55 protein-coding genes and 1 tRNA gene (1 of these 56 cut by a window edge) are annotated in these 57,671 nt (G+C 29.7%); 40 read left to right on the top strand and 16 right to left on the bottom strand.

The window, feature by feature from the left end:
* From ACFQZW_RS05495 to ACFQZW_RS05465, 7 genes are all read left to right on the top strand, one after another.
* Positions 1-447 carry the 3' portion of a sensor histidine kinase gene (locus ACFQZW_RS05495; protein ID WP_298285245.1) on the top strand. 330 nt of this gene lie to the left of the window's left edge, so the window shows 447 of its 777 coding nt (coding positions 331-777); the start codon falls outside the window, past its left edge; the stop codon is at positions 445-447.
* Entirely contained in the window at positions 413-1,105 is a 693-nt protein-coding gene (locus ACFQZW_RS05490; RefSeq protein WP_386781668.1) for a response regulator, read from the top strand. Before ACFQZW_RS05495 ends, ACFQZW_RS05490 begins: the two co-directional genes overlap by 35 nt.
* A gap of 48 nt (positions 1,106-1,153) precedes the next feature.
* Positions 1,154-4,417, top strand: coding sequence for a hypothetical protein (locus ACFQZW_RS05485; protein WP_386781666.1), 3,264 nt, complete (start codon positions 1,154-1,156; stop codon positions 4,415-4,417).
* Between the two features lies 1 nt (position 4,418).
* Positions 4,419-4,832 carry an rRNA maturation RNase YbeY gene (gene ybeY, locus ACFQZW_RS05480; protein WP_372800334.1) on the top strand — a complete coding sequence of 138 codons (414 nt, stop codon included), beginning with the start codon at positions 4,419-4,421 and terminating at the stop codon, positions 4,830-4,832.
* Between the two features lie 31 nt (positions 4,833-4,863).
* Positions 4,864-6,735 carry a tRNA uridine-5-carboxymethylaminomethyl(34) synthesis enzyme MnmG gene (mnmG, locus tag ACFQZW_RS05475; protein ID WP_298262810.1) on the top strand — a complete coding sequence of 624 codons (1,872 nt, stop codon included), beginning with the start codon at positions 4,864-4,866 and terminating at the stop codon, positions 6,733-6,735.
* A 60-nt stretch (positions 6,736-6,795) separates the two neighbouring features.
* Positions 6,796-7,656, top strand: a complete 861-nt coding sequence (locus tag ACFQZW_RS05470) for a class I SAM-dependent methyltransferase (RefSeq protein ID WP_386781663.1) — start codon at positions 6,796-6,798, stop codon at positions 7,654-7,656.
* Between the two features lie 238 nt (positions 7,657-7,894).
* Entirely contained in the window at positions 7,895-8,404 is a 510-nt protein-coding gene (locus ACFQZW_RS05465) for an OmpH family outer membrane protein (RefSeq protein ID WP_298262812.1), read from the top strand.
* A gap of 55 nt (positions 8,405-8,459) precedes the next feature.
* On the opposite strand, the gene ACFQZW_RS05460 is transcribed toward ACFQZW_RS05465, so the two are convergent.
* From ACFQZW_RS05460 to ACFQZW_RS05450, 3 genes are read right to left on the bottom strand one after another with little or no spacing between them, the layout of a single operon-like run.
* Entirely contained in the window at positions 8,460-8,984 is a 525-nt protein-coding gene (locus ACFQZW_RS05460) for a hypothetical protein (RefSeq protein WP_298262813.1), read from the bottom strand.
* Between the two features lie 10 nt (positions 8,985-8,994).
* Positions 8,995-9,384, bottom strand: coding sequence for a DoxX family protein (locus ACFQZW_RS05455; protein ID WP_386781660.1), 390 nt, complete (start codon positions 9,382-9,384; stop codon positions 8,995-8,997).
* Between the two features lie 6 nt (positions 9,385-9,390).
* Positions 9,391-10,533, bottom strand: coding sequence for a DNA polymerase III subunit (locus ACFQZW_RS05450; RefSeq protein WP_298285259.1), 1,143 nt, complete (start codon positions 10,531-10,533; stop codon positions 9,391-9,393).
* 134 nt (positions 10,534-10,667) lie between these two features.
* Between ACFQZW_RS05450 and ACFQZW_RS05445 the strand changes: the two genes are divergently transcribed.
* The 6 genes from ACFQZW_RS05445 to ACFQZW_RS05420 all read left to right on the top strand — a co-directional run bounded on the left by ACFQZW_RS05445 (position 10,668) and on the right by ACFQZW_RS05420 (position 17,366).
* Positions 10,668-11,855 (top strand): phosphoglycerate kinase, encoded by a 1,188-nt coding sequence (locus ACFQZW_RS05445; RefSeq protein WP_386781658.1) that lies wholly within the window; start codon positions 10,668-10,670, stop codon positions 11,853-11,855.
* A gap of 138 nt (positions 11,856-11,993) precedes the next feature.
* Positions 11,994-13,031 carry an aldo/keto reductase gene (locus ACFQZW_RS05440; protein WP_298262817.1) on the top strand — a complete coding sequence of 346 codons (1,038 nt, stop codon included), beginning with the start codon at positions 11,994-11,996 and terminating at the stop codon, positions 13,029-13,031.
* A 157-nt stretch (positions 13,032-13,188) separates the two neighbouring features.
* Positions 13,189-13,797 carry a cytochrome c nitrite reductase small subunit gene (gene nrfH, locus ACFQZW_RS05435; RefSeq protein ID WP_298262818.1) on the top strand — a complete coding sequence of 203 codons (609 nt, stop codon included), beginning with the start codon at positions 13,189-13,191 and terminating at the stop codon, positions 13,795-13,797.
* A gap of 1 nt (position 13,798) precedes the next feature.
* A complete protein-coding gene (gene nrfA, locus ACFQZW_RS05430; protein WP_298262819.1) occupies positions 13,799-15,289 on the top strand; it encodes an ammonia-forming cytochrome c nitrite reductase in 1,491 nt (496 codons plus the stop codon).
* A gap of 25 nt (positions 15,290-15,314) precedes the next feature.
* Positions 15,315-16,559: a cytochrome c biogenesis protein ResB gene (locus tag ACFQZW_RS05425; RefSeq protein ID WP_298262820.1), complete on the top strand. Its 1,245-nt coding sequence runs from the start codon at positions 15,315-15,317 to the stop codon at positions 16,557-16,559.
* Positions 16,560-16,562: 3 nt separating this feature from the next.
* The gene (locus ACFQZW_RS05420; RefSeq protein ID WP_298262821.1) at positions 16,563-17,366 is read left to right on the top strand and encodes a cytochrome c biogenesis protein; all 804 of its coding nucleotides are present in this window, start codon (positions 16,563-16,565) and stop codon (positions 17,364-17,366) included.
* A gap of 98 nt (positions 17,367-17,464) precedes the next feature.
* Here ACFQZW_RS05420 and ACFQZW_RS05415 read toward each other — a convergent pair whose 3' ends face one another.
* Positions 17,465-19,150, bottom strand: a complete 1,686-nt coding sequence (locus ACFQZW_RS05415) for a glutamine--tRNA ligase/YqeY domain fusion protein (RefSeq protein ID WP_386781653.1) — start codon at positions 19,148-19,150, stop codon at positions 17,465-17,467.
* Between the two features lie 129 nt (positions 19,151-19,279).
* Between ACFQZW_RS05415 and folB the strand changes: the two genes are divergently transcribed.
* The 5 genes from folB to ACFQZW_RS05390 all read left to right on the top strand — a co-directional run bounded on the left by folB (position 19,280) and on the right by ACFQZW_RS05390 (position 24,346).
* Positions 19,280-19,639, top strand: a complete 360-nt coding sequence (gene folB / locus ACFQZW_RS05410) for a dihydroneopterin aldolase (protein WP_298262823.1) — start codon at positions 19,280-19,282, stop codon at positions 19,637-19,639.
* A gap of 98 nt (positions 19,640-19,737) precedes the next feature.
* Positions 19,738-19,808: transfer RNA gene (locus ACFQZW_RS05405), tRNA-Cys, on the top strand.
* Positions 19,809-19,902: 94 nt separating this feature from the next.
* Positions 19,903-20,763: an MBL fold metallo-hydrolase gene (locus ACFQZW_RS05400; RefSeq protein ID WP_298262824.1), complete on the top strand. Its 861-nt coding sequence runs from the start codon at positions 19,903-19,905 to the stop codon at positions 20,761-20,763.
* 10 nt (positions 20,764-20,773) lie between these two features.
* On the top strand, positions 20,774-22,417 hold the full coding sequence (locus ACFQZW_RS05395; RefSeq protein WP_386781650.1) for a S8 family peptidase: 1,644 nt from the start codon (positions 20,774-20,776) through the stop codon (positions 22,415-22,417).
* A gap of 93 nt (positions 22,418-22,510) precedes the next feature.
* Positions 22,511-24,346, top strand: a complete 1,836-nt coding sequence (locus ACFQZW_RS05390; RefSeq protein WP_386781648.1) for a M1 family metallopeptidase — start codon at positions 22,511-22,513, stop codon at positions 24,344-24,346.
* Positions 24,347-24,413: 67 nt separating this feature from the next.
* On the opposite strand, the gene alr is transcribed toward ACFQZW_RS05390, so the two are convergent.
* From alr to ACFQZW_RS05345, 9 genes are all read right to left on the bottom strand, one after another.
* Positions 24,414-25,565 carry an alanine racemase gene (gene alr, locus ACFQZW_RS05385; RefSeq protein ID WP_298262827.1) on the bottom strand — a complete coding sequence of 384 codons (1,152 nt, stop codon included), beginning with the start codon at positions 25,563-25,565 and terminating at the stop codon, positions 24,414-24,416.
* A 3-nt stretch (positions 25,566-25,568) separates the two neighbouring features.
* Positions 25,569-26,711: an amidohydrolase gene (locus ACFQZW_RS05380; RefSeq protein ID WP_386781645.1), complete on the bottom strand. Its 1,143-nt coding sequence runs from the start codon at positions 26,709-26,711 to the stop codon at positions 25,569-25,571.
* A 79-nt stretch (positions 26,712-26,790) separates the two neighbouring features.
* Positions 26,791-27,000 carry a YwbE family protein gene (locus ACFQZW_RS05375; RefSeq protein WP_363317268.1) on the bottom strand — a complete coding sequence of 70 codons (210 nt, stop codon included), beginning with the start codon at positions 26,998-27,000 and terminating at the stop codon, positions 26,791-26,793.
* Between the two features lie 16 nt (positions 27,001-27,016).
* Complete coding sequence (locus ACFQZW_RS05370; RefSeq protein WP_386781642.1) at positions 27,017-27,919, bottom strand: aldo/keto reductase; 903 nt, start codon at positions 27,917-27,919, stop codon at positions 27,017-27,019.
* The gene (locus tag ACFQZW_RS05365; RefSeq protein ID WP_298262830.1) at positions 27,906-29,102 is read right to left on the bottom strand and encodes an ATP-grasp domain-containing protein; all 1,197 of its coding nucleotides are present in this window, start codon (positions 29,100-29,102) and stop codon (positions 27,906-27,908) included. The genes ACFQZW_RS05370 and ACFQZW_RS05365 overlap by 14 nt, the downstream gene beginning before the upstream one ends.
* 8 nt (positions 29,103-29,110) lie before the next feature.
* Complete coding sequence (locus ACFQZW_RS05360) at positions 29,111-29,320, bottom strand: PLD nuclease N-terminal domain-containing protein (RefSeq protein WP_298262831.1); 210 nt, start codon at positions 29,318-29,320, stop codon at positions 29,111-29,113.
* Between the two features lie 38 nt (positions 29,321-29,358).
* The gene (locus ACFQZW_RS05355) at positions 29,359-29,931 is read right to left on the bottom strand and encodes a PepSY domain-containing protein (RefSeq protein ID WP_298262832.1); all 573 of its coding nucleotides are present in this window, start codon (positions 29,929-29,931) and stop codon (positions 29,359-29,361) included.
* The gene (locus tag ACFQZW_RS05350; RefSeq protein WP_298262833.1) at positions 29,932-30,606 is read right to left on the bottom strand and encodes a LysE family translocator; all 675 of its coding nucleotides are present in this window, start codon (positions 30,604-30,606) and stop codon (positions 29,932-29,934) included.
* 35 nt (positions 30,607-30,641) lie between these two features.
* Positions 30,642-31,694, bottom strand: coding sequence for a ferredoxin--NADP reductase (locus ACFQZW_RS05345; protein ID WP_298262834.1), 1,053 nt, complete (start codon positions 31,692-31,694; stop codon positions 30,642-30,644).
* Positions 31,695-31,815: 121 nt separating this feature from the next.
* On the opposite strand from ACFQZW_RS05345, the gene ACFQZW_RS05340 reads away from it, so the two are divergent.
* The 15 genes from ACFQZW_RS05340 to ACFQZW_RS05270 all read left to right on the top strand — a co-directional run bounded on the left by ACFQZW_RS05340 (position 31,816) and on the right by ACFQZW_RS05270 (position 44,304).
* Positions 31,816-32,154, top strand: coding sequence for a PadR family transcriptional regulator (locus ACFQZW_RS05340; RefSeq protein WP_298262835.1), 339 nt, complete (start codon positions 31,816-31,818; stop codon positions 32,152-32,154).
* Positions 32,155-32,165: 11 nt separating this feature from the next.
* Positions 32,166-32,855: a hypothetical protein gene (locus tag ACFQZW_RS05335; RefSeq protein ID WP_298262836.1), complete on the top strand. Its 690-nt coding sequence runs from the start codon at positions 32,166-32,168 to the stop codon at positions 32,853-32,855.
* A 51-nt stretch (positions 32,856-32,906) separates the two neighbouring features.
* The gene (locus ACFQZW_RS05330; RefSeq protein ID WP_298262837.1) at positions 32,907-34,385 is read left to right on the top strand and encodes a DUF5687 family protein; all 1,479 of its coding nucleotides are present in this window, start codon (positions 32,907-32,909) and stop codon (positions 34,383-34,385) included.
* A gap of 30 nt (positions 34,386-34,415) precedes the next feature.
* Positions 34,416-35,111 carry an ABC transporter ATP-binding protein gene (locus ACFQZW_RS05325; RefSeq protein WP_298262838.1) on the top strand — a complete coding sequence of 232 codons (696 nt, stop codon included), beginning with the start codon at positions 34,416-34,418 and terminating at the stop codon, positions 35,109-35,111.
* A 93-nt stretch (positions 35,112-35,204) separates the two neighbouring features.
* On the top strand, positions 35,205-37,451 hold the full coding sequence (porW, locus tag ACFQZW_RS05320) for a type IX secretion system periplasmic lipoprotein PorW/SprE (protein WP_298262839.1): 2,247 nt from the start codon (positions 35,205-35,207) through the stop codon (positions 37,449-37,451).
* Between the two features lie 20 nt (positions 37,452-37,471).
* Positions 37,472-37,870 carry a bactofilin family protein gene (locus ACFQZW_RS05315; RefSeq protein WP_298262840.1) on the top strand — a complete coding sequence of 133 codons (399 nt, stop codon included), beginning with the start codon at positions 37,472-37,474 and terminating at the stop codon, positions 37,868-37,870.
* Positions 37,839-38,069, top strand: coding sequence for an AtpZ/AtpI family protein (locus ACFQZW_RS05310; RefSeq protein WP_298285300.1), 231 nt, complete (start codon positions 37,839-37,841; stop codon positions 38,067-38,069). The genes ACFQZW_RS05315 and ACFQZW_RS05310 overlap by 32 nt, the downstream gene beginning before the upstream one ends.
* Positions 38,053-38,448 (top strand): hypothetical protein, encoded by a 396-nt coding sequence (locus tag ACFQZW_RS05305; RefSeq protein ID WP_298262842.1) that lies wholly within the window; start codon positions 38,053-38,055, stop codon positions 38,446-38,448. Before ACFQZW_RS05310 ends, ACFQZW_RS05305 begins: the two co-directional genes overlap by 17 nt.
* A gap of 116 nt (positions 38,449-38,564) precedes the next feature.
* Positions 38,565-39,662: a F0F1 ATP synthase subunit A gene (gene atpB / locus ACFQZW_RS05300; RefSeq protein ID WP_298262843.1), complete on the top strand. Its 1,098-nt coding sequence runs from the start codon at positions 38,565-38,567 to the stop codon at positions 39,660-39,662.
* Between the two features lie 32 nt (positions 39,663-39,694).
* Complete coding sequence (gene atpE / locus ACFQZW_RS05295) at positions 39,695-39,886, top strand: ATP synthase F0 subunit C (RefSeq protein WP_089380496.1); 192 nt, start codon at positions 39,695-39,697, stop codon at positions 39,884-39,886.
* A gap of 78 nt (positions 39,887-39,964) precedes the next feature.
* Positions 39,965-40,465: a F0F1 ATP synthase subunit B gene (locus tag ACFQZW_RS05290; RefSeq protein ID WP_298262844.1), complete on the top strand. Its 501-nt coding sequence runs from the start codon at positions 39,965-39,967 to the stop codon at positions 40,463-40,465.
* 10 nt (positions 40,466-40,475) lie between these two features.
* Positions 40,476-41,018 carry an ATP synthase F1 subunit delta gene (gene atpH / locus ACFQZW_RS05285; RefSeq protein ID WP_298262845.1) on the top strand — a complete coding sequence of 181 codons (543 nt, stop codon included), beginning with the start codon at positions 40,476-40,478 and terminating at the stop codon, positions 41,016-41,018.
* Positions 41,019-41,070: 52 nt separating this feature from the next.
* Positions 41,071-42,648, top strand: coding sequence for a F0F1 ATP synthase subunit alpha (atpA, locus tag ACFQZW_RS05280; protein ID WP_298262846.1), 1,578 nt, complete (start codon positions 41,071-41,073; stop codon positions 42,646-42,648).
* 141 nt (positions 42,649-42,789) lie between these two features.
* Positions 42,790-43,650 carry an ATP synthase F1 subunit gamma gene (gene atpG, locus ACFQZW_RS05275; RefSeq protein ID WP_298262847.1) on the top strand — a complete coding sequence of 287 codons (861 nt, stop codon included), beginning with the start codon at positions 42,790-42,792 and terminating at the stop codon, positions 43,648-43,650.
* A 165-nt stretch (positions 43,651-43,815) separates the two neighbouring features.
* Positions 43,816-44,304 carry a hypothetical protein gene (locus tag ACFQZW_RS05270; protein ID WP_386781629.1) on the top strand — a complete coding sequence of 163 codons (489 nt, stop codon included), beginning with the start codon at positions 43,816-43,818 and terminating at the stop codon, positions 44,302-44,304.
* Here ACFQZW_RS05270 and ACFQZW_RS05265 read toward each other — a convergent pair.
* A complete protein-coding gene (locus tag ACFQZW_RS05265) occupies positions 44,301-45,272 on the bottom strand; it encodes a Gfo/Idh/MocA family protein (RefSeq protein ID WP_386781627.1) in 972 nt (323 codons plus the stop codon). The two genes, ACFQZW_RS05270 and ACFQZW_RS05265, sit on opposite strands and share 4 nt — an antisense overlap.
* Positions 45,273-45,363: 91 nt before the next feature.
* Here ACFQZW_RS05265 and ACFQZW_RS05260 point away from each other — a divergent pair, with 91 nt between their 5' ends.
* From ACFQZW_RS05260 to ACFQZW_RS05250, 3 genes are all read left to right on the top strand, one after another.
* Entirely contained in the window at positions 45,364-46,284 is a 921-nt protein-coding gene (locus ACFQZW_RS05260) for a hypothetical protein (protein WP_386781625.1), read from the top strand.
* A 109-nt stretch (positions 46,285-46,393) separates the two neighbouring features.
* Positions 46,394-47,149: an SDR family NAD(P)-dependent oxidoreductase gene (locus tag ACFQZW_RS05255; protein WP_386781623.1), complete on the top strand. Its 756-nt coding sequence runs from the start codon at positions 46,394-46,396 to the stop codon at positions 47,147-47,149.
* A gap of 6 nt (positions 47,150-47,155) precedes the next feature.
* The gene (locus tag ACFQZW_RS05250) at positions 47,156-48,298 is read left to right on the top strand and encodes an ATP-binding protein (RefSeq protein WP_298262852.1); all 1,143 of its coding nucleotides are present in this window, start codon (positions 47,156-47,158) and stop codon (positions 48,296-48,298) included.
* A gap of 3 nt (positions 48,299-48,301) precedes the next feature.
* Here the strand turns inward: ACFQZW_RS05250 and ACFQZW_RS05245 are convergent, their stop codons facing one another.
* The gene (locus ACFQZW_RS05245) at positions 48,302-49,636 is read right to left on the bottom strand and encodes a deoxyguanosinetriphosphate triphosphohydrolase (RefSeq protein ID WP_298262853.1); all 1,335 of its coding nucleotides are present in this window, start codon (positions 49,634-49,636) and stop codon (positions 48,302-48,304) included.
* Between the two features lie 163 nt (positions 49,637-49,799).
* Here ACFQZW_RS05245 and ACFQZW_RS05240 point away from each other — a divergent pair, with 163 nt between their 5' ends.
* The 3 genes from ACFQZW_RS05240 to ACFQZW_RS05230 all read left to right on the top strand — a co-directional run bounded on the left by ACFQZW_RS05240 (position 49,800) and on the right by ACFQZW_RS05230 (position 55,439).
* Positions 49,800-50,189 (top strand): carboxypeptidase-like regulatory domain-containing protein, encoded by a 390-nt coding sequence (locus tag ACFQZW_RS05240; RefSeq protein WP_386781619.1) that lies wholly within the window; start codon positions 49,800-49,802, stop codon positions 50,187-50,189.
* Positions 50,190-50,304: 115 nt separating this feature from the next.
* Positions 50,305-53,124 (top strand): TonB-dependent receptor, encoded by a 2,820-nt coding sequence (locus tag ACFQZW_RS05235; protein ID WP_386781617.1) that lies wholly within the window; start codon positions 50,305-50,307, stop codon positions 53,122-53,124.
* Between the two features lie 89 nt (positions 53,125-53,213).
* Positions 53,214-55,439, top strand: a complete 2,226-nt coding sequence (locus tag ACFQZW_RS05230; RefSeq protein WP_386781615.1) for a hypothetical protein — start codon at positions 53,214-53,216, stop codon at positions 55,437-55,439.
* Positions 55,440-55,520: 81 nt separating this feature from the next.
* On the opposite strand, the gene ACFQZW_RS05225 is transcribed toward ACFQZW_RS05230, so the two are convergent.
* Entirely contained in the window at positions 55,521-55,868 is a 348-nt protein-coding gene (locus tag ACFQZW_RS05225) for a membrane-binding protein (RefSeq protein ID WP_298262857.1), read from the bottom strand.
* Positions 55,869-56,362: 494 nt separating this feature from the next.
* On the opposite strand from ACFQZW_RS05225, the gene ACFQZW_RS05220 reads away from it, so the two are divergent.
* Positions 56,363-57,565: an OprO/OprP family phosphate-selective porin gene (locus ACFQZW_RS05220; protein WP_298262858.1), complete on the top strand. Its 1,203-nt coding sequence runs from the start codon at positions 56,363-56,365 to the stop codon at positions 57,563-57,565.
* Positions 57,566-57,671: the final 106 nt, after the last annotated feature.

Raw genomic sequence — 57,671 nt, 5'->3', positions numbered from 1 at the left:
AAAAGCTTACAAGAGTTAAGAGGTTTAGCAAAATCATTAAACCCAGATACTATAAAAAATATTGGATTGGAAGAATCAATTGCTTTAGAGATAGGTAGATATAATAGATTAAATGTAATTAAAGCCGAATTAAAAATTCAGAAAGAACCTTTTATTTTAAGCAATGAAAAAGAAATCATTTTATTTAGAATTATACAAGAGTTTTGTAATAATACTTTAAAATATTCTAAAGCCAAAAATCTAGACATTCACTTAAATTTCAATGAAAAAGATTTAGAAATTATTGCAAAAGACAATGGTATTGGGTTTGATGTAAATGATTCAAGTTTGCAAACTGGAATTGGCTTGCTAAATATGAAAAGTAGAGCCAAATTAATTGGAGCAAAATTAGTACTTGAATCTTCTAAAAAGAATGGAACAAAGTTATATATTAGTTGCCCAAAATAAGCTTACTATGAACCCAATAAATATCATTATTGTAGACGACCATTTATTGTTTTCGAACGCATTAAAGGGGTTAATATCGAATTATAAAGAATTTAATGTAGTTGCTGTTTTAAAAGATGGAAGTGAACTGGTTGATTATTTTTCTAATAGCGATACAAAAGCACTTCCTGAAATTGTTTTAATGGATATACAAATGCCAATTATGAATGGTATTGAAGCCACCCATTGGTTAAAAGAACAGTATTCTAACATTAAAGTTTTAGCACTGTCTATGGAATGTGATGAAACAACTATTTTAAAAATGTTAAGAGCTGGTGCAAAAGGATATTTATTAAAAGATATTCACCCTACAATTTTACATCATGCCTTAATTGAAGTTCATAAAAATGGTTTTTATTATACTGAAAATGTTGCTAATACACTTTTAAATTCTATTGAAAATAAACCCATTATTAATAATGTAAAATTAAAGGAAAGAGAATTAGAGTTTTTAAAATTAAGTTGTTCTGAAATGACCTACAAGCAGATCGCAGAAGAGATGTGTTTAAGCCCCAAAACTATCGAAAATTATAGAGAAGCATTGTTTGAAAAATTAGAAGTAAAAACTAGAATTGGAATGGTGTTGTATGCTATAAAAGAAAAAATTGTGATACTTTAAGTTTAATTTTCTTTAATTTTATCCGTTATAACAATAAAAATTAAAGAATTGAGTCAATTTATAAACATACAAACAAAACTTCAACAATTTTATAAAAGGTTCTATTTAAATGAACTTATTAAAGGCTTGTTATTGTTTTTTTCTATTGGATGTTTATATCTTATTTTCACTTTATTTATTGAACACTTCTTTTGGTTAAAACCTTTAGCCCGTACTATTTTATTTTGGTTATTTATAATCGTTGAGCTGGTTTTAATTTTTACCTATATAAGCATTCCATTGGTAAAATTAAGTGGATTAAAAAAAGGAATTACCGATACCCAAGCTGCAAAAATTATTGGCAATCATTTTCCTGAAATTAGTGATAAGTTACTTAATATTATACAGTTAAAACAAATCCATGATGGTTCAGAGTTGATTGAAGCTAGTATAGAACAAAAAGCGAAGCAACTTCAACCTATACCTTTTAAAAAAGCGATCAATTTTAATAAAAACAAAAAATATATTAAATATGCGTTACTCCCAATTTTAATATGGCTACTCACGTTAATTACGGGTAATATTGCTATTTTAAATTCTAGCTTTTCACGTGTAGTACATCACAACACACCTTATGAACCTCCTGCACCTTTTTTATTCAATATAGCAAATACATCTTTAAGAGTTATAGAAAATCAACCTTTTACCTTACAAGTAGAAATTATTGGGAATACGCTGCCAGAAGATGTTATTATTAACTTTAATAATGAAAATTATTATCTTGAAAATAAAGGTTTTGGTAAATTTGAATATACATTTTCGAATATTAAAGAATCACTTAATTTTTATTTAGAGGCAAATGGAGTTGTTTCCAAAAAATATAAGATTACCAGTATTGAAACACCTATTATTAATAATTTAAAATTGGTTTTAAACTATCCAGCTTATACACTAAAAAAAAATGAAATATTACAAAATACTGGAAATGCCATTGTTCCGCTGGGAACAAATATTAGCTGGCAGATAGAAACTCAAAAAACCAGTCTAGTAAAGTTTATACGTAGTGAAATGGATACGGTAAATTTTGAACAACCTACGGAAAATTATTTTAGTTTTTCAAAACAAATCTTAAATCCTTTAAATTACCAAATAACAACTTCAAATTTAAAGTTAAGTGATTATGAATCCTTGAATTTTAATATTCAGGTAATAACTGACCAATATCCAAAAATAGAGGTGACTTCTAATATTGATTCAATTACGATTGGTCCTGTACAGTTTTATGGTCAATTAACCGATGATTACGGCATTCAAAAGCTTCAGTTAATATATTATGACAAAAACAATATAAATTCACGTAAAACGCATCCTATTTCAATTTCAAAATCTTTGTTTACAGACTTTTATTATATTTTTCCTGATGGTATCGAAATTGAAGAGGGTGTAACCTACGAGTTCTATTTTGAGGTTTTTGATAACGATGCCATTCATGGTTCCAAAAAAACCAAAAGTCGTGTTTTTAGTTATTATAATAAAACTCAAAATGAGCTCAAAGAATCTTTATTAAATAATCAAAAAGTAACCATTAATAAAATTGCAAATACTTTAAAAAGTGCAAAAGAAAATAACAAAGAGGCCAAAGAATTTAAAGATGAACTTCAGAAGAAAAGTGAAGCTAATTGGAATGATACAAAAAAGCTTAAAGAGTTTTTAAAAAGACAAAATCAGTATCAAGAAATGTTTGAAAAGCAAACAACTGATTTAGAAAAAGATTTGAACGAACAACCAGAAAACGAAAGGTTAAAAGAACAGAGAGAAGATTTAAAGAACAGAATTCAAGAGGCTAAAGAATTGGTAAAAAAGGAGAAATTATTAGAGGAACTTGATAATTTAACTAAAAAGTTAACTAAAGAAAATTTAGTTGATAAATTAAAAGATATAGCCAAAAAGAATCAACAAAAAGAAAAAAGTTTAGAGCGTATTCTAGAGCTTATGAAGCGTTTTTATGTGGAACAAAAAGCTTCTCAAATTAGTCAAAATCTAGAGGAACTTTCAACTAAAGAAAAAGAATTATCCAGTCAACAAAATGAAGATAATACCCCAACGAAGCAACAAGAGATTAATGATGATTTCAAAAAAATTAAATCTGAATTTAAAGAACTACTCCAACAGAATTCTAATTTAATTCGCCCAATGAAAATTCCAAATAGTACAGATGAAATTCAGGAAATAAATACAGATTTAGAAAAAGCTTTGGATAATTTAGAGAAGAACAATCCAACAAACGCACAAAAAAATCAAAAAAGAGCAGCAAAAAACATGAAAGCTCTAAGTAAAAAATTAGGAGCTTCTATGAGTGCAATGCAAGGAGAACAGATTGATGAAAATATTGATGATTTGAGAATTATAGTTGAAAACTTAATTGAATTTTCTTTTCAACAAGAAGCATTAATGGATAAATTTTCAGCTACTGATTTTCGTCAAGCAGACTATCCAAATAACTTAAAAAAACAATTTGTTCTTAAAGAATATTTTGAACATATAGATGATAGTTTGTATTTGCTTTCATTGCGAATGGTTAAAATGAGTTCTGTTATTCAAAAAGAAGTTTCCGATGTTCATTATTATATAAATGAATCTTTAACTAATTTTACCGATAATAAGTTTAATATAGGAGTTTCCAATCAACAATTTGTTATTACTTCTGCTAATAATTTAGCAGATGTATTGAGTGATTTATTGGAAAGTTTAATGAACGCTTCATCTAGTATGGGCAAAGGAAATGGAAATTCAAAGGATTTTGCTTTACCTGATATTATACAAAAGCAAGGTGAGCTTTCAGAAAAGGTGAAAAATGGCTCTTCTAAAAAGGAAGGTTCAGATAAAATGGATTCTGAATCTGAATCACAAACAGAACAATTAAATGAAGAATTATACCAAATTTATAAACAACAATCTCAATTACGTAACGCACTACAACAAATTCTAGAAAAAGGAACTTCTAAAGGATCCAATAAAGCAAAAGAAGTTCTTAAATCTATGGAAGAGTTAGAAGCTGAAATGCTTGAAAATGGATTTTCTGATGAAGTTTTAAAAAAGATGCAACAAATCAATTACGAATTATTAAAACTTGATGAGGCTAAGGAGGAGCAAGGAGAGGATAAAGAGCGTGAATCGGTATCAAATTACATGAATTATAAGCAACGAGTAATTGATCAATTAAAGCTTCAACATGAGTATAAGAATTATAATGAAATATTAAATAGACAATCATTACCTTTGCGCTCAATTTATAAAAATAAAGTACAAGAGTATTTTAAAATCAATGATTAGTATGATTGAGTTTAATTATGAAACTGCATTTAAATTAAAAGATGAAGAAAAAATTAAGAATTGGATTTCTTCATGCATTCTTCATTATGGATTTACTGAAGGTGAACTTAATTATATTTTTTGTGACGATGCTTATTTATTAAAATTAAATGTTGAGTTTTTAGAACACGATACTTTTACTGACATTATAAGTTTTGATTACACGCTTGGTAAGCTTATAAGTGGCGATATTTTTATATCCATAGAACGAGTTAAAGAAAATGCAAAAATATTTAGTCAAACACTTGATAATGAATTAAATAGGGTTATTATACATGGTGTTTTGCACTATATAGGATATAAGGATAAAACCGAAGGCGAAAAATTATTGATGAGAGCCGAAGAAGATGCTTGTTTAAAATTATTAGAATCTTAAATGTTCCACGTGGAACAAAATTTAGTTGATTATGTTTAATACAGAATATGATGTTATAGTTGTTGGAGGAGGTCATGCTGGTGGTGAAGCAGCTGCTGCAGCTGCAAATATGGGCGCTCATACATTGTTAATTACTATGAGTTTGCAAAATATTGCTCAAATGAGTTGTAACCCTGCTATGGGTGGAATTGCGAAAGGTCAGATTGTACGAGAGATTGATGCTTTAGGTGGTTATAGTGGTATTGTAACAGATAAAACAGCTATTCAGTTTAAAATGTTGAATAAATCTAAAGGGCCTGCAATGTGGAGTCCGAGAGCTCAAAGTGATCGAATGCGTTTTGCAGAATGTTGGCGAACTATGTTAGAGCAAACTGATAAATTGGACTTTTATCAAGATATGGTCAATGGTTTATTATTTGATCAAGATACAATTATTGGTGTTAGAACTTCTTTAGGAATTGAAATAAAAGCTAAAACTGTAATTATTACTGCTGGAACTTTTTTAAATGGCTTGATTCATATAGGAGATAAAACTTTTGGTGGTGGTAGAGCAGGAGAACGTGCTTCTACTGGAATAACAGAAGATTTGGTAAAAAAAGGATTTGAAGCAGGTAGAATGAAAACAGGAACTCCTCCTAGAGTGGATGGTAGATCTTTAGATTTCTCTAAAATGATTGAACAACCTGGTGATGAAAATCCTGAAAAATTCAGTTATTTGCCTTCAACTAAACCTTTGATCAAACAACGTTCTTGTTATATGAGTTATACTTCCAAGGAAGTTCATGAGTTGTTAAGAACAGGTTTTGATAGATCGCCTATGTTTAATGGTAGAATTAAAAGTATAGGACCTAGATATTGCCCTTCTATAGAAGATAAAATTGATCGTTTTGCGGCCAAAGAGCGACACCAAATTTTTGTAGAACCAGAAGGTTGGGACACGGTGGAAATTTATGTAAATGGATTTTCTACTTCTTTACCCGAAGATGTTCAGGATAAAGCATTAAGAAAAGTACCAGGATTTGAGCAGGTAAAATTCTTTAGATATGGTTATGCTATTGAATACGATTTTTTTCCTCCAACACAATTAAAGCACACTTTAGAAACTAAACGTATAAAAAATTTATATTTTGCTGGGCAAATTAATGGAACTACTGGTTACGAAGAGGCTGCTGCACAAGGGTTGATGGCAGGTGTAAATGCTGTTTTAAATATTAAAGGTAAAAAGCCTTTTATTTTGAAGAGAAATGAAGCTTATATTGGAGTTTTAATAGATGACTTAATTACTAAGGGAACAGAAGAACCATACAGGATGTTTACTTCTCGTGCAGAGTATAGGACTTTGTTACGTCAAGATAATGCTGATTTGCGTTTAACTCCTTTGGCTTTTGAGTTAGGATTGGCATCAAAAGAGCGTTTAAATAGAGTTATAGAAAAACAGGAAAAAACAGATTTATTTGTGAAGTTTTTAACAGAAACGAGTGTTAAGCCTGAAGAAATAAATCCAATTTTAGAGGCTAAAAATACGGCGCCAATTTTGCAATCTATGAAGTTGTTTAAGATAGCTGCAAGACCCCAATTAGATTTTTCTGATATTAGAAAACTTGAAAGTGTTGAATCTTTTATAGAAATTAATGAGATAGATTTTGAGATTATTGAACAAACAGAAATCCATGTAAAATATGCAGGTTATATAGAGAAAGAAAAGAATCAAGCTGACAAGTTAACTAGATTAGAGAATGTTTCTATTCCTGCTAATTTTGATTATTCTAAGGTTAAATCTTTATCTATTGAAGCTCGTCAAAAGCTAACAAAAATTCAACCCATAACCATTTCTCAAGCGAGTAGAATTAGTGGAGTTTCTCCGAGCGATATTTCTGTGTTATTAGTTTATATGGGACGTTAATTGTTGTGTTCCACGTGGAACATAACCTAGTTTAAATACAAATAAACAGTTGTTATTATAATGAATAGTAAGAAAAAGATTTATTTAACTTGTAAAGATTATACGGTTTCAAATGAAAAATTTGAGTTAATATATAACTCTAAATTTGAAATGTTAGAGACTTATCCTCAACCTAAATTAGATAAATTAGCATCTTATTATGAAAGTTCAACATATATTTCTCATACCGATTCTAAAAAAACGTTTATTGATAAAATATATCAACTAGTTAAAAAGTACACATTAAAAAATAAATTAAAACTTGTTAATTCATTTAAAAGCCCAGAAAAAAAAATACTCGATGTTGGATGTGGTACAGGTGATTTTTTGTTTACATGTAAAAATAATGGTTGGTCTGTTGTGGGGGTAGAACCAAATATAAATGCTAAAAGTTTAGCTGAAATTAAATTAGCTAGTTCTAATTCAAATCCTATTTTTTCAAAACTTGAGGAGTTAGAAGATATAAAATTGGATGTAATTACTTTGTGGCATGTATTAGAACATGTTCCAAATTTAGAAAAATACATTTCACATTTAAAAAGTTTATTAAAACCAAATGGAATTTTAGTTGTGGCTGTTCCTAATTTTAAGAGTTATGATGCTCAATATTATAAAAAGTTTTGGGCAGCTTATGATGTGCCTAGACATTTATGGCATTTTTCAAAAAAATCAATTCAACTTTTATTTGAAAATGAAAACATGAAAGTTGATCAAATACTTCCAATGAAATTTGATTCATTTTATGTGGCTTTATTAAGTGAAAAATATAAACATCAAAAATCTAATTTTTTAAAAGCATTTTGGATTGGATTGCTTTCAAATATTAAAGCAAGTGAGTCTAAAGAGTATTCATCTTTAATTTACATCATTAAAAACAGTTAAAACTTATTTTAAAGCGATTTTACAAACTTTATTAGCTATAGGCTTAGTATGTGTAGAAAAATCAATAAAACTCTTTTATATGAGAGTTATTAAAGTTGTTTTTAATAATAAAAAGCTATTAAATGTGTTTAATAAATAAATAAATTCAATTCTTTGAAATTATTGGTAAACCTATCCTAAATTGTTTTTATATTCGCAGCAATTTTAATAGAAGAAACCAAAACTAAAATATTTAAAAATGAAAAAACTATTATTAGTTGCTTTTGCAATAGTGTTAGCGTCATGCAACCAAACCAAAATTGCCTACATCAATGTTGAAGATTTAATGAAGGATTATGAAGGTACCAAAGCTTTAGAAGAAACTTTAAAAGCAAAACAAGATGCTATGGCTAAAGAGTTAGATAGTTTATCGGCACCTTTCCAAACCAAGGTTCAGGAATATTATCAAAACGCTCAAAAAATGTCTGCACAAAAAAGAGCTCAAACAGAACAAGGTTTACAGCAAGAACAGCAAATGTTACAGCTTAAGCAACAACAAGCATCTCAAACTTTACAACAAGAAAATCAGGAATTAAGTGAGGCAATTACTAAAAAAGTAGACAGTTTTGTAACTGAATATGCTAAATTAAAAGGGTTTAATTTAGTGTTGGGTACTTCTGGAAATGGAACCGTAATGTATGGTGATGAAACTTTAAATATAACTAACGAAATTTTAGTTATTTTAAATGAAGATTTTACTAAAAAGTAGCCTAAAACATCAAATCAAAAAAAAGCCTTTAACTTTTGCTAAAGGCTTTTTTTGATTATTTTTTTACTCCAGAAAACTGTTGCTCTTTTATTTTAAAAAGAATATTAAATGTAGTTAAACTACCATAAATTCTAGTAATGTATTGTTGTAAATCAACTTTTTCTTGGTCATCTAAATTACTACTCGAATTTATTTTTTGCTCCATAACTCTAATACGGTCTCTAACCATTACTATTTTATGAAAAAAAGTGTCGATAGGAATTTCTTTACTTGCCAAGCTAGTATCCTTGGGTTCTAAAATTAATTTGCCGCCTTTCCATCGATCTCCAATGGGAATAATTTCAGAAATGTCTGACCATTGTTTTAACATGTTTTTAAGGGTGGTTTCAACTTCATAAAAACTAATAGTATCCACTTCATCTTCAACACTTTCAATAACTTCAAACTCGCTATTTATGTCAATTGTTTCTAATCCGTTTTCAATAAATGTTACCCAATAATGTTTGGAGGTTACGTTGGTTACAACGCCAAGTCCAAATTCTAAATGTTTTATGCGTGAACCTATACCTAATAATTTCATAATCAATGTTTTAAGTTAATATGTATATGCCTATTATATTTAAAATAAAGTAAATTGTAATGTTCATAGCACCAGGATAATCCTTAGCTAACCTTTGACCAGCTAAAAATTGAATTAAAATAATTGCAGAAATTTCTAATCCAATTTTTGCTGTTAGAAAAGAAGCTTCTGTTATTAAATAATATAATCCTAGAGCTAGCACAACAAATGCTATAATTTCTAATATCACAATATGTATTAATAATATTGGAACTAGTTTGTGTAGTATTGTTTTTTTAAAATGATTTGAATAATAGTTTGTTGTATTTTTCCAAGCTGTAATTTTTTCAAGTACAGATATGAAATAAGTAATTATGAAAAAAACTACAATTAGTATTTGTGTTGCATTATTATTAAACATAAATTTTTAAGAAGTTTCTTTTTGATGTAAAAGCCTAGTGAGTTTGATGGATAAATCTAATAAAATAATTTTAGCATTTCCATTTCTTTCTATATGATATAAAGCATCATTTAATTCTTTAGTAATTTCAATAATATTTCCACTATGAACGAAAGGTGCAAAATTTTCAAGTTTAAAATTAGGGGATTTTGGTTGTAAAAAAACCAATTCTTCAGTTCCATAGTTTAATAACATTGCTTGTCTAAAAAATTGCAAACAATAGTTTAAAAAACGTTTTTGAGTTTCTCTACCTGTTTTAGCGATAGTTTCACTCCATTCAATTAAATTTTGAATGACAGCTGCATTTCCTTTTGCTTTAAAAGCAGCACGTATCCAAGTTATAAACCACTGTTCAAATTGTTCATCGGTATTATCATTATGTAATAAATGGAGCGCTTTGTTAAAGTTTCCATCTGCTTGTTGAGCAATATTCTGAGCAATTGGAGGATCAGTTCCTTCGCGTTCAACAAGTCCTTTGATAATATCTGTTTCAGAAAGTAATGGGAACTGTAATATTTGACAACGTGATTTAATGGTTGTTATAATTTGTTCTTCATTTTCAGCAATTAATAAAAAAACAGTTTTTTTAGGGGGTTCTTCTAAAAGCTTAAGTAATTTATTAGCCGTTGCAGTATTCATTTTTTCAGCCATCCAAATAATCATTACTTTATAGCCCCCTTCGTAACTTTTTAACTTTAAAGATTTTACAATTTCGTCGGCTTCATCAACGCCAATTTGTCCTTGTTTGTTTTCAATACCTAAAGTTTGCAACCATTCAAATAAGTTTCCATAGGGGTTTGTAGTTACAAATTTTCTCCATTCATCTAAAAATAAATTACTTACGGGTTTAGATTTAACGGTTTCATTTGTTGAAACTGGGAATGCAAAATGTAAATCGGGGTGTTGTAATTTTTTACATTTTAAAGCACAAGCTTCTTTATTAGAAGAGGTACTACATAAAATATATTGTGCATAAGCAATGGCTGTTGGCAATACCCCAGACCCTTCTTTTCCAACAAACAACTGTGCATGAGAAATTCTACCATTATCGGTAGATTTTACCAAATGATTTTTTAAATGCTCTTGCCCTAAAATTTCAGAAAAATTCATTAAAGCGAAAGTAAAACTTTTTTTTAATTTTTAAATTGTTTCGTTTCTAATTCTTTGGAGTGAAATCGCTTTCGTAAATATCTTAAACCCTTAGCTTAATTTAAGTTATATTTGTACAACAAATATTTACAAAAATGAAAACAATACAAGATATAAATTTTGAAGGTAAAAAAGCTTTGATTAGAGTAGATTTTAATGTGCCTTTAGATGAAAATTTTAAAGTTACAGACGCTACAAGAATTGAAGCAGCTAAACCAACAATTATTAAAATATTAGAAGATGGTGGTGCAGTAGTTTTAATGTCTCACTTAGGAAGACCAAAAGGTGCTGAAGTTAAATTTTCATTACAACATATTGTTGAAAAAGTTTCTGAAATTCTAGGTGTTCAAGTAAAATTTGCTTCTAACTGTGTAGGTGAAGTTGCAGAAAGCGCTGCTTTTAATTTAAAAATGGGAGAAGTTCTATTGTTAGAAAATCTACGTTTTCATACCGAGGAAACTAAGGGGGATATTGAATTTGCTAAACAGCTTTCAAAATTGGGAGATGTATATGTAAATGATGCTTTTGGAACTGCGCACAGGGCACATGCCTCAACTACCATTGTGGCTCAATTTTTTCCTAATAATAAATGTTTTGGAAACTTATTAGCACAAGAAATAATTAGTATTAAAAAAGTGTTAGAAGATAGTGAAAAACCTGTTTTAGCAATTTTAGGTGGAGCTAAAGTATCTTCTAAAATTACCATTATTGAAAATATTTTAGATAAAGTAGATCATTTAATTATTGGTGGAGGAATGAGTTTTACATTTGTTAAAGCACAAGGAGGAAAAATTGGAAAGTCTATTTGTGAAGATGATAAACAAGCATTGGCATTGGATATTTTAAAACAAGCAAAAGAAAAAGGTGTTCAAGTTCATATTCCTGTTGATGTAGTAGCTGCTGATGATTTTAGTAACGATGCAAATACACAAATTTGTGACATTTATAACATTCCTGATGGCTGGGAAGGAGTAGATGCAGGTCCAAAATCACGCGAAATATTTGATAAAATTGTAAACGAATCTAAAACAATTCTTTGGAACGGACCGTTAGGTGTTTTTGAAATGGAAAGTTTTGCTCAAGGAACAATTGCTTTAGGTAATTCAATTGCAAATGCTACTAAAAATGGAACATTCTCTTTAGTTGGAGGAGGAGATTCTGTAGCAGCAGTAAAACAGTTTGGTTTTCAAGACAAAGTAAGTTATGTTTCAACAGGTGGAGGAGCAATGTTAGAAAGTTTGGAAGGAAAAACATTACCAGGTATTGAAGCTATTTTAAAATAAATACAACCGTATTTTATAAAATTTAAAAACGCGTTCTATTTTAGAACGTGTTTTTTTATTGTCACATTTCTAACGTTGTTTACTAAATTATTTCTTTACTTTTGGAAAGTTAAAAAAAGAATTACTACTATAAAAATTATGAAATACACCTACATTCCAAATACCGATATAAAAGTTAGTAAAATTTGTTTAGGAACTATGACTTTTGGTCAACAAAATACAGAAGAAGAAGCTCATGAACAGTTAAATTTTGCAAAGGAAAAAGGAGTAAACTTTATTGACACTGCTGAAATGTATTCCATACCAGGAAGAAAAGAAACTCAAGGTAGTACAGAGCGCTATATAGGATCTTGGTTAAAGGATCAACAAAGAGATGATTTAGTAATTGCAACCAAAATAACCGGGCCTAATGAGTATTTTAAATTTATTAGAGAAGATTTGGGTTTTTCTAAAAAGGTACTTACCGAAGCATTAAATAACAGCTTAAGTCGTTTACAGACTAATTATGTAGATATTTATCAATTACATTGGCCAGAAAGAAATACCAACTTTTTTGGAAAAAGGAATTATGTACATGATGCCAATGAAAAGTGGGAAGATAATTTTAAAGAAGTAATTGAAACACTAGATAGTTTTGTAAAAGAAGGTAAAATTCGTCATTATGGGGTTTCCAATGAAACCTCCTGGGGTGTTATGCGCCATTTATCAGAAAGCACAACGCACAATTTAACACGTTGTAAGACCATTCAAAATGCTTATTCACTAATAAACCGTTTATTTGAAATTAATTTAGCAGAAGTTTCCATACGTGAAAAGGTTGGTTTATTAGCTTACTCTCCTTTAGCTTTTGGAGTTTTATCTGGAAAATATTTACATGGAAATTTACCCGAAAATTCCCGTTTAAAATTATTCCCTCAATATAGCAGATACAGCAGTAAACAATCTTATTTTTTAACTGAAAAGTATATGGAGTTGGCAAAAGAATTAAATTTAAGTTTAGTGCAATTGGCTTTGGCTTTTGTTAATCAACAAGAGTTTGTAACTGCAAATATTATTGGAGCAACTACACTCAACCAATTAAAAGAAAATATTTCAAGCATTGAGGTAAAATTATCTTCAGAAATATTAAACAAAATAGATCAAATACAAGAATTGCAACCAAATCCTGCTCCATAAAATTCATTTCAAATAGTTTATAGTTACTTGCATAAATTTGTAACAATAATGACATAAATCATAGTTTATACATTAAATTTTAACAAATTTTGCATATCGAAAAAGCATAAAAGATAATATTGTCTTAAACTCTTTTTCTGAATTTAATAGAAACTATATGAAAAGACTATTTCGATTTTTAATTCCACCAAAACAATGGCGTTTACCAGTAATCATATTATTGGGGGCTATGTCTGGTCTTTCATTGTATGCACTTATCGAATCCAAAGCTGTTTCGTATTTATCAGATGACCCAAAAACTTGTGCAAATTGCCATGTAATGACACCACAGTACACAACTTGGCAAAACAGTTCTCATAGAGAGTGGGCCTCTTGTAATGATTGTCATGTTCCACAAGACAATGTATTTAAAAAATACCTTTTTAAAGCTAAAGATGGGATGTATCATGCCTCAGTGTTTACTACTCGTGGTGAACCTGAAGTAATTAGAATGAAAGAAGCAGGTGTTGAAGTTGTTCAAAATAATTGTATTCGATGTCATCAAGATCAAGTTACTGATGGTAGGTTAAGTGCTTCAGTTACCAATCATTTTGAAAGTAGAACTACCCGAAAATGTTGGGAATGTCATCAAGAAGTTCCGCATGGAAGTGTGCATAGCTTATCTTCTATAAAGTACTATGGAAAAGTACCTAAAGAACATCAAGAAACTGTGCCAGAATGGTTAAACAAATATTTAAATAAATCAGATAATAAAAACGACAAATAAAATGAATAATAAAAGAAAACCTTGGATGAACTGGATGCTGTTTTTTGCATCTTTAGTAGTAGTGTTTTTGTTAGGACTTTTAGTTTCTTCAATTACAGAGCGTAAAATGGAGGCTAAATTTGCATATACTCCAATGACAGAAATAAAAAAATTAGAACCAAGAAATGAAGTTTGGGGTGAAAATTTTCCTCGCGAATTTCAATCTTATTATAAAACAGCTGATACCACATTTAAATCTAAATACAATGGTGGAGCTATGATTGACATGTTAGATGTAGATCCAAGATTAGTAGTACTTTGGGCTGGCTATGGTTTTGCAAAAGATTACAATCAAGGTCGTGGACATGTGTATGCTGTTGAAGATGTAACAAATACCTTACGTACAGGTGGCCCAACAGGACCTGAAGATGGACCAATGCCTTCAACTTGTTGGACTTGTAAATCTCCAGATGTTCCACGTTTAATTAATGAAATTGGAGTTAACGAATATTATAGTGGAAAATGGGCAAGTAAAGGAGAACAAATTGTAAACCCAATAGGTTGTGCTAACTGTCATGATGAAAAATCTATGAATTTAACCATTACTCAACCTGCTTTAATTGAAGCTTTTGCACGTCAAGGAAAGGATATTACTAAATCTTCTCATAATGAAATGCGTTCTTTAGTTTGTGCACAATGCCATGTTGAATATTATTTCAATAAAAATTTACCAGATAGTAAAGGTATTCCTTACTTAGTTTTCCCTTGGGATGATGGAATGACTTTAGAAGGTATGGAAGAATATTATGATAAAGTTGGTCACGTAGATTGGACACATAAAATTAGCAAGGCTCCAATGTTGAAAGCTCAACATCCAGGATACGAAGTTTATAAATTAGGAATACATGGTAAAAGAGGAGTTTCATGTGCAGATTGCCATATGCCTTATAAAACAGAGGGTGGACAAAAATTTACAGATCACCACATTCAATCTCCTTTAAATAATGTTGCCAATTCTTGTCAGGTTTGTCACCGTGAAGAAAAAGATGAATTAATTGCCAATGTTTTTGATAACCAAGATCGTATTATTGAAAATCGTGATCAATTAGAGCGTTTATTAGTTCGTGCTCATGTAGAAGCTGGAAAATGCTGGGAATTAGGAGCAACTGAAGATCAAATGAAAGATATTTTAAAAGGAATTAGATTAGGACAATGGCGTTGGGATTTTGCTGCGGCATCTCACGGAGGATCATTCCATGCTCCAGTTGAAATAGGTAGAGTTATTGGTAAAGGAATTGATATTACTCAAGAAACAAGAATTAAGTTAGCTAAGTTATTGATGGAGCTTGGATTTAAAGGAGAAGTTCCTTATCCGCCAATTGAAACAAAAGAGGCTGCTCAAAAATTTATTGGGTTACCAATGGACAAGTTAGAAGCTGAAAAAGAAAAATTCTTAAAAGAATTACAGCCAAAGTGGATAGAAGCTGCTAAAAAGAGAGAAGCAAATTATTAATACTTTTTTATATATTTGAACTCATATGAGTGAAAATAATTACAAAGTTCAACGTAATCTTTGGGAAAATCCTTGGGGTTACGTTGAATCTTTTTTTATAGGATTTGGTTTATTGGTAACAGGCTTTTTTTTAGAAATGTTTGTCGCTTCAGATACACCGTTTACAATTTCATACCCCTATAATATTGTTTTTTTAGTTGGGTATATTATTATTTTATTTATTTTATATAAATGGTTTTCTACAACTCAATTAATACGATGGTTAACTAAAGTACCTGCATCTATTTCAAGTATAGTATTAGTTACTTTATTGGTGATGATAATGGGTATTATACCTCAAATCCCTTCTGAAAGTAATTTTATCAATAACCTTGGATTAAATCATATCACAAGTAATTGGGCTTTTTTATTAATTGTATTTCAGTTTTTAACCTGTTTGGGTCTAATTTCTATTAAAAGAATCTTACAATTTAAATGGTCTAATTTTGGGTTTATTTTGAATCATGTAGGTTTATTTTTAGCACTTGTTTCAGGAATGTTAGGCACTGGAGATTTGCAACGTTTATCAATAAATGTTTATGAAGGAGAACCAAGTTGGATTGCTACCGATGCCAAAAAAAATAAAGTTGAATTACCTTTTGCATTTTATTTAAATGATTTTGTAATTGAAGAATACCACCCAAAATTGGCTTTGGTTGATAATAAAACAGGTAGCATAGCACATAACAATGGTAAAAATTTGTATTTGGTAAATGAAGGGGAAACCTATTATTTTCAAAACTTTGAAGTAACTATAAATAAATTTTTAACTTCAGCTGGAAGAATTGGAGATCAATATTTTCCTGTAAATGAATTAGGTTCTCCTCCAGCAGCATCAATAACAGTAAAAAACACGAAAAATGACTCTATTCAAAACGCTTGGATAAGTAGTGGGAGTTTTAGATACCCTTACGAATCTTTAAAAATAAGTGAGGAATATTCTGTTGTAATGACCATTCCTGAAGTGAAAAAGTTTAGTTCCAACATTGATATTTTAACCAAAGAAGGTGAGCGTATTAGTACTGTTTTAGAAGTTAATAAACCTTTTAAATTTAAAGGATATAAAATTTACCAATTAAGTTACGATGAAAAGATGGGGAAATGGAGCAATTTAAGTGTTTTAGAGTTGGTAAAAGACCCTTGGCTACCGGTAATATATATTGGTATTTTTATGATGATTGCAGGAGCTATATATATGTTTTGGGTTGGAAATAAAATAACAAAAAATTAAAAAATGACTTGGATAGATTTTCCCTTATATAGTACTATTATTGGCATTCTTTGGGTTTTAGGCCTAATTTTTTTACTATTTTCCTATAAAAAACAAACAGTGATAAAATTTGCAAACTTGTTATTTCTCTCTGGATGGTTTGTTTTAATTGTTTTTGTAGTAAAATTATGGCTAGAGTTGGATAGACCTCCAATGAGAACTTTGGGAGAAACCCGTTTATGGTATGCTACTTTTTTGCCTCTAATAGGATTTCTAACTTATTTCCATTGGAAATATAAATGGTTTTTAGCTTATAGTATAGCAATGGCAGGAATGTTTTTAGCAATAAATTATTTAAATCCAGAAACCTATTCAAAAACATTAATGCCAGCTTTACAAAGTCCTTGGTTTATTCCTCATGTGCTTGTTTATTTATTTTCTTATGCAGTTTTAGCAGCTTCAAGTATTGTAGCAATTAAAGGGTGGTATGATAATTATAAAGGAAATTTCAATATTGAAACTTTAAAATTAGCAGATAATTTAGTATATATAGGTTTCGCATTTTTAACTTTAGGATTACTTTTTGGAGCGTTATGGGCTAAAGAAGCTTGGGGGCATTACTGGACTTGGGATCCTAAAGAGGTTTGGGCATTTTTAACTTGGATGGGCTATTTAATTTATATTCATTATCGCTATTTTCATATGCATAAATCCAAACAAGCATTAACTATTTTGGCACTTGCTTTTGTAGTTTTATTAGTCTGTTGGTTTGGTGTTAATTATTTACCAGTTGCTAATACAAGTGTACACACTTATACAAATTATTGAAACTAAACCTTTATTGTTAAAGTAGTTTCTTTAATGAATATTTAAAAGGCGGATTTTAACTAAAACCCGCCTTTTAAGTGTTGTTTGTATGAAGTATTTTAAACTCCTTTTTTTGCCCAACTATCTCTTAAGGGCACGGTTCTATTAAAAACTAAATTAGATTCATTAGTCTCTTTATCTACACAAAAATACCCTAAGCGTTGAAATTGAAAACGATCTAATATTTTAGCAGTTTTTAAACTAGGTTCAACATAAGCTGTGATTATTTTTAAAGAGTTTGGGTTTAGAAATTCTTTAAAATCTTTGTCTTTATGTCCATCAGGTGCTTCATCAGTAAATAAACGGTCATACAATCTAACTTCAGCTTTTACTGCATGTTTTATTGAAACCCAATGCAGCGTTCCTTTTACTTTGCGTTTACTTGCTTCTGTTCCACTTCCACTTCTACTATCCTCATCATAAGTACAATGTATTTCAGTTATTTCTCCATTGGCATCTTTAACAACTGATTCTCCTTTAATAATGTAGGCATTTTTTAAGCGAACTTCTTTACCTAAAGTTAGCCTAAAGAATTTTTTATTTGCTTCTTCTTTAAAATCTTCTTTTTCAATAAATAATTCTCTACTAAATGGAACTTCTCTGTATCCAGCATTTTCATCTTCTTGGTTGTTCTCAGCAGTTAGCCATTCTTCTTTCCCTTCAGGGTAATTGGTAATCACTAATTTGATAGGGTTTAAAACAGCCATTACACGTGGTGCCGTTTTGTTTAAATCATCTTTAATGCAGTGTTCTAATAAGGCTACATCGGTCACATTATCTCTTTTAGAAATTCCAGCAGTATCACTAAATGTTCTGATTGATGACGGGGTATATCCTCTTCTTCTTAAACCTGAAATAGTAGGCATACGAGGATCATCCCAACCATTTACAATATTTTCTTCTACTAATTGTAGTAATTTACGTTTACTCATAACGGTATAACTTAAATTTCTACGTGCAAATTCTCTTTGTTTTGGACGTAATGCTAGTTTTGTTTCATTAAAAACTTGGTCAACATACCAATCATATAAATCTCTATGACTTTTAAATTCTAACGTACAGATAGAATGTGAAATTTGTTCTAAATAATCGCTTTCACCATGCGTCCAATCATACATTGGATAAATACACCAATTATTACCAGTTCTATGGTGTGCTCTTTTTAAAATACGATACATAATTGGATCACGCATATGCATATTTACATGTTCCATATCAATTTTTGCACGTAGTACGTGGGAACCCTCTTCAAACTCACCGTTTTTCATTTTTAAAAACAGCTCCAAATTTTCCTCAACGCTTCTATTTCTATTAGGACTATTGATTCCGGGCTGAGTAGGCGTTCCTTTTTGTTTTGCCATCTCTTCAGAAGATTGATTGTCTACATAGGCTTTTCCTTCTTTAATAAGCTCAATGGTCCAATTGTACAATTGTTGAAAATAATCAGAAGAAAAAAGTATTTTATCCCATTTAAACCCTAACCATTGGACATCATATTTAATTGCATCAACATATTCCTGCTCTTCTTTTGCTGGGTTGGTATCATCAAAACGTAAATTTACAGGAGCATTATAACGTAATCCTAATCCAAAATTCAAACAAATGGAGGCTGCATGACCAATATGCAAATATCCATTAGGTTCAGGAGGAAAACGAAAACGTAATTTCTCTTTAGGTAAACCATTAGCTAAATCATCTTCAATAATTTGTTCTATAAAATTTAGCGACTTTTTTTCTTCACTCATAATTGTAAACTAAATAAGCCACAAAATTATTGATTTTTTTACCAATACAACTATAAAATAATTCAATCAGTTAAAATAACCATTTTTTATACCTAATTCTAAGTATCTTTGTCAAAATTTTAGTACAAAATGGGAGTAATTAAAGTAAAAAATATACGTGTATACGCTTATCATGGTTGTTTAATTGAAGAAGGAAAAATAGGCTCAGATTATAGGGTAGATGTTACTGTAAAGGCAAATTTATCAAAATCGGCACAAACCGATAATTTATCAGATACTGTAGATTATGTGCATTTAAACAAAATTGTGAAGCAAGAAATGGCCATACGGTCAAAATTATTAGAAGAAGTTGCAAAGCGAATACTTAATAGAATTTTAGATGAAATTCCATTAGTTGATAAAGCAGATGTGGCAGTTTCTAAACTCAATCCGCCTATTGGTGGAAATGTAGCAATGGTTACCATTGAAATGAGTAAAAAAAGAAAGTAGATTTACAATTTAGAAATAAATCAATTTAACAAATAAACAATATTTACAAAAAATCTTGTCAGCTTATTAAAAATAGTTAAATTTGCAATCCAATTTATGGCGTCGTGGCCGAGTGGCTAGGCTGGGCTCTGCAAAAGCTCCTACAGCGGTTCGAATCCGCTCGACGCCTCTACAAAACCAAAGCAATTGCTTTGGTTTTTTTGATTTCTTTAACACATTCTTACTTATAAAATCATGTATCTTTGTAGTTATAACATGAATGTATGAAAATTTACCCTATTGAAACAGGAAACTTCAAGTTAGATGGTGGCGCAATGTTTGGTGTAGTTCCTAAAACTATTTGGCAACGTACAAACCCTGCAGACAGTAATAATTTAATAGACATGAGTATGCGATGCATGCTTATTGAAGACGGCAATCGGCTTATATTAATAGACAATGGTACTGGTAATAAACAATCTGATAAGTTTTTTGGATATTATTACTTTTTTGGAGGATTTTCTTTAGACACTTCATTAGCTAAATACGGTTTCCACAGAGATGATATTACGGATGTTTTTTTAACTCACCTTCATTTTGACCATTGTGGAGGAAGTATTCAATGGAATAAAGATAGAACAGGTTACGAGCCAGCATTTAAAAATGCTAAATTTTGGAGTAATAAAAAGCATTGGAAATGGGCTACAGAACCAAATGTAAGAGAAAAAGCATCATTTTTAAAAGAAAATATCAACCCTATTGAAGCAAGTGGACAATTAAAATTTGTAAATCTACCAGAAGTTGACTTTGGGATTAATACAGAGCTTGGTTTTGATATTTTATTTGCAGATGGTCATACAGAAAAACAAATGATACCTCACATAGAATATAAAGGAAAAACCCTTGTATTTATGGCAGATTTGTTACCTACAGTAGGACATATTCCGTTACCTTATGTAATGGGGTATGATACACGACCATTACTTACCATGGATGAAAAAGCAAAATTTCTTAACAATGCTGCAGACAAAAACTATCTGTTGTTTTTAGAACATGATGCAAGTAATGAACTTTGTACTGTAAAGCATACTGAAAAAGGAGTTCGATTAGATCAAACCTATAAATTTAACGAAGTATTTAATTAAAATAAGTAATATGAGAATATTTAAACCTATGTATGTAGCGGCACTCGCTACTATAACTCTAGCTAGTTGCGGTTCTGTAAAAAATATGGCAGTACCAACTATGGACACATCTGTTTCCTTAACTGTAGCAAAAAAAGGAACTGTAAGTGAAGAACAATTTAATCATTGGGCACATGCCGATTTAATGACTGATACAATTCCTGGTATAAGTGTTGAAAAGGCCTATAAATTTTTAGAAGGGAAAAAAGGTACAACAGTTATTGTTGGTGTTATAGATTCAGGAATTGATGTAGAACATGAAGACTTAAAAGATGTTGTTTGGACGAACCCAAAAGAAATTGCTGGAAACGGAATTGATGATGATAACAATGGGTATGTAGATGATATTTATGGATGGAATTTCTTAGGAGGGAATGGTGTAGCAGCTCCTGAACAATTAGAAATTACTCGAATTGTAGCTAAACTAAATCCTAAATTTAAAGGAAAAACTATCAATGATATTAGTGCAGAAGATAAAGCTGATTTTGAACAATACCAAAAATATGTTAAGGCATATGAAGCTTCTGGTTCTAGACATTTCCAAACGTTAGACCGTCTAGTTCAAATAGAAGAAACATTAAATGCAGTTAAAAAGTTTACTGGAAAAAGCAGCCTTACTATGGAAGACCTAAAAGCTGTTGAAACTGAAGATGAAACTTTAAAAGGACAAGTGCAAGGCTTAATTGGGTTGTTTGGAAGAGGTGTTGATGAAGAGCAGTTTTATGAGTATTACGAGGCTCAAAAGAAAAATAAAAACTACGATTTTGATTTTGACGGTAGAGCAATTGTAGGTGATAACCCTGAAGATATCACAGATACTAATTATGGAAATGGTAATGTAATAGGTTCTAAAGATGATGAAATCCACGGAACGCATGTTGCAGGTATTATTTTAGCAACTCGTAATAATGGTGTTGGAATGAATGGAGTTGCAACAAATGCAAAATTAATGTCTATAAGAGCTGTACCAGATGGAGATGAGAGAGATAAAGATGTTGCTTTAGCAATTAGATATGCAGTAGATAATGGAGCAAAAGTTATAAATATGAGTTTTGGTAAAAACTATTCTCCTAACAAAGAGTGGGTTTTTGATGCTATAAAATATGCTGAAAAACACGACGTTTTATTAGTACATGCTGCTGGTAATGATAGTAAAGATATTGATGTAAAACCAAATTGGCCAAATGATTCTGAAGATAAAATTACAGAATATGCTGATAATGTTTTAACAGTTGGAGCAATGAGTGTTAATTACAATGAAAATTTACCTGCGGTATTTTCTAATTATGGTAAAACAAATGTAGATGTATTTGCTCCTGGGGTTCAAATTTACTCTACATTCCCAAAAAACGAATATCAAAAAATTAGCGGTACATCAATGGCTTCTCCTGAGGTAGCTGGTATTGCAGCTTTGGTTAGATCTTACTACCCTCAATTATCTGCAAGTCAGGTAAAACATATTATTATGAATTCAGGAACTAAAATTGATATGGAAGTATTGGTACCAGGAGAAAAAGGGAAAAAAGCACCTTTTTCGGAACTATCAATTTCAGGAAAAATAGCAAATGCATACAATGCATTGGTTTTAGCTGATAAAATGGTAAACGGAAAGTAAACTTATAATTTTCTGTTAAAAAAGCACATTCATATGAATGTGCTTTTTTGTTTTTATAGCTTAATGGTTATATTCGCCGCAAACTACTACTCAATGAAAAAATTATTTCTTGTAATTTTAATAATTACAACCCCTTTTTTAGCTGCTCAAAATAATACAACCTATTGGCAACAACATGTAGATTATACTATGGATGTAGATGTAGATGCTAAAAATTATCAATATAAAGGAACTCAACAGTTAGTTTATACCAATAATTCTCCAGATGTTTTAAATAAAGTGTTTTATCACTTATACTACAATGCATTCCAACCTGGAAGTGAAATGGATTTACGTTTGCAAAGTATTATAGATCCAGATAAAAGAATGGTTACTAATATAGGTTCGAGAGATAATCCTATTTATGAAAGTAGAATAGCAAAGTTAAAACCTAATGAAATAGGATATCTTAAAGTTTTATCACTTCAGAAAAATGGTATTGATGTTAGTTTTGAAACAGAAGGAACAGTTTTAGAAGTTAAATTAAATAAAGCAATTCAACCAGGCGAGAAAGTAACTTTTAATATGAGTTTTGAAGGACAAGTTCCTGTGATGATTAGAAGAGCAGGTAGAAATAGTGAAGATAATGTGGCACTCTCTATGGCACAATGGTATCCAAAAATGGCAGAATATGATTTTGAAGGATGGCATGCCGATGCTTATATTGCTCGTGAATTCCATGGTGTTTGGGGTAATTTTGATGTAACACTTCATATCGATAAAAATTATGTAGTTGGAGGTACAGGTTATCTTCAAAACCCTCAAGAAATTGGTCATGGATATGAAGACAAAACAAAACCTTTAACAATAAAAAAAGGGAAAAAGTTATCTTGGCATTTTATAGCTCCCAATGTTCATGATTTTACGTGGGCAGCAGATCCTAATTTTAAGCATGATGTTTTAAAAACAAAGAGTGGGACAACACTTCATTTTTTATATAAAAACAATAAAAAATATTTAGAAGCCTGGAAAGAAGTTCAACCTTTAACAGAAAAAGCTTTAGATTATTTTAATGAAAACATTGGTCAATACCCTTGGAAACAATATTCTGTTATACAAGGAGGTGATGGTGGAATGGAATATGCAATGTGTACATTAATTGCAGGTGGAGAAACTTTAAGAAGTATTGTTGGTACTGTTTTTCATGAGTTAGCACATGCGTGGTTTCAACATGCACTTGCCACAAATGAAAGCAAACACTCTTGGATGGATGAAGGATTTACGTCCTATATTTCAACATTAGCATCAAGTAAAATATTAAAAAATAAAGGAGATGAACCATCATCAAGCAGTTATAGAAGTTATTTTTATTTAGTAAATGCTGAAATTGAAGAACCTTTAACCACTCATGCAGATAGATTCCATACAAATTTTGCTTTTAGTACTGGAAGTTATACTAAGGGAAGTATGTTTTTAACACAATTAAACTACATTGTTGGTAAAGAAAATGTAAAAAAGATCCTAAAAAAGTATTTTCAAGAATTTAAATTTAAGCATCCAACCCCTAATGATTTTAAACGTGTTGCTGAAAAAGAATCTGGAATTCAATTAGATTGGTATTTAAATGAATGGATAGAAACTGCACATACTATAGATTATGCAGTTGCTGATGTTGAAGGAAGTACTATTACTCTAGCAAGAGTAGGTCAAATGCCTATGCCAATTGATGTAACAGTAACTTATACAGATGAAACTATTGAAAAGTTTAATATTCCATTAAAAATGATGCGTGGTGAAAAACCAACAAAAGCTACTAAACTAAAAGATTGGGCATGGGCCAACCCGCTATACACCTTCTCAACATCAAAAGAAATTAAAAAAGTTGAAATAGATGATTCTGGATTGATGGCTGATATAGAAAGATCTAATAATATATTTATAGTAAATTAAAGTTGAATACTTTAAAATTTTAAAAACCCTTTTTTAAGAATTAAAAAAGGGTTTTTCTATGTTTTTTTTAATCCACTACAAACCTTGGTAGGCTTTGAGGCAACCTGGTTAATAACTCATAATTTACTTGATCGCTAAATTCACTAAATGAGGAAACACTAATTTCTAAATCACCTTGTTTTCCAATTAAAACTACTTCATCACCTTTTTGTACTTGTTCAATTTTAGTAACATCTACTGTAATCATATTCATATTTACAACACCAATAATACTTACCCTTTGACTGTGAATTAACACACGACCTTGATTACTTAAATCTCTACTAAATCCGTGGCTATAACCCACAGGAATTGTTGCTATTTTTAAATTTGAATTGGCTAGATATGAAGTTCCATAGCCAACAAATTCTCCTGCCTTAACAGTTTTAATATCCATAACTTTACTTTTCCATGAAATAAGTCTTTTTAAAGGATGTTCGGTTATTTTCTTTTTGGTTAAGTACTCTATATATATTTCTTTATTTGGGAAAAAACCATATTGAACAATCCCTAGTCTTACCATATCCATTTGGCTTTTTGGATACCGTAATGCGGCTGCAGAACAAGCAGTATGTAATTGAAGTGGAATTACCTTTTTATCAGTAAATTTTTGTACTGATTTTTGGAAGCTTTTTTGCTGTTTTTTTATCCTGTAATAATTTGTAATGCTTTCAGCTCCAGCATAGTGAGTGCATAAACCTTTAAAAGTAATATGAGCGCTATTTTGAGTGATAAATTGGCAAATTTTACCAATATTTTTTTGACTAAAACCAGTTCTATTCATGCCAGTTTCAATTTCAATATGAATACACGCTTTTTTATGTAATTTTTTTGCTAGTTCAACCGCTTTTTCTAACCTATCAAATTCAAAAACATAAAATTCAATCTCATTTTCAATGGCCCAAGCTAATTGTTCATCTTCAACCAAACCCATAATCATAATGGTATTGTTATTTGTTGAAGATTTTTGAACTCTAAATGCTTCATCTGCGCTAAAAACTGAAAAATGATTGATACCACATGATTCAGCTAAAGGAATGTAAACTTCAATTCCGTGCCCATACGCATTTCCTTTTACTACAGAGGATATTTGTACGTTTTTACGAATATGATTTTTTAAAAAACTTAAATTATGAATTAAAGCTGATTTACTAATTTCTAAGTAGGAGGTATAAAACATAGGTTAATTTAAAAGTTGTAAACTTATTTGATGAAATAATTGAATAGTAGTTGGTAAAATTTTATCTGGGAAATCATACTCTGGATTATGTAAGGGAGCACAATGTTTTCCAGCACCAATACCAAACATAGCTCCTTTAAATTGTTGTGTAAACAACCCAAAATCTTCACCAAATTTAAAAGGTTCTTTTTTTAATTGTACCTCTAACTTTTGATGTTTGGCTGCTAACAAAATAATATTAATAGCGTCATTGTTATTTTTTGTAGCCTTAAATTCTTCAGTCCATTCAGTTTCAATTTTAACGTTGTGTTTAATTGAAATTTTCTGTAAAATAGTTATAATTGTTGAAGATAATATATTCATTTTTTCTTGAGTCCAAGTTCTTAAAGTAAACCTTAATTCGCCATATCCAGCAGCAGTACCATAGGCAATTTCTCCCATAGTTATATGAATAGGAGTTATTATTGAAAAATTTTCACTTTTAGGATGATTATTGGAAAGTGTTTCAAACGTTTGAATAATTTTGGAAATTGATAAAGCTGGATTTATTCCTTTTTCTGGTTCAGCAGCATGGGTATTTTTACCATAAATTTTTATGATAATACTTTTTACAGCAGCTGTAAAGGAATCCTTTTTAATAATTACCTGATGTAAAGTTTCTCCTGGAATGTTGTGAAAAGCAAAGATATAGCTAGGGTTTAAATTTTTAAATTTAGGATCATTTATAACTCTATTGGCACCTTCTCCAGTTTCTTCCGCAGGTTGAAATAACAATATTATTTTTCCTTTTTTTGGTGGGTTTTTAGATAATAATTTTGCAAAACCTAGCAAGGTGGTTGTATGTCCATCATGACCGCATTTGTGGGAAATACCTTTAGTTAAAGATTGGTGTTTAAACGTATTGGTTTCCGTTATAGGTAATGCATCCATATCTGCCCTAAAAAGAATGGTTTCCCCCTTTTTTTTACTATCAAAAATTGCCAATATACCATATCCACCAATGTTGGTTAATAGTGTAGTTGGGGTGCAAGTTTTTAGGAATGTATAAATAACTTTTGAGGTATTAGTTTCTTTTCCAGACAACTCAGGATTTGCATGTAACTTGTGCCTTAGTGGAATTAGTTCTTGAAATAATTTTTCATCCATTATCGTTTAGAAGGTTTTTAAATTTAAGAAACTATAAAATAAAAATTACCAATAGACTTCCTAATTTAAGGGCTTTAATTTAAATTAAAATCCATTTCACTCTACCAATTTCTCCTGTTTCTAGCTGAACTTTTATACCATGTGGGTGTGATGCAGAGCTTGTTAACAATCGTTTTACAATACCTTTGGTTAATTCGCCACTACGTTGATGATGTTTTTGAACAATTTCTACTTGAGCTCCTATTCTAATATTTTTTCTAGTTTTTCCATCTATCTTTTTAATTTCCATTTCTTTAAACTGTATTTTAAGGTAGGTTTTTACCTACAGAGGCAATGTAAATTTTTAACCATTGTTCCGTACTCATAGTTATTTTTAAAGCATTCATTGCATTTTTTATTCTTTCAATATGTCGACTTCCTACTACTGGAATAATTTGGCTAGGATGTGCTAAAAGCCAAGCATAAATAACAGTATCTATATTCTCAACTTCTAATTCTGTGGCAATTTCTTTTAAAGTTTTTACAATTCTATGTTCTTTTTCAGTAGTTGGTTTAATTAATTTTCCACCTGCTAAAGGAGACCAAGCCATAGGTTTAATTCTTTTATTTAAAAAGTAATCGATATTACCATTGTCAAAATGTTCTAAGCAATAAGGTGAAATTTCTACTTGATTTGTAACTAAAGGCATTTCAACATATGAAGATAACATTTCAAATTGTTGAGGTGTAAAATTAGAAACTCCAAAATTTAATACCTTACCATGTTGTTTTAATTCATTAAAAGCTTTTGCAACTTCTTCTGGGTTAAAAAATGGAGATGGGCGATGTAGTAATAAAACATCTATATAATCTGTTTTAAAGTTATTTAAAGAGCTTTCTACCGTTGAAATAATATGATGATAGCTATAATCGTATGAGTTAATACTTCTTGTAGGAAATTTATCTGTTGCTAGTTTAATTCCACATTTGGTAACAATTTGAATATTTTGACGAAGTGAAGGCTTTAAAGCCAAAGCATCACCAAATAATTTTTCACAGGAATAATTTCCATAAATATCTGCGTGGTCAAAGGTTGTTATTCCTAATTCTTGTGTTTGTTGAATTAATTTTAAAAGCTCTTGATTGGATAAATTCCATTCTGCTAACCTCCAATACCCATGAACTATTTTAGAAAATTTTAATTGTGGTGTTAAACTAATTTGATTCATTATTTACACGGCTTTTTAAGATGATGTATTTTTGAAGATCAGAAGTTAAAATTGTTGAAAGTTCGTGTTCATTTTCGGCAGTAGTTTCTACAAAAACAAATCCGAAAATAGGATATTTTTTAAAATCTGTTTTTCTAAGAGTCAGAGGTTTTTTAAAATCTTTGAGTAACTTTTCAAAATCAAAATGTGAAATTGTATTTTCAGGAATTCCCAAACCATTATCCAGTAAAACAATGCTGTATTTTTGAGATTCTCTAGTTTTAAAAATCTCGTTCCAATCAGGTTTTTTTCCTTTTAAAAAATACTCATAAGAATTAATTCCATAAGCATACCAAGCCAAATCTCCTGTTGTACACCAACCACCAAAACGTAATGGATTAACTTCAATTGGATATACTTTTCCTTCAGGATTTACTCTAATTTCAATATGAATTGGAAAGTTTTTTAAGTTGGCTTTTTTACCTATTAATTGTAAAAATGACTGAATTTGTGTAAAATAAGTTTCAATAATTGTTTTTGAAGTAGAGTAAACACGGTCGCTTACATCATTAGCAGATGAAAAAATATGATGTAAAACATTTAATATAACAGGTTCACCTTTATTATTAAAATAACAATCTACCGCATATTCTTCTCCGTCAATATATTCTTCAATTATAAAATCGGTGATGTCAATAACTTGTTTTGGATAATGACTTTTAAAGTTGGAAACTTCATTTTCAATAGCATTTAAAACGCTTTCCCATTCCTTAGCACTATCAACTTTATGCACTGCAATACTAAAAAATCCAACGGTTGGTTTTATAATAAAAGGAAATTTTAAATGGTGAACGTTTATATTTTTTAAGTCTGTAAATTTGATACCTTTAAAAAAATACTCAGGAAAAATATCTGCTATTAACGCTCTAAATTTTAATTTGTTTTTAAACAATGAAATTTGTTGAGGCAATTTTGTAAAATGTAGATGTTCTTCAACCCAACCTATTGAATTTTCAGAATTTGAATAGATTGGAATTGTTGGATTATCTTTAATTTTTTGGATTGCTTTTTGTTCTGAAATCCAATTTAGTGAGGGATCTGCAATCATTAATTTTGCAGCCTCTGTGGCTATAATTTCAAAATTATTTTCTTTGATAGTTTGTATCAAAAAATCTGAAGCATAGGGTTTATCAATAAGTATCATTTTATAAATTAATCTTTTTTTATTCTTTGATTTCTACCAATTAAAAAATATAAGATTGTACCAATAAAACTGGTAAACAATACCACTAAAACCCAAATAAGCTTTTCGTTTCCTTTAAAGTCGCTTCTTAAAATATCAATCAATGCAATTATGGGTATTAAAAACGCGCAAAGTATTAAAATTAATTGCCAAGGGCCAATTATTCCTAAAAAATTCATCTTTTTCTATTTTTTAATTAAAGAATAAAGGTAGCTAATTAATTTCTACTATTTTTTAATTTTTTTGGTCCATACCATAACCAAAAACCAGTAATGGTAAAAAGTAGTAGAGCCAATCCCATAAGAGTTGTATAAACCAATTCAAATTGTTTATTCGAAGTTGAAAAAGTATCATCTAAAATCGATCCATCATGAATGTCTTCAAATAAATCTGAATACCTTTTTCCAATATTTAATACATTTCCAGTAGCACCATCTAATTGAATTTCCCAGTAATGATTTTCAAAAATAAACTTCACTATTCCTTTATTTTTTCTAACATCTATACGGTCAAGCTCTGATGACAAATCTGTAGAAATAGAGTCTCTTAAAATTGTGATTGCATTTTTGTGCAAACTATCTAACGGAAGCCATTTTTGTAAGTTAGTTGAAGAACCTTTATAAGATTGCGGTATCATTATATCATTACTATGGCTTTTCCATCCTAATAGGATGCCTGTTATAGCAATTATAAAAAAGAATATAAAAAGTAATGCACCAGTTATTCGGTGTATTTTTCTGAAAATTCTTAAAATTTTTGCTTGTTTTTTTCTTGAGGTATTTTTTGTCATTTATTCAACTTTTTCAATTACCTTTTTTAGGTTTAATTTTTCTTTGGGAAGAAAACCTTTAACCATTAAAGCAATTCCAAATATCATTAATAAAACTCCCATAATACGTTTTATTTTATAGGTAACTTTTGGAGTTAATTTTTTCTTTAATTGCTTGGCTAATACTATTTTTCCAACATCAGTTACTAAATAACTTATTAAAATAAGTGCAAAATAGTTGAATATTTTATTGGAATCCATTTCAAAGTTTGGACCTACCACTAAAATCATTCCTAACCAAAATGCTAAAACGCCTACATTAATAAAATTGAGCAAAAATCCTTTTAAAAACAATTTTGTATAATTTGTTTTTTCAGGCAATACCAAACTTTCATCTTGAATGGCTCTTTTTTGACTTTTATCTAAAAAAGTAATGATACCATACACTAATAAAATGAGACCTCCTATTAAAAATAAACGAGGATCATCTTTAATTTTTTCCAATAAACTTTTGCTTCCAAAATAGGCAATTAAGATAAAAACAACATCTCCTAACATAACACCTAAATCAAACACAATAGCTGCTCTAGCTCCTTTAATTATGCTTGTTTGTATTAGCATAAAAAAAACAGGACCTATCATAAATGCTAGGAAAAATCCGATTACTACTGCCTCTTTAAGTTCGTTAAAAGCCATTTTTTGTTTACTAAAATGTGAAAATACTATAAATATTAAACATCATCATAGTCAACTGTTATTTTTTCAGTTATTGGGTGCGCCTGACAGGTTAAAATAAATCCATCTTTAATTTCTTCTTCGGTTAAAATAGTATTTTTATCCATGACTGCTTTTCCTTCAGTTACTTTTGCTAAACAGCTGCTACAAATTCCACCTTGGCAAGAATAAGGTGCGTCGATACCTTCTTTTAATGCTGCGGTTAAAATAGAAGTTTTAGTTTCCATGTTAAATGAAGTTTCTTCATCATCAACTAGTACAGTAATTTGGCATGAACCTTCGAATGTTTGAGCGGGTTCATTAGATGAAGTTGGGGTTGAAAACAATTCAAACAAAATGGTGTTTTTATTAAAACCATTTTCAAGTAAAGTTTCTTTAGCGGTTTCAATCATTTGCTCTGGACCACATAAAAAAGCGCTGTCAAAAGTTAAATTTTTAAATTTATTTTTTACAATATAGTTGATGTTTCCAGTATCAACTCTTCCAAAAAGTGCATTTTCTTGTTGTTCACGACTGTAAACATATTGAACATTAAATTGATTTTGAAAATTGGAAGCCAACTCATCTATTTCAGATTTAAAAATAGTTTCACTAGTAGTTTTATTTCCATAAATAAGTGTAAAAGTACTGTTAGGCTCTTTAGCTAAAACATCTTTCACCATTGCCATTATAGGTGTAATTCCACTTCCAGCAGCAATTGCTAAATAATTTTTTGAATGTGATGTTGAGGTTTCTAAAATAAATTTTCCTTCAGGCTTTTGCACATCTAAAGTATCTCCTTCTTTTAAAATGGTATTTGCAAAGACGGAAAAAGTTCCATTATCAACTGCTTTAATAGCTATTCTAAGCTCTCCGCTATTTGGCGATGAACAAATTGAATAAGCTCTTCTTAATTCTTCTCCAGCAATTGTTTTTTTAATATTTAAATATTGTCCAGCTTTAAATTGAAATTCATTTTTTAATTCCAAAGGAATATCAAATACTAAAGAAACAGCATTTGGGGTTTCTTTTTTAAGTTCTTTTATAGTTAGTGTGTAAAATTTTGACATGGTAATTTTATTAAGGGTACAAAAGTAGTTAAACTAAATAAAAACATTTTGTTAAAAATATACCTAAGAAAGTTATACATAAGAAAATTATGTATATATTTGAATTAGTAATAAACATCACATGGGAAATCAAAAACTATACAAAGGCTCTTTACAAACCATTATTTTAAAGTTATTAGCAAAAAATGAGAAAATGTATGGTTATGAAATTACTCAAAAAGTTAAAGAATTAACCAAAGGCGAGCTCTCAATAACCGAAGGCGCTTTATATCCTGCATTGCACAAATTGGAAGCCGAAGGGTTTTTAGATGTTGAAGTAGCTAAAGTTGATAATCGTTTAAGAAAGTATTACAAACTTACTAAAAATGGGACTAAAGAAACCGTGAATCGATTGGCTGAGATGGAAGAGTTTTTAAAAACCATGCAACAAATTGTAAATCCAAAGTTTAGTTTAGAATAAAATTGCTTAGAATGAAACTAACTAAAGAACAAATTCAACAACTATATAAGTTTACACGTCAACATTATGTAGAACATTTTGATGTGCAAACTGAGTTGGTTGACCATTTAGCCAACGATATAGAACAAATTTGGAAAGAAAAACCAAATCTTTCTTTTGAACACGCAAGAGATATCAGTTTTAAAAAATTTGGTGTTTTTGGTTTTATGGATGTGTATGGAGCTAGACAAGGTACATTGCAAAAAAAGTATATAAAAATATTATGGCAGCACGCTAAAGATTGGTTTAAATTGCCAAAAATTATAGCAACTTTTACATTCTTTTATTTTTTCTACAAAGGATTAATTCAGTTTGGAGATACATTTGCACTTTCAGTTTTAGTGGTTTTAATTTTATTTGGTTTAGTAAAACATATTCTGTTATTACAAAAAGTTAAAAAAAGACAAAAATTGAATGGCAAAAAATGGCTGTTAGAAGATATAATTTTTAAAGGCCTGTTCTTAGGAGGAGGAATGATAGGCATTAATTTGTTTAATATTATTAATATATCAAGTCCAAAAGTTTATAACACATATTGGGCAATTTTTTATGCAGCTATATTTACAATAATGGTAGTTTACGTTTATATGAGTGCAGTTGTTTTGCCACAAAAAGCCGAAAATTTATTGGTTGAAAATTATCCAGAATATAAATTAGTGTAACAAATAGTTATAAATAGCTACGTATAACCCAAAGTCATAAAACCAAAACTAATGATTAAGCATTTTATAAATTTTGAATGGAAACAATTTTTTCGTTCATCCTATTGGCAAAAAAGTATAGCACTAAATATTTTAATGGCTTTTTTAGCTGTTTATTTTATGTTAGTTTTTTTGGCTTTAGGAATTAGTATTTACCCTTTATTGAAAAAGCAATTTCCAGAATCTGATCCGCTATTAATGGTAAATAGCTTTTTATTTTATTGGTTTTTAGGCGATTTATTAATGCGATTTTTCTTGCAAAAATTGCCAGTTATGAATATTAAACCTTTACTAATTTTACCATTAAAGCGAAATAAAATTTTAAACTATGTATTGGGTAGGTCTGCCCTTTCATTTTTTAATTTTTTACCACTTTTTGCAATTATTCCTTTTGGAGTTATATTAATTTTTGAAGATTATAATACTACAACAACCATAGTTTGGATGGTTTTAATGTATGTGTTCACTTTAATAATTAATTTTTTAAACTTTATTATTGAAGCAAAATCAGCCGAAACAGAATTATCTTTTTTACCATTAATACTAATAGCTTCATTATTATTTGCAGTAAACTATTTTGAATTAATTGAATTTACAACCTTACTAGGAAACGCTATCAATGTTATAGTTGAAAATCCAATTTATTTAAGTATTCCAATAGCAATTTTAGCGTTAGTATACTATTTTAATTACACGATGCTAAAAACTAAATTATATGTAGATGGTTCTTTAAAAGCGAAGGCCGATGTTGCAACAACTACTGATTTAGCGTGGACCAGAAGATTTGGTGATATAGCTCCTTTTTTACAGCTTGATTTAAAATTACTGTGGAGAAACAAGCGTCCAAGATCTTCAATATTTATTTTAGTAATTGGACTGTTGTATGGGTTGTTCTTTTACCCAAACCCAATGTATAAAGACTGGATTCCTATGTTTGTTTTTGTTGGTATTTTTGTTACTGGAATTTTTATGATCAATTTCGGACAATTTATCCCAGCTTGGGACAGTGGGTATTATAAGCTATTAATGAGCCAGAATATTAAGTATAAAGAATACTTAAATTCAAAATTCTCATTAATGTTAATTAGCGCCATTATTATGTTTGTGCTAAGTATTCCTTATGTTTACTTTGGCTGGAAAATATTAACCATCCATTTTGCAGCTATGATTTATAATATTGGAATAAATTCTCATGTTTTACTCTTAGGAGGTTCTTTTAATAGAAAAAAGATAGACTTAACACAGCGTGCAGCATTTAATTACCAAGGGACTGGAGCTGTTCAATGGTTAATAGGTTTTCCTTTGCTTTTAATTCCAATTTTACTGTTTTATGTTCCCTATAAGTTTTTAGGGTTTGAAGCAGGAATTGCTACCTTAATAATTTTAGGAATTATCGGCATTGTATTTCATCAAAAAATAATGAATTTTATTACAAAAAAATACCTGAATTCAAAATATAAAATGATTAGCGCTTTTGACCAAAGTAATTAAATCTTTCAAACAACTTTAAAAATTTTACGAATGATAAAAGTAACTGAACTTTCAAAAAAATATAGCGGAAATATAGTTTTAAATATTGATGAATTAGAAATCCCAAAAGGACAAACTTTTGGTTTGGTTGGAAACAATGGAGCTGGAAAAACTACCTTTTTTAATTTATTGTTGGATTTAATAAACCCAACTACCGGACAAATAATTACTCATGAAATTCAAGTGAATAAAAGTGAAGACTGGAAACCATTTACAGCAGCTTTTATTGATGAAAGCTTTTTAATTGGTTACCTAACACCGGAAGAATATTTTTATTTTATTGGAGAATTAAGAGGCTTAAACAAAGCAGATATTGATACGTTTTTAATACAATTTGAAGAAATTTTTAATGGTGAAATTTTAGGAGGGAAAAAATATTTAAGAGATTTATCCAAAGGAAATCAGAAAAAAGCAGGCATAGTTGCAGCTTTAATTGGAAATCCTGAAGTTATTGTGTTAGACGAACCCTTTGCAAATTTAGACCCAACAACTCAAATTAGACTAAAAAAAATGCTGAAAGATTTAACAACAAATAGTCAAGCAACAGTATTAATTTCTAGCCATGATTTAGGTCATGTAACCGAAGTGTGTGAACGAATTGTTGTATTGGATAAAGGAAATGTTGTAAAAGATATTCAAACCTCACAAGAAACCTTAAAAGAGTTAGAAACCTATTTTTCAGTGTAAGTCAATTAAATACATAGTTTTTTGTATTTTTACATCCCGCTTACAATAATTTGATAACCTAATTAGTTAAGAGGGAAGTAAAAACAGATTCTATTGAAAAATATTTTTAAAATAGCAACTCCTTTTTTAGCTTTTTTTTTGGTATTAAGTTGTTCAACAAAAAAAGACGCATTTATAAATAGAAGTTATCATTCAGTTACTACAAAATATAATGTGCTTTATAATGGTAATGAAGCTTTGCGCATTGGATTAGAGCAACTAAATTCAAATTACGAAGACAATTTTTGGGAAGTTTTACCAATTGAACCTTTAAAAATTGATGTATTGGCTTTGCCTGGAATGAATGTTGATGAAGACAGCTCTCCTCAAGAATTTGAAAAGGCAGAAGAAAAAGCCGTAAAAGCCATACAAATGCATTCTATGTTAATTGCAAGACAAGAACGCAATAAACAAATTGATGATGCTTATTTGTTATTAGGTAAATCACGTTATTACTCTAAAAGATTTGTACCCGCATTAGAAGCCTTTAATTATATTGTAATCAATTATCCAAAGGCTAGTTTAATTAATGAAACTAAAATTTGGCAAGCCAAAACTCAAATTCGTTTACAAAATGAAGAACAGGCTATTGAAGATTTAAAAAAACTATTAAAAAAACAAGATCTACCTGAAGAAATAAGTGAATCAGCTCAAACAGCCATTGCAATGGCTTATGCACAAATTGGTGAAAATCAAGAAGTAATTAATCATTTAAATAAAGCAGTTTTTAAAACCAAAAAAAACCTTTTTATACCTGCAATGATTACCAAAAATAAAAAGGTTAGCAGTGAAAAAATAATAAGCACAAAAAATAACGAGCAAACTGCTAGAAATTTATTCATTTTAGGTCAATTGTATAGAGAAAAAAATGCAATAGATTCTTCAAACACAGCATTTCAAAGCCTAATTGAATTTAAAAAGGCACCGTATAAATATAAAATACAAGCTCAAATTGAAAAAGCAAAAAACGTTACCACTTCTGAAGATGAATTAGCGACTATAGAGTTATTAAAAAAATTAATAAAAAACAGAGATAATCGTCCATATTTAGGAGAACTATATTATCACCTTGGAAGCCTTCAAAAAAATCAAAATTTTGAAGTTGCTATTGAAAGTTTTAAAAAATCAATTGCAGCCAAGCAAATATCTAAATTTCAAAAAGAATTATCCTACGAAGCAGCTGGAGATTTATTTTTTGAAAAAGCCCAGTTTTTAAAAGCAGGTTCTTATTATGATAGTGTATTAAGAGCTACAGAAAGTGAAAATTCAAAAAGAATAAGACGATTGGCTAGAAGAAGAAATAATTTAAACGAAGTTATTTTATATGAAAACATAGCTAAAACAAGCGATAGTATCCTTAAATTGGTTCAAATGAGTAAAGAGGATCAAACAGCTTATTTTAACAAGTATATAGAAAATTTAAAATCAAAAGAAGAAAAAGCAACACCCATCAAAAATACTGGAAAAGGGTTTATTTTTTCAAAAGATAATAATAAAAAAGTATCAAGTACTTGGTACTTTTATAATATACAAACTGTTGGTTTTGGAGAACAAGAATTTCAACAAATTTGGGGAAATAGACCTTTAGAAGATAATTGGCGGTTAAGTGATAAAACACAATTTAAACTGATCGATACTAAATTGAAAGCTGATGAAGAGAATTTAAATGTAGTAGAAAACGAAAAATACAATGTGGAGTATTATTTAAAAAATATTCCAACCAATACCATTGAAATAGATAGTTTATATAACGAAAGAAACAACGCTTATTTTAAATTAGGTGTTATTTATAAAGAACAATTTAAAGAAGAAAACTTAGCGCTTAGCAAATTAGAAAAACTCCTCACATTTAATCCAAAAACAACTCTTTTAATTCCAGCAAAATATCATTTATATAAAATTTATAACAATCAGGGTAATGCAAAAGCAACAATATTGAAAAATGATATTGTTTCAAATTACCCAACATCAAAATATGCTAAAATAATTTTAAACCCTAATGCATCATTAATTCAAGAAAATGAAAACTTACCCGAAAATATTTATGCCGAAGTTTTTTATGAATATAAAGATGAAATGTACGACAGTGTTATAAAAAAATCTACCAATGCAATTAGCAGATTTGAAGGACACGAAATAATTCCTAAATTTGAACTTTTAAAAGCGTATGCTATAGGTAAAAAAGAAGGGATAGTTGCTTTTAAAGAAGCATTAGATTTTGTTGCTATGAATTACCCAAATACCGAAGAAGGAAAAAAAGCATTGGAAGTAATAAACACCATAAAAACAAAAATTCAATAACCCTAATAAGCACAAACATCATGTTTTCAGAAAAAAAAGAAAAGCAACCACAAGTTTTAGAACGAAATATTATAGGAAAAAACACTTCAATTGTTGGAGATGTTATCTCAGAAGGCGATTTTAGAATTGATGGAAGTGTTGAAGGAACTATTAAAACATCAGGTCGTGTAGTTATTGGAAAAGATGGAACTGTAAAAGGTAAAGTATTTTGTGAAAATGCGGATGTAGAAGGAAAATTTTCAGGAGAATTACAAGTAAGTAGTTTATTAACATTAAAAGCAACAGCCGTAATTTCAGGAGATGTAATTATAAGTAAATTATCTGTTGAGCCAGGAGCTGAATTCAATGCAACTTGTGCAATGAAAGGTTCAGTTAAGGAATTAAAAAATGAGCAATCCAAAAAAGAAAAAACAGCTTAATAAGTATCTACAACTAACTGGAGTAGCTTTTCAAATGGGCATTACTATTTATTTGGGAGTCTATTTTGGAAAATGGTTAGATAGTTATTTTGAAACTTCTAATAAAATTTACACCATAATTTTAACATTACTCTCTTTGTTTGCTGCAATTTGGAGTGTTTTAGCTCAGTTAAAAAAAATCAATGATAAATACGATTAAGCCAATTCTACAATTTTCAATACTATTATTAATTGTTTTAAGCATAGTGTTTGGAATTCATTTAGCTATTTTATCATATTTTAATTATCCTCTTTTTGAAAATATGATCATTGCTTCTTATATCGTAAATTATTTATTGGCATTTATAATTTTTATAGCTCTTTATTTTTTACGAAAAAAGTATTTAGATTTACTAGGCTTTATTTTTATGGGAGGAAGTTTTTTAAAATTTGGCGTGTTCTTTATTTTTTTCTTTCCAGTTTTTAAACAAAATGGTGAAATAAATACGTTGGAATCGGTTTCATTTTTACTGCCTTACATTACTTGTTTAATTCTTGAAACCTTCTACGTTTCAAGGCTGTTAAATAACAAGTTATAAGTCAATTAAAACCAAAAAAAATAAGATAAAAAAACATAGAAAAAATATTTTTTGGTTTCTAATATAAAACCGTACATTTGCAAAATATTTTTAGAGAACACTATTAATAAAGTGATATGCATAGAATTAACTTGGTAAAAATACTTTCGTTACTACTATTAACTGTAACAATTTCAGTAAATGCTCAACATGATGCTTCAACAAAAGCTCATGAAGAAACAACTCCTCAAGAGAAAGATCTTAAAACTGAAATTAAAGAATATATAGCACATCACTTGCTAGATTCTTACGATTTTACATTGTTTTCTTGGACTACAGACGCAGGTGAACATAAATATTTTAGTGCACCATTACCAGTAATTATTTACGATGGTGGTTTAAAAATATTTTCTTCTTCTAAGTTTCACCACGGAGAAACAGTAGCTGAAGTTGATGGTAACTACTACAAGTTATACCATAATAAAATATATAAAACAGATGCTGAAGGAACCATTTCTTATGATGAAGAGCATCACCCAACCAATGCAAAACCTCTAGATTTTTCTATCACCAAAAACGTTGTTTTTATTATTATAGTAGCGGTTTTAATGTTTTTTATGTTTACCCGTATGGCAAAATCATACAAAGGAAACCTGATGCCAAAAGGTATGGGTCGTATGTTAGAGCCAATAATTTTATACATAAGAGATGATATTGCGATTCCTAATATTGGTGAAAAAAAATATAAAAAATATATGGGTTACTTATTAACGGTATTTTTCTTTGTATGGATTATCAACCTATTGGGTTTAACGCCACTTGGTGTAAATGTTACTAACAATATTGCAGTTACATTAGCGTTGGCTTTAATCACTTATTTCCTAACAACATTTACCGCTAATAAAAATTATTGGAAACATATTTTTTGGATGCCAGATGTTCCTGTATTAATGAAAATTATATTAGCTCCAATAGAGTTATTAGGAACTTTTATTAAACCTTTTGCTTTAATGATTCGTTTGTATGCAAATATTACAGCAGGTCATATTGTATTAATGAGTATTATAGGTTTAATGTTTGTGTTTAAAAGTTGGATTGGTAGTCCATTATCGTTTGGGTTAGCATTTGCACTAGCTTTATTAGAATTATTAGTAGCAGCGCTACAAGCATATATTTTCACCATGTTATCGGCATTATACTTTGGTATGGCAGTTGAAGAACATGACGATCACTAAAATTGAATGTTTAATTAATTAATATATATATTATGACAGGTTTAAATTTCGTAGGAGCAGGTTTAATTGTAATCGGTGCTGGTTTAGGTATCGGTAGAATTGGTGGTTCAGCAATGGACGCTATTGCACGTCAACCAGAAGCTTCTGGAAAAATCCAAACAGCGATGCTTATTGCAGCAGCACTTATTGAAGGTATTGGATTTGCTGCGTTATTTGCAGCTTAAGAAAAACAAGCAAATAGCTACAACGGTTGGTTGTAGCTATTGTTTAAACTATTAATTAAAGAATAACAAAACAAAAAAATGGAGAAGTTAATAGAACAATTTTCTTTGGGTTTATTTTTCTGGCAATTAATTTTATTTATTGCCTTAGTACTTTTATTACAAAAATTTGCTTGGAAACCTATTTTAAATTCTGTAAATGAAAGAGAAAAAGGTATAAAAAATGCATTAGATGAAGCTGAAAATGCACGTAAAGAAATGCAAAACCTAAATGCTGATAACGAGCGCATTTTAAAAGAAGCACGTGCACAACGTGATACGCTTTTAAAAGAAGCACGTGAAATGAAAGAGGGTATTATTTCTGAAGCAAAAAATGAAGCTCAAGTACAAGCTGCTAAAATTGTTGAACAAGCGCAAGCAACTATAGAAGCTGAAAAACAAGCTGCAATTACAGATTTAAAAAATCAAGTAGCTGAATTATCAGTAGGAATTGCAGAAAAAGTAGTGAGAGGTGAATTAGCAGATAAAAACAAGCAAACTAAACTTGTTGAAGAGCTATTAAAAGAAGTAACTATTAGTTAATTAATTCATAATGAGCGGATCTAGAGCAGCAGTAAGATATGCAAAAGCAATATTAAGTTTTGCACTTGAACAATCAAAAGAGGTTGAAGTGAATAACGACATGTTGTTAATGGCAAATACAATTGAAGAAAGTAAAGATTTACAACTGATTTTAAGCAGTCCAGTGTTAAAATCGGAAGAAAAAAAATCAACCTTAAAAGAAGTTTTTTCTTCAAAAGTATCTGGTTTAACTATTGGCTTAATAGATCTTTTAGTTGAAAATAAAAGATTGTCTATTTTAACTGATGTAGCAAAAAAGTACACAGTTATTTATGACGAGTTAAAAGGTATTGAAGTAGCAAAAGTTACAACAGCAGTTCCTTTAACAGAAGAGTTGAACAATAAGGTGCTTGACAAAGTAAAAGAAATTACTGGTAAAGAAGCAACCATTGAAAATATTGTAAATCCAGATATTATTGGCGGATTTATACTACGTATTGGAGATGTTCAATACGATGCAAGTATTACAAATAAATTACAAGTATTAAAAAGACAATTTGAAAAGGTTAATTAACCAATTTTCAAAATGTAAATTAAATAGATTTTAGTTTTAAAAAATATAAAAAATGGCATCAATAAAACCAGCTGAAGTATCAGCGATTTTAAAACAACAATTAGCAGGGTTTGAAGCATCAGCTTCATTAGACGAAGTAGGAACAGTATTACAAGTAGGTGACGGTATTGCACGTGTATATGGTTTATCAAACGTACAATACGGTGAGTTAGTTGAGTTTGAAGATGGATTAGAAGGAATTGTACTTAACTTGGAAGAAGACAATGTAGGAGTTGTTTTATTAGGTCATTCTATTTCAATCAAAGAAGGAGCTACAGTAAAACGTACTGAAAGAATTGCTTCATTAAAAGTTGGTGAAGGAATTGTTGGACGTGTTGTAAATACTTTAGGATTTCCTATTGATGGTAAAGGTGCTATTCAAGGTGAAACTTTTGAAATGCCACTTGAGCGTAAAGCTCCAGGGGTAATTTATCGTGAACCTGTAACAGAGCCATTACAAACAGGAGTAAAAGCAGTTGATGCTATGATTCCTGTAGGTAGAGGACAACGTGAGCTTATTATTGGTGACCGTCAAACAGGTAAATCTACTGTTGCCATTGATACTATTATCAACCAAAAAGAATTTTACGATGCAGGTGAACCAGTTTATTGTATTTATGTAGCAATCGGACAAAAAGCTTCTACAGTTGCAGGTATTGCAAATTTACTAGAAGAAAAAGGAGCTTTAGCTTATACAACAATTGTTGCTGCTAATGCATCAGATCCTGCTGCAATGCAAGTATATGCTCCAATGGCAGGTGCTGCAATTGGTGAATATTTTAGAGATACGGGTCGTCCAGCTTTAATTGTTTATGATGATTTATCTAAACAAGCAGTTGCATACCGTGAAATCTCATTATTATTACGTCGTCCACCAGGACGTGAGGCGTATCCAGGAGATGTTTTCTACTTACATTCAAGATTGTTAGAGCGTGCTGCAAAAGTAATTAATGATGATACTATTGCTGCTCAAATGAATGATGTGCCAAATTCGTTAGAAGGCAAAGTAAAAGGAGGAGGTTCTCTAACAGCTTTACCAATTATTGAAACACAAGCTGGTGACGTTTCTGCATATATTCCAACCAACGTAATTTCAATTACTGACGGACAAATTTTCTTAGAATCTGATTTATTTAACTCTGGGGTGCGTCCTGCTATTAACGTAGGTATTTCTGTATCTCGTGTTGGTGGTAATGCACAAATCAAATCCATGAAAAAAGTAGCAGGAACATTAAAATTAGACCAAGCGCAATATCGTGAGTTAGAAGCGTTTGCTAAGTTTGGTTCCGATTTAGATGCTGCAACTATGAATGTTATTGAAAAAGGAAAACGTAATGTGGAAATTTTGAAGCAAAATCAATCAGATCCATTTACTGTTGAAGATCAAATTGCAATTATTTATGCAGGTTCAAAAAACTTGTTAAGAAGTGTACCTGTTGAAAAAGTAAAAGAATTTGAAACTGATTACATTCAATATTTAAATGCTAAACATAGAGGAACATTAGATACGCTAAAAGCAGGTAAATTAACAGATGAAGTTATTGATACTTTAACTAGCGCGGCTAAAGAAGTTTCAGCAAAATACGCTTAAAACTATTGTCATTCCCGTAAAATCGAAGATTATGAATTCATTAATTTAAAATGTGATTCAATGAGTAAAACGGGAATCTCATGATTAGAAGCTCATATAAAAAGATTCCGTATCAAATGCGGAATGACAAATTAAATTAGAATGGCAAACTTAAAAGAAATACGTAACAGAATTACATCCATTGGATCAACAATGCAAATTACCAGTGCCATGAAAATGGTATCGGCTGCAAAGTTGAAAAAAGCGCAAGATGCAATTACCCAAATGCGTCCGTATGCTAATAAGTTAACTGAACTTTTACAAAGTTTAAGTGCTACTTTAGAAGGCGACGTTGGAGGTGTATATTCTGAACAAAGAGAAGTTTCAAAAGTACTTTTGGTTGTAATTACATCAAATAGAGGTTTGTGTGGTGGTTTTAATTCATCGGTAATTAAAGCAGCTGTGAAAAATGTAGAGGACAATTATAAAGGAAAACAAGTTGAGCTTTTAACAATAGGTAAAAAAGGAAACGATTTGTTATCTAAAGATTTTTCAGTTGTTGAAAATCACAATGAAATTTTTGACGATTTGACCTTTGATAACGTTGCTGCTATAGCGGAAACTATTATGACTTTATTTGCCGAAGGGAAATATGATAAAGTTGAATTGGTTTATAACCAATTTAAAAATGCCGCAACTCAAATAGAAACAATTGAACAGTTTTTACCAATTGAGCCTATTAAAGGAAACGTAAATGTAAACACAGATTATATTTTTGAGCCAGGAAAAGCTGAAATTGTTTTAGAATTAATTCCAAAGTCTTTAAAAACACAATTGTATAAAGCAATTAGAGATTCTTTTGCTTCTGAACATGGTGCTCGAATGACAGCAATGCACAAAGCAACGGATAATGCTACCGAATTGCGTGATGATTTACTACTAACGTACAACAAAGCACGTCAGGCAGCAATTACCAATGAAATTTTAGAAATTGTTGGTGGAGCGGAAGCCCTTAACAATTAGGCGGATTATTTATGAGCCAAATTTTTAACAGTATATAAGCTTTTAATATTTAGAAATAAAGATAATTATAACAAAGCATATTTAAAGAGTTTATCATTTTTTGATAAACTCTTTTTTTGTAGTTTGGTATATGATTTGATATAACTGTAGTATAAGTAAATAATTATGAAAAAAATAATACACTTTATAATGTTTTTAGGAGCATCATTCCTATTTACTTTTTGTGGATCATCTAAAGGTCTTAAATTACAAAAAGAACCACCTTTTAAAGTTATATCAGCAACGTATAATTCTTGGGCTGGTGGAAAACCTAATTCTAAAGGATATACAATTTCTGTTTCCATAGATAATCCAGAAATCACCTTGGATTCTGTTTTTTTTAGAGGATTAAAATCAGAATTTAAAGTTGAAGAATTTAAATCAAAATTGGTTTTTACAAGTCTTTTAACACATCCAAAACCACATGATTATAATTTAGATATAGATGAGAAAAAAGAATTTGGAAATAAGCCACCTGAAGCAACGTCAAAAATCCCTTTTGAATTAAACGAAAATGAAGCAGTTGTTAGTTATACATTAAATGGTAAAATCAATTACTTTAAAATTACTTCGTTACAAAAAACAGCAACGGTTTATATGTATTCAAAAAATTAGTCTTCAAAATAGGTTAAATTGATTTCTTTTCTAACTAAATCTAATAAAGAAATCAATTCAATACTATGGTTATGAGACCAAAGGTTACTTTCAATTTTACCATTATTTAAGCATTTATTGCATTCTATAATCTCATGAGTATATCCTTTTCCTAATTTTGGATATTCAAATTTTTGTTTTTTTTCATCTTTAGTTAAAGTAAAACAAACTGTTTCGTTCCAAGGATTATTTATAATAATTTCACCCAAAGTACCACTAATTTTAGCAACCCTTTTTGAGTTTGAATTAAAACTACTAAAAAGTAGTGCTTGAGCATTTTTATAATTAAATATCATTGCTAATTGTGAATCTACTCCAGAGTCAAAATACGTTGCACTCGCCATAATTTTAATAGGATTTCCTAATAAAAAATAACTTAAAAAAATAGGATAAATTCCAATATCTAATAGAGAGCCGCCACCTAAACTTTTGTCATGTACACGTTGGATGGTTAAAGGCGCTTTAAAGGCAAAATCAGCATTAATGTATTTTAACTCACCAATTTCTCCAGTATCAATTCTTTTTTTTATTTCTACCATTGCAGGCATAAATCGAGTCCATAAAGCTTCCATTAAAAAGGTGTTATTTTCTTTTGAAGCATCAATCATGCTTAGAACTTGAGTTTTATTAATAGCAAAAGGTTTTTCACATAAAACTGCCTTTTTATGTTGTAAAGCTAAAACAGTAATGGATTGGTGTAAGTTATTTGGAGTGGCAATATAAATAATTTCCACGTTTTTATCTTGGATTAACTCTAGATACGATCCATAATGTTTATTTGCATAATATTTTTTAGAAAAAGAGGCTGCTTTTGAAATATCTCTTGAAGCAACAGCTTCTAATTCAATGTCTTCAAGTAACAGTAAATCATTCGCAAATTTATGTGCAATTTTTCCTAAGCCAATAATTCCCCATTTAATTTTATTCATATAAAAGCAGCTTTTTAGTATTAATTAGTAAATATAATTTTTTTGGCATAGAATTTGAAATTCCTTGAACATAACCTAAAAATAAATGAATATGAAGACTTTAAAATTACTTTTTGCAACACTGGTTTTAGGTATAACTTTTACTTCTTGTAGTATTAGAATTAATGACGATGATGATTATTATGTTTCTTTAGAAGAAGTTGTTACAGATTTTGATTTATGGTATATTGATTATAACAAAACAACAGGAAACGGTGATGTGCCATTTTTATCGAAAGCTTTTACCATATCATTTATTAATGGAAAATTATATGCAAATAATAATTTAGTAGGTATAGGCTCTACAGGAAATGGTTATGGTATTCAAATAGGATACTACGACACCTATAATGGCTATTTAGAAGTGGATCACAATTTAGATGGTTATTACGATTTTGATGTGGTTCAAATAACGAGAGACAGAATAAAATTAGTGGACAATTACAACAACGTAACGTATTATTTAGAAGGGTATCAAAAATATAATTTTGATTACGATCAAATATTTTATGATAATATTGAATACTTTTTACAAGAGTATGATGCTTGGGAAAAAACATTTGTAAGCGATACAGGTGAATTAAACGAATTTGATAATGAAAACTTTTTAAGATTTACACCAGAAAATATAACTACTTTTTATTCATCTCAAGATCAAATTGGCACGAATGTTGCTAATATTTATTGGGACTATGTAGGTAGCTACACTGTTGCAAATGTTCAAGGATATGACAATCTAAAAATTTTAACATTAGATTATGATTCTTATGGCAATGAAGAGTTTGAATTGAGCGTTATAAATGATGGAAAGATTAGTTTGTACCACATAGACTCTGGAACAACCTATGAGTTTACAGGAAGAGGTTATATTCAATACTTAAAAAATAGTTCGTCAAAAGGTACTGTAAGGAATGATGGAAGAAAACGAACTAAAGTATATAGAGAAACGAAAATTAGAAGAAATTTAAAATAAAGTTTGGTTAGTTGATTTTTGGTTGGTTATTTTTAATAACCAATTGATGAGACCGCTCCTCCCCGGAGCGGTTTTTTTGTATCTTTATATCCATAAAAAAAATTAAAAAATGAATTCAAAAACAGCATTTATAACAGGAGCAACTTCTGGTATTGGAAAAGCAACTGCAGAAATTTTTGCAAAAAATAATATGAATTTAATTCTATGTGGAAGAAGACAAGATCGACTTAATGAATTAAAAGAGCAATTAGGTAAATTAACCAAAGTTATAACTTTGCAATTTGATGTAAGAGACAAAGAAGCAATTTTTAAAGCAATTAACTCTTTACCTACAGAATTTAAAACAATTGATATTTTAATTAATAATGCAGGGAATGCCCATGGTTTTAGTACCCTACAAGATGGAAATATGGATGATTGGGATGCTATGATAGATATCAATGTAAAAGGTTTGTTATACGTATCTAAAGCCATCTTACCTCAAATGGTTGAAAGAAATCAAGGGTTTGTAATAAATATTGGCTCTATTGCTGGAAAAGAGGTGTATCCTAATGGAAATGTCTATTGTGCATCAAAGTACGCTGTAAACGCTTTAAATAAGGCTATGCGATTAGATTTAAACAAACATAACATTAGAGTTGCAGCCATACATCCAGGAGCTGTAGAAACCGAGTTTTCTGAGGTACGTTTTAAAGGGGATGCTGAAAGAGCAAAAAATGTTTATGCAGGATATAAAGCATTGCAACCTGAAGATATAGCAGAGATTATTTATTTTGTTGTTACTAGACCAGCTCATGTAAATATTGAAGATTTAATAGTGTATCCTACTGCACAAGCAAGCGCAACTATTTTACATAAAGAATAGTTTAATATGATTAACAAACGTCTTTTAATAAAAAACTTATTAGCTCATAACGATGAGAATAGCTTTTACGATAAAAAGCAAAAAATATCGTTAGACTCCAAAGAAGGAAAAGCAAAGTTTTTAAAACACGTTTGCGCATTATCAAACTCAAACCCTGAGAATAATTCTTATATTGTAATTGGAGTGGAAGATCAACTCAATAAAATTGAAGGTGTAGATTTTTTTGATGATAGTAAAATTCAAAATTTAATAAATTCGTATTTAGAAAATCCTCCCAAAATTCAATATGAAAATATAGCATTTCCAACACTTCCAAGGTACAAAGTGGTGGGCTTGGTCACGATTCAACCAAATGATAAAATAACATCATTAAAAAAACCAATTTGGAAATATGTTAGAGGAACCGTTTTTTTTAGAAGAGGAAGTAACTCAATGTCAACATTAGGGAAATTTGAATTAAAAAGTACCAATAAAGAAATAGTTGAAGCTATAGAAATTAATGCAAGTAACAATATTCAACTTACTTTAGATGGTGTTTTTGATTTTTTTAAAAGGCATAAAGAAGAATATCATCCAACCTATAAAGTTTTTAATGAACAATTTGTGTTGTGTTGGGCTGGGAAAAAGAAAAAGGTAGATGATAAAATTTTTTACTCACGAGTTGATATTGAGCTAATTAATGAGCAAGTTCGTTTATTTTATTCGGCTTTAGACGAAGTAAAAATTGAATTCAATCATAAATCATTTATCATTACCGAGTATATTTTTTTAAGAATGCAAGATGAATTTGATTTTTATCCTTTTGAAAAAACGGTGATACATTTTAAAGAAAATGGAAAACACGACATTGTTACCGAGCTTTTATTTAAACCTCCTCAATTTAATAAAACTGAATTGTACCATGTATTTAACAATTGCAATGCCATTTTATTAAAGCTGAAAAAAAACTTACCACTTACAGAAACGGAATTAATTGATTTAGAGGAGCTACCAACCAACTATTTAATTTGTGTTTTAAATAAAATACCAAATGCATTGTTAAAATTAAAAGAAGCTAAAAAATATTTAAAAGAATTAGATGATAAAACAAGTTATATAAAGTATAAGGAAGCTTTACGAGTATTACGAAAAGTTACCTATCAAAAATAACTGTTATTTTCCATTTAACTTTTGATACAACTGTAGTGCAAAACCATCGGTTAAACTAGCTACATAGCCACTTATTGCTAATAATCTTAAATATAAAGTATCTTTAGGTTGTTGTAAACTTTCAGGTAAAATTGCAATGATTAATTTGTCATAATTTGTTAAATTATTTTCATAATTATTATTTGTAGCTGTTATAAAAACATCTAATAAATTTGCAATTACATTGTAGCCTGCTAGCTCTTTTTCAATAACTTCTCTACTTTTATAAATTTTTTCAACACTAATTTTAATAATATCGTTTATTTGTGCTTCATAGTTACATTTATCAAGTAATGAGTAAGGATATTCTCCTTTTAAAATAGCTTCTTCATTTTCTAAAAATACTTTAGAAGCTTCATTAATGAGGGTGCCAATTGCTAAAGCACGTAAATAACTCAGTCTATCTTTTTTATGTTCTAATTGGTAATATTTATTAGAATCAATAGTATCTTTTACTAATTTAATTAAGTATTCAAGTGCAAATTCTTCTTCAATTAAACCTAAATTTATACCATCCTCAAAATCTATAATAGTATAACAAATATCGTCCGCTGCTTCAACTAAGTACGATAAAGGGTGTCTTTTATAGGCCATATTTCCTTCTTTACCAGAAGAAATTAAACCCAATTCTTGTGCAACTTCATTAAAAAAAGAAACTTCAGATTGAAAAACACCATATTTTTTATCGGCAATATGATTGGAAGGTTTTTTTGGTAACGATTCTTTAGGATATTTGGTAAAAGCTCCTAAAGTTGCATAAGATAAACGGAGTCCTCCTTCACTTCCTTTTTGACTTTTATTTAAAATTCTAAAGCCGTTAGCATTTCCTTCAAAGTCAATTAAATCTTGCCATTGTTTGTCTGTAAGGGATTCTTTAAATTTTTTACCCTTTCCATTTTTAAAATATTCACCAATAGCTTTTTCGCCACTATGTCCAAAAGGAGGGTTTCCAATATCATGAGCCAAAGCTGCAGTTGCAACAATAGCACCAAAATCGTTCATTTTATAACCTTCTTTAACAAGTTTTGGGTGCTTTTTTAAAAGTTGCTCACCAACTATTCTTCCTAATGACCGAGCTACTACACTAACTTCTAAACTATGTGTTAACCTAGTATGAACAAAATCTGTTTTAGAATGCGGAATAACTTGTGTTTTGTCTTGCAAACTTCTAAATGAATCCGAAAAAATAATTCGGTCATAATCTACTTCAAAACCAAGCCTGTGTTCATCTTGTTCGCAACGCAATCTTTTATGTTTATCTCCAAAACGTTTAAGAGATAATAATTGGATCCAATTCATTTTGAATTTTTTTGAAAATTTTGTTGCAATATAGTTAATAATTTATTCTTTTTTAAAATGGATCTCTTTAATAAATTTAACATTGAATATACAAAAGGGTAAGTTACATTTAACTGTAAGTTAACATTGGTTTTGTTGTTTTGTAGCAAATAAAAACCTAGAGATGAAATCATTTTTAATTTATATAGTATTATTTTTTAGCACTTCGTTATTCAGTCAATCTTTTAATGTAAGTTCTTTAGTATCAGATGTTAATAATGAAGGAGTTATTGAAGGAGTTGTATATGACACTAATTTAACTTCCGAACTAGCTTTTGCAAATGTGTCAATTAAAAATACAACTATTGAAGTTGAAACTGATTTTGATGGCTCTTTTTCAATAAATTTAAAACCAGGAAATTATACCTTAATTTTTAGTTTTTTAGGGTATAAAACGGTTGAAGTTGATAATGTAAAAGTAACCGCTAGTGGAGTGGTAAAATGCAATCAGGTTTTAGAAGCTTTAAAAATAGAAGCCGATATTTTATCAATTAATAATAGTTTTAAAGGTTAAATTAATCTTAATCTGCTAACATTAAATTAACTCTTTTATTAACTTTATATAACAACAGTTTAACTTTTCATTTACGTAGTTGCAATTCCTTTGCAAGAAGAAATTAATACTTAAAATGAAGAAAATACTTACCGTTATATTTTTACTACTAACTATCACTATTATAGGTCAAACAAAAGGTACAATTTCAGGTACTGTATATGATAAAGAAGTTAATAATGAACCCTTACCTTTTGCGAATGTGTTTATTAAAGGAACTTCAATAGGAACAACTACCGAATTTGAAGGAACATATACCTTTCAAGCGGAACCAGGAACTTATACCTTGGTTTTTAGTTTTATTGGTTATAAAACAGTTGAAGTACCAAATGTAATTGTTAAATCTGGAGAAACAGTTATTATTAATCAAATACTAAGTGCAAGTGAAGGAGTTTCTTTAAGCGAAATTCAAATTACAGCAACGACCAATAAAGAATCGGAAAGTGCTTTATTAACTGAGCAGAAAAAAGCCGTAGCAATTGAACAAAAAATTGGAGCTCAAGAATTATCGAGAAAAGGGGTTAGTGATGTTGCAACAGCTTTAACCAAAACTACAGGGATTTCAAAACAAGAAGGATCTGGAGGTGTATTTGTAAGAGGTTTAGGTGATCGTTATAATGTAACTACATTAAATGGATTACCATTACCATCAAATAATCCTTCAAAGAAAAATATTGATCTGGATATTTTTTCAACAGATATTGTAGAATATATAAGCATTGATAAAACGTACAATACTAAAAATTATGGAGATTTTGCAGGCGCAAATGTAAATATTGCATCTAAAAATTATAAAGGAAATGGGTTTTTAGAAATAGGAATAGGTACAGGAGCAAATATAGAAGTAATTTCTCAAAACAATTTTTATTTAAATGATGGTCCAAATTTTTCAGGATTTTATAACAAAAACCATCCTAAATTTCCTCTAAGTAATTACAATTTTACAACAAGTTGGAATCGAGAAAAAGTAAACAGCCCAATTAATATAAGTGCATCCTTAAAGGGAGGAGATTCTTATACATTTGGAGAGGACAGTAAAATAAGTTTTTTTACAGTAGCTAGTTTTGACAATGGCTACAAGTTTAGAGAAGGGATTTCAAAAGGAAGCACATCGCCTTATGGACTTACAGCCAAAGAGTTTGATTTTACTAGTTATGAGTACAATACCAACTCTACTGTAATGGGTAACATTGCATTCAGCAATCAAGGAACCACTTTAAAATATAACACTTTGTTTATCAATACTTCAAGTCAAAAGCAACAAGAGTATGATGGGATAATTGATGTGTTTGATTATGCTTCTAATGGAGGTGGATTGATTCAACGAAGTACTTTTGAAAAAACAGCACTTTTTGTAAATCAACTTTTAGGAAATCATAAAATAAAAGAACGATTTGAAGCTGATTGGGGAATTTCTTACAATACCGTTAAAAATGATGTTCCAAATAGAAGGCAAACAACACTATCACCAGATAACCCAAATGAACCAGAAGGTCCAAAATCTTTTAAAAACGTATTAAGTACCTCAGATAATCATAGGTTTTATCATGAATTGACTGAAGATGAACTTGCAGCAAATATTTCAGGAACATATAAGTTTGATGAAAACGAAGAAGAAGAATTTAATGGAAAAGTAACTGTTGGTTATAGTGGAAAAATTAAAAATATAAATTTTGAAGCTATACAATTCAACTTTGATATTTTAATTAATAACAATGGCACTCCAATTAACCAACCAACTATAGAAGATGTATATAATCTTGATGCCTATTTTAATCAAGAAAATTTTAATGCAGGATTATTTAAAATAAATACTTTTAGAGGAGGTGCAAATGTTCCAATTGCTTTAGATCCTCAAACCTATGAAGGAAACCAAGACATCCACGCAGCTTTTGTTTCTTTTGAATATTCATTTTCTCCAAAATTAATTGTAGTTGCTGGTGTAAGAGCAGAGGAAATAACACAATTTATTAAATGGAGTACAGCGTTAGACCCAGAAGGTGGGGAAAGTGAATTTAATACTACAGAAATTCTTCCAATGTTATCGTTAAAATATAAATTAAATGATAAACAGAATTTAAAATTTGCAGCAAGTAAAACATATACGCTACCTCAATTTAAAGAAAGAGCACCCTTTTTATACGATGAAATAACACAAACATCATTTGGAAATCCAACGCTATATGCTTCTAAAGATTATAATGCAGATTTTAAGTGGGAGCTGTTTCCAAAATCTAATGAAATTATTTCTTTAGGTGCTTTTGGAAAATACATACAAGATCCTATCAATGAGTTTACTGTAAATTCAGCATCTAATGATGTAAGTTATGTTAATTCAGGAGATTATGCAGTTGCTTATGGAGTGGAACTAGAGTATCGAAAAGGTGTTTTTGAAAGTGAAATTGAAAAAGGAGATGATTTTTTAAAAAGCACGTTATCTATTGGTTTTAATGCTTCCTATATGAATACCAATCAAAAACTTGATGATGAAAAAGTTTTAAAAGAAACTACCGAAGCAGGATTTCCTTTAAGTACTTTTTTTACAAATGATGAAGATAAATTAACAGGCGCATCAGATCTTTTACTAAATGCAGATATTAGTTTTTTTAAAGAATACGCTGCAGATAAAAATTTATTATCAACACTTACATTCAATTATTTTTCAGACAGAGTTTATGCTTTGGGTACTCAAGGAAAAGGAAATTTAGTTGAGAAAGGAGTTGGTTCTTTAGATTTTATTACAAAATACCAAATGAATAAAAATTTAACAATTGGTATTACGGCTAAAAATATTTTAAACCCAACAATTAAAAGGTTTCAAGAAACACAAGATGTAACAGTTTCATCTTATAAAGCAGGGATAAGTACTAAATTATCAATATCCTATAACTTTTAATTTACATTAAATTAATCCAAAAATAAATTTTAAACAATACCTAAATTATACGAGTGCAATTAATTTGTAAAATAAATAAATAAAACAAAATGAAAAAACAACTTTTAACTTTAATGATAATGATAGCCGCAATGGCTGTTGTAATTTCTTGTGGCAATGATGATGATGAAAGTACATTAGCAACTTGTTCAGATGGAATTCAAAATGGAGATGAAACAGGAATTGACTGTGGTGGATCTTCTTGTCAACCTTGTGAGGTAAACACGACTTTAGAAGGTGAAATTACAGGAACTGTTAATTTAGATCCAAATTTAGAATATCAACTTACAGCGGCCTATGTTGTTCTTGATGGTGCTACACTTAACATCCCAGCGGGAACTGTAATTAAAGCTACAGGCGGTACTGCAGCTTATATAGCTGTTGCTCAAGGAGGTAAAATTAATATTCAAGGAACTTCTGACAATCCTGTTATTATGACCTCAGGTGAGGCTTCTCCTGCACCTGCTGATTGGGGAGGATTGGTTGTTTGTGGAAAAGCACCTACTAATAAAGGAGCTTCTGTAACTTCAGAAGTAGCAGGTCTAACTTATGGAGGAACAGAAAATAATGATAACTCAGGTTCAATCAGATACTTAAGAATTGAATACACAGGAGCTGAGTTTTCTGCAGATAAACAATTTAATGGATTGTCTTTATTTGGAGTTGGTTCAGGAACGACCGTTGAATATGTACAATCTTACAATGGAAAAGACGATGGTATCGAATTTTTTGGAGGTACAGTAAACGGTAGATATTTAATTTCTACAAATGCAGGTGATGATGGTATTGACTTTGCAGATGGATGGAATGGAAATGGTGAATATTGGTATGTTTCAGGTTCAGCCAAAGCAGGTTTAGAAGGATCAAACCTTAAGGATGAAACAGCATCCGTTAACCCTATAACAACTACTACAATTAGTAACGTTACAGTGGTTGGTCCAGTAACTGAAGGAGCACTTTACTATAAAGAAGGTGGTGGAAAATTTACAATTGATAATTTTTATACTTCAGCTGTTGATTTAGGGATTAAAGTTAAAAGTACTGATATTCCTGCTGTAACAAGAATTGAAGCAGGCGATTTAACAATAACAAATATGCAATTTGCTGAAGCTGTTTCTGGGTTAGTTAAAACAGATCATACAGGTGCAAATCAAACTTTTTACACAGAAGGAATTGCTACTGGTGCTGGTAATGGAGCAGCTGCTCCAGATTGGGCTGCAGGTTGGACAAAAGGTCTTACTAATAGTGCGGCAACTACTGAAAATCTTCAAGGTAAAATTTCAAATGAAGTATCGTTAAAATCAGAGGTAACTTATTTATTAACTAGTTCGTTGGAAATTGAAAATGGTGGAAAATTAACAATCCCAGCGGGAACTGTAATTAAAGCTACAGGTGGTACTGCTGCTTATATTGCTGTTGCTCAAGGTGGTCAAATTTTTGTAGAAGGAACTTCTGACAATCCTGTTATTATGACTTCAGGAGAAACTTCTCCTGCACCTGCTGATTGGGGAGGATTGGTTGTTTGTGGAAAAGCACCTACTAATAAAGGAGCTTCTGTAACTTCAGAAGTAGCAGGCCTAACTTATGGAGGTACAGTTATTGATGATAACTCAGGGTCAATCAAATATTTAAGATTAGAATATACAGGAGCTGAGTTTTCTGCAGATAAACAATTTAATGGATTGTCTTTATTTGGAGTTGGTTCAGGAACGACCGTTGAATATGTACAATCTTATAATGGAAAAGACGATGGTATCGAATTTTTTGGAGGTACAGTAAACGGTAGATATTTAATTTCTACAAATGCAGGTGATGATGGTATTGATTTTGCAGATGGATGGAATGGAAATGGTGAATATTGGTATGTTTCAGGTTCAGCCAAAGCAGGTTTAGAAGGATCAAACCTTAAAGATGAAACAGCATCTGTTAACCCTATAACAACTACTACAATTAGTAATGTTACAGTGGTTGGTCCAGTAACTGAAGGAGCACTTTACTATAAAGAAGGTGGTGGAAAATTTACAATTGATAATTTTTATACAACAGGTATTGATTTAGGGATTAAAGTTAAGAGTAGTGATGCTCCTGCAGTATCTAGGATTGAAGCAGGTGATTTAACAATTACAAATATACAATTTGATAGTCCAGCTACAGACTTTGTAGCAACAGATCATACAGGTGCAAATCAAACTTTTTACACAGAAGGTACTGCAACTGGTGCTGGTAATGGAGCAGCTGCTCCAGACTGGGCTACAGGATGGGCAAGATTTAATTAAGAAAGTAATCTTTTACGTATAAAAAAAGGAGCTGTTTTTAAAATAGCTCCTTTTTTCTTTTAAAGAAATTTAATTTTAGGACTAATTAATAACGAGTGCTTTTTCTTCAACATTAGTTATTTTATTGTGGTTGTAAGTTACAACACTTATTTTATCTTCTTTAAAGTAGGTCCAAACACCTTCTTTAACTCCATTATTGTAATTTGCAATAACCTTTTTATTTCCTTGCAAATCGTAGCTAATCCATGTTCCATGTAATTTTTCAGCAGCATTAAAATAACCTTCTCGTTCTACCAAATTATTGTTTTCAGAAAAGTAATAGGTAGCTTTTACTAAATTGTTAGCTACTTTTTTATATTCAACTTTTTGTTCTTGAGAAAAAGCAGTAAACCCAACTAATAATACCAATGTGTATATAAATGTTTTCATAATCTATTTTAATTTTCAGTTAATGTAAAATTTAATTCTACACTAAAAGTAAAAAATTTACACATAATTTACGTTTAGTTAACATTAAGTTTACATTAAATTTTTTCAAATGAAACATAATCACTTGAAAAACAGTAATTTGACGAGTTGTTAATTACGACTTAAAAATTTGCATATTAAAGAAATGATACTTTGTAAATAGGATGATGACTAATAAATGACCTTTAACTTTTTAAAAAATATTAATGTTAAAATAATGTTTTGGTTACATAAATTAGAGTTTATTTAATGATTTTTGTGAGTGTTATTTAAATAAGAAATAAAAATCATTTCATATTAATTTGTTAGTTTTTGTCGACTCAATTATTGAAATGTATAGGCTGCTTTTAAAAAGTGGCCTTTTTTGGTTACCAAAAAGTAGTGTAAAAATAACAACTTGATAACGTTAATTTAACAAATGTATTGGTTCTTTGCAGTGACAAAAACTAATAATTATGAAATTAAAGAATGTTCTTTTGGTAGCATTATTTTTTAGCTACTTTTTTATGAATTCTCAAGAGAATCCTTTCTCTACTAAATGGGATAATGGATTTAAAATCGAGAATGCTGATAAAAGCATTAAAATGAAATTTGGAGGTCGTTTAATGTACGATTTTGGTTTTTTCTCATTAAATAATAAGGCTGAGACCAATGGGTACACACTAGCTTCTGAAAACGGAAATGAATTTCGTAGAGCACGTTTATTTACTTCAGGAACGATTTATAAAAATATTGACTTTAAACTTCAAGTAGATTTTACAGGTGGTGAAGTTACTTTAAAAGATGCCTATATAACCTTAAAAAAATTGCCTGCTGTTGGAAACTTACGAGTTGGGCATTTTAAAGAACCTTATAGATTAGAAGCGCTTACTAGTAGTAAGTACATTACATTTATGGAAAGAGCGTTACCAATTTCAATGATTCCTGAAAGAAATTCTGGATTTATGCTTTTTAATGAAAGTGCTAATAAAAGAATGTCCTGGCAAATAGGCTTGTTTAGAGGTGCTGATAAAGCAACTTCAGACAGTCCTGAAGCAAATGGTGATTATGCCATAACATCTAGAATAGCAGGTGCCGTGTTGAATAAAGAAAATTCATTACTTCATTTAGGTCTTTCATACAGTTATAGAAAACCACAAGAAAACCATTCTTTTGGTTATTCAGTAAGACCAGAAGTTCACATCTCAAATAAATATATCCAAACAAATGTAAGTGGTGTTGATAATGTACATCTTTTCAATTTTGAAACAGCTTGGGTGGCTAATTCATTTTCATTACAAGGAGAATACTCAGCAGCCAATGTAAATTCATCTTTAAACGATGAAAACTTTACCAGTTATTATCTACAAGCTAGTTATTTTTTAACAGGAGAAAAAAGAGTGTATAAAAATTCTATGGATGGATTTGACCGTGTAAAACCTGCATCAAATTTTGGAGAAAATGGAATAGGTGCTTTAGAAGTTGCATTACGATATTCTGGAATTGATGGGATGAATAATGATAAGATGGGCAATATTACTGCTGGTTTAAATTGGCATTTAAATCCTGCAACACGAATTATGGCCAATTATGTGATTTCTAACATAGAAAATAATACTCAATACCATGGAGATGGACAATTCAACGCTTTTCAAATGCGTTTTCAAATAGATTTTTAAAGTAAAATATATTTAAAAACCTAATTATCAAATAATTAAAATTTAAAAATATTGTTGTTTTAATCATTTTAAATTAACTAAAAATTAACGTTCAGTGCATTTATTT

This window comes from Lutibacter aestuarii (genome assembly GCF_042676885.1).
Classification (GTDB): domain Bacteria; phylum Bacteroidota; class Bacteroidia; order Flavobacteriales; family Flavobacteriaceae; genus Lutibacter; species Lutibacter aestuarii.
This window is presented reverse-complemented; position numbering and strand designations above follow the sequence as displayed.

Excerpts from the sequence above, each read along its gene's own strand:
- ACFQZW_RS05325 (WP_298262838.1), top strand. The coding sequence starts at position 34,416 with ATGATAAAAGTAACTGAACTTTCAAAAAAATATAGCGGAAATATAGTT.
- alr (WP_298262827.1), bottom strand. The coding sequence starts at position 25,565 with ATGTTTTATACCTCCTACTTAGAAATTAGTAAATCAGCTTTAATTCAT.
- ACFQZW_RS05305 (WP_298262842.1), top strand. The coding sequence starts at position 38,053 with ATGATAAATACGATTAAGCCAATTCTACAATTTTCAATACTATTATTA.
- ACFQZW_RS05360 (WP_298262831.1), bottom strand. The coding sequence starts at position 29,320 with ATGAATTTTTTAGGAATAATTGGCCCTTGGCAATTAATTTTAATACTT.
- ACFQZW_RS05225 (WP_298262857.1), bottom strand. The coding sequence starts at position 55,868 with ATGAAAACATTTATATACACATTGGTATTATTAGTTGGGTTTACTGCT.
- nrfA (WP_298262819.1), top strand. The coding sequence starts at position 13,799 with ATGAATAATAAAAGAAAACCTTGGATGAACTGGATGCTGTTTTTTGCA.
- atpE (WP_089380496.1), top strand. The coding sequence starts at position 39,695 with ATGACAGGTTTAAATTTCGTAGGAGCAGGTTTAATTGTAATCGGTGCT.
- ACFQZW_RS05450 (WP_298285259.1), bottom strand. The coding sequence starts at position 10,533 with ATGAATTTTTCTGAAATTTTAGGGCAAGAGCATTTAAAAAATCATTTG.
- ACFQZW_RS05395 (WP_386781650.1), top strand. The coding sequence starts at position 20,774 with ATGAGAATATTTAAACCTATGTATGTAGCGGCACTCGCTACTATAACT.
- ACFQZW_RS05230 (WP_386781615.1), top strand. The coding sequence starts at position 53,214 with ATGAAAAAACAACTTTTAACTTTAATGATAATGATAGCCGCAATGGCT.
- ACFQZW_RS05245 (WP_298262853.1), bottom strand. The coding sequence starts at position 49,636 with ATGAATTGGATCCAATTATTATCTCTTAAACGTTTTGGAGATAAACAT.
- ACFQZW_RS05375 (WP_363317268.1), bottom strand. The coding sequence starts at position 27,000 with ATGGAAATTAAAAAGATAGATGGAAAAACTAGAAAAAATATTAGAATA.
- ACFQZW_RS05310 (WP_298285300.1), top strand. The coding sequence starts at position 37,839 with ATGAGCAATCCAAAAAAGAAAAAACAGCTTAATAAGTATCTACAACTA.
- ACFQZW_RS05465 (WP_298262812.1), top strand. The coding sequence starts at position 7,895 with ATGAAAAAACTATTATTAGTTGCTTTTGCAATAGTGTTAGCGTCATGC.
- ACFQZW_RS05255 (WP_386781623.1), top strand. The coding sequence starts at position 46,394 with ATGAATTCAAAAACAGCATTTATAACAGGAGCAACTTCTGGTATTGGA.
- ACFQZW_RS05250 (WP_298262852.1), top strand. The coding sequence starts at position 47,156 with ATGATTAACAAACGTCTTTTAATAAAAAACTTATTAGCTCATAACGAT.
- ACFQZW_RS05455 (WP_386781660.1), bottom strand. The coding sequence starts at position 9,384 with ATGTTTAATAATAATGCAACACAAATACTAATTGTAGTTTTTTTCATA.
- ACFQZW_RS05490 (WP_386781668.1), top strand. The coding sequence starts at position 413 with ATGGAACAAAGTTATATATTAGTTGCCCAAAATAAGCTTACTATGAAC.
- ACFQZW_RS05420 (WP_298262821.1), top strand. The coding sequence starts at position 16,563 with ATGACTTGGATAGATTTTCCCTTATATAGTACTATTATTGGCATTCTT.
- ACFQZW_RS05445 (WP_386781658.1), top strand. The coding sequence starts at position 10,668 with ATGAAAACAATACAAGATATAAATTTTGAAGGTAAAAAAGCTTTGATT.
- ACFQZW_RS05350 (WP_298262833.1), bottom strand. The coding sequence starts at position 30,606 with ATGGCTTTTAACGAACTTAAAGAGGCAGTAGTAATCGGATTTTTCCTA.
- atpG (WP_298262847.1), top strand. The coding sequence starts at position 42,790 with ATGGCAAACTTAAAAGAAATACGTAACAGAATTACATCCATTGGATCA.
- ACFQZW_RS05260 (WP_386781625.1), top strand. The coding sequence starts at position 45,364 with ATGAAGACTTTAAAATTACTTTTTGCAACACTGGTTTTAGGTATAACT.
- atpB (WP_298262843.1), top strand. The coding sequence starts at position 38,565 with ATGCATAGAATTAACTTGGTAAAAATACTTTCGTTACTACTATTAACT.
- ACFQZW_RS05425 (WP_298262820.1), top strand. The coding sequence starts at position 15,315 with ATGAGTGAAAATAATTACAAAGTTCAACGTAATCTTTGGGAAAATCCT.
- ACFQZW_RS05355 (WP_298262832.1), bottom strand. The coding sequence starts at position 29,931 with ATGACAAAAAATACCTCAAGAAAAAAACAAGCAAAAATTTTAAGAATT.
- ACFQZW_RS05335 (WP_298262836.1), top strand. The coding sequence starts at position 32,166 with ATGAAACTAACTAAAGAACAAATTCAACAACTATATAAGTTTACACGT.
- ACFQZW_RS05345 (WP_298262834.1), bottom strand. The coding sequence starts at position 31,694 with ATGTCAAAATTTTACACACTAACTATAAAAGAACTTAAAAAAGAAACC.
- ACFQZW_RS05365 (WP_298262830.1), bottom strand. The coding sequence starts at position 29,102 with ATGATACTTATTGATAAACCCTATGCTTCAGATTTTTTGATACAAACT.
- ACFQZW_RS05290 (WP_298262844.1), top strand. The coding sequence starts at position 39,965 with ATGGAGAAGTTAATAGAACAATTTTCTTTGGGTTTATTTTTCTGGCAA.
- ACFQZW_RS05460 (WP_298262813.1), bottom strand. The coding sequence starts at position 8,984 with ATGAAATTATTAGGTATAGGTTCACGCATAAAACATTTAGAATTTGGA.
- atpA (WP_298262846.1), top strand. The coding sequence starts at position 41,071 with ATGGCATCAATAAAACCAGCTGAAGTATCAGCGATTTTAAAACAACAA.
- mnmG (WP_298262810.1), top strand. The coding sequence starts at position 4,864 with ATGTTTAATACAGAATATGATGTTATAGTTGTTGGAGGAGGTCATGCT.
- ybeY (WP_372800334.1), top strand. The coding sequence starts at position 4,419 with ATGATTGAGTTTAATTATGAAACTGCATTTAAATTAAAAGATGAAGAA.
- ACFQZW_RS05330 (WP_298262837.1), top strand. The coding sequence starts at position 32,907 with ATGATTAAGCATTTTATAAATTTTGAATGGAAACAATTTTTTCGTTCA.
- ACFQZW_RS05315 (WP_298262840.1), top strand. The coding sequence starts at position 37,472 with ATGTTTTCAGAAAAAAAAGAAAAGCAACCACAAGTTTTAGAACGAAAT.
- ACFQZW_RS05220 (WP_298262858.1), top strand. The coding sequence starts at position 56,363 with ATGAAATTAAAGAATGTTCTTTTGGTAGCATTATTTTTTAGCTACTTT.
- ACFQZW_RS05400 (WP_298262824.1), top strand. The coding sequence starts at position 19,903 with ATGAAAATTTACCCTATTGAAACAGGAAACTTCAAGTTAGATGGTGGC.
- folB (WP_298262823.1), top strand. The coding sequence starts at position 19,280 with ATGGGAGTAATTAAAGTAAAAAATATACGTGTATACGCTTATCATGGT.
- ACFQZW_RS05270 (WP_386781629.1), top strand. The coding sequence starts at position 43,816 with ATGAAAAAAATAATACACTTTATAATGTTTTTAGGAGCATCATTCCTA.
- atpH (WP_298262845.1), top strand. The coding sequence starts at position 40,476 with ATGAGCGGATCTAGAGCAGCAGTAAGATATGCAAAAGCAATATTAAGT.
- ACFQZW_RS05380 (WP_386781645.1), bottom strand. The coding sequence starts at position 26,711 with ATGGATGAAAAATTATTTCAAGAACTAATTCCACTAAGGCACAAGTTA.
- ACFQZW_RS05390 (WP_386781648.1), top strand. The coding sequence starts at position 22,511 with ATGAAAAAATTATTTCTTGTAATTTTAATAATTACAACCCCTTTTTTA.
- ACFQZW_RS05340 (WP_298262835.1), top strand. The coding sequence starts at position 31,816 with ATGGGAAATCAAAAACTATACAAAGGCTCTTTACAAACCATTATTTTA.
- ACFQZW_RS05235 (WP_386781617.1), top strand. The coding sequence starts at position 50,305 with ATGAAGAAAATACTTACCGTTATATTTTTACTACTAACTATCACTATT.
- nrfH (WP_298262818.1), top strand. The coding sequence starts at position 13,189 with ATGAAAAGACTATTTCGATTTTTAATTCCACCAAAACAATGGCGTTTA.
- ACFQZW_RS05415 (WP_386781653.1), bottom strand. The coding sequence starts at position 19,150 with ATGAGTGAAGAAAAAAAGTCGCTAAATTTTATAGAACAAATTATTGAA.
- ACFQZW_RS05265 (WP_386781627.1), bottom strand. The coding sequence starts at position 45,272 with ATGAATAAAATTAAATGGGGAATTATTGGCTTAGGAAAAATTGCACAT.
- ACFQZW_RS05470 (WP_386781663.1), top strand. The coding sequence starts at position 6,796 with ATGAATAGTAAGAAAAAGATTTATTTAACTTGTAAAGATTATACGGTT.
- ACFQZW_RS05240 (WP_386781619.1), top strand. The coding sequence starts at position 49,800 with ATGAAATCATTTTTAATTTATATAGTATTATTTTTTAGCACTTCGTTA.
- ACFQZW_RS05440 (WP_298262817.1), top strand. The coding sequence starts at position 11,994 with ATGAAATACACCTACATTCCAAATACCGATATAAAAGTTAGTAAAATT.
- ACFQZW_RS05370 (WP_386781642.1), bottom strand. The coding sequence starts at position 27,919 with ATGAATCAAATTAGTTTAACACCACAATTAAAATTTTCTAAAATAGTT.